The organism is Streptomyces sp. NBC_00203 (assembly GCF_045206325.1).
In the GTDB taxonomy this organism is placed as follows: domain Bacteria; phylum Actinomycetota; class Actinomycetes; order Streptomycetales; family Streptomycetaceae; genus Streptomyces; species Streptomyces lutosisoli.
Window position 1 is genome coordinate 10,190,861 of sequence record NZ_CP108126.1, and the last position, 57,671, is coordinate 10,248,531.

The window sequence follows — 57,671 nt, forward strand, 5'->3', positions numbered from 1 at the left end:
TGCTGGAGAAGTCGACGAGTACGTCCATCAAGGTCACGACAGTGACTGTGACACTCTCCCGATCCAGTTCGCACTCCGAAATCAGCGCGGCGCCGAGCCTGCGGGTGCCGGATTGTCGGCCAGATTCCACACAACGCGTGAGTGGCCTGCGAGGACCTCGGTGACTGACCGGTCACCACTCGGCCTCAAGGGCCTTGACCAATCGGGAGGCCGCGGCCAGGTCCGGCATGTTCCGCAGGGAGGCGACGACTTGGCCGCTCGCGAACTCCCGCTGCGCGGCGGTCACAGTCGGATCGATCGCGCACTCGGCCTGCACGTAAAGATAGTTCAAGGCCGTTGCGAAGAGCATCGAGAACGAATCCAGGCCTTTCACGGTCGCACGACCTCCTGCATCCACATACGCGCGTGCCAATCGCCGAGCGGAATCCGCGTTGAACTGGTTCCCGCCCGACCATACGTAAATGGCTCGTGCGAGCTCGCGTTCCGCCGATGTGGATCCCGCGTTGTCCCAGTCGAGGAGAACCGGCCCGGCCGGACCGACCAGAACATTCTGGGGCTGCAGGTCGAGATGTGACGTCACCAAATCACCAGGGTCCGACGGGGTCACATGGTGCGTCAGCTCTGCCGCCGAGGTGGAGGCGAATTGGCCCAGCGCCTGCGACCACGGGAGGCCGGCCTGGCGAATCTCCTTGTGCAGTTCTTTCCAGTCGGCATCCAGGTGGCACTCCTCGTACCAGGAGTTTGGTGTCCCGGTCGCGCCCTTTCCGGCCATGTGGAGGACTGCCAGGGTCCGGCCGAACCAGCTCAGGACTTCCGGGTCGGAGGCGTCTGCCTCAGTACCGTTGACCCAGTCGTACAGCTTTGCATAGGAGCCGCCCAACGGGGGAGGGAGTTGTGAGACGTATTCGCCGTCACGATTCGGAATGAATCTTGGCGACACGATGCCTAGCCTTTCCGCAGCGTTCCGTAGCGCGGCTTCCCGGTGGACCTGCTGCTTGTCGCAGCCGAAGAGGAGTTCTTTCACTGCCCATGAGGAGCCGTTTCCGGTTAACTTCCAGATCTGGCCCAGTGCGCCGCGGGTGACGGGCGTCATCGTCCACGGTCCGGTGCCGAGCGCATAGATGTCCGCCATGAAGTCGGCTGTGTCATGCATGCAGGTGCCTCTCCAGGTGCTGAAGGTCACCGATGATTTTAGGGTCCCTTGGGCATTTCGTTCTCACGAATTTGTGCCTGATCCCCGGAACCCCGCGCACTCATCGGGGATTGCCAGCAGATGGCTCTCGCGCGGGACGCTCGTCAGAGACAGAATGGGCGGGTGCCTGACTGCTTCCGCGTCGGCCTGCGCGCCTGGGCCGGCCGAGGACGACTCCGGCCAGGACCAGGACCAGTCCGCACAGTTGCTGAACGGTCAGCACCTCGGCGGCGACCGCAGTGCCGAGCAGTACGCCCGTGACGGGGTTGAGCAGTCCGATCAGGCCGACGGTTCCTGCGGGCAGGTGCCGCAGTCCGGTGAACCAGGCGGCGAAGGCCAGTGCGGTGGCGACCAGGGTGACGTAGCCGAACGCGAGGAGCGCCGGCGTGGAGAGCGCGGGGGGAGGGCCCTCCACGGCTGCGGCGACCGGGAGCAGGAACAGGCCTCCGGCGGTGAGCTGCCAGGCGGTCGAGGCGAGTACGTCGGCGTCGGCGCTCCACCGTTTGGCCAGGATGTGGCCGAAGGACGACACCAGCATGGCGGCGGCGGAGGCGAGGACTCCCGGCACGCTCACCCTTTCCACCCCCGTGAGCAGCATGAGACACACCCCGGCGAGCCCGATCGCGGCGCCGGCCAGGTGGGCGGTCCGGGGCCGCTCGGACACCAGGGCCCAGGCTATGAGCATCATCGTCAGCGGGGACACCGCCATGACCGTCGAGGCGATGCTCGTCGGCAGCAGCTGGGAAGCGACGTAGACGAGGACGAAGAACACGCTCACGTTGAGCAGCCCGAGCACCGCGGATCGCCGCCACCATGCGCCACGCGGCCGCTGCCTGCACAAGGCCAGCAGGATGAGGCCGGCGGGCAGCGCACGCAGAGCAGCCCCGTAGAGCGGGCGGTCGGCGGGGAGGAACTCGTGCGTGACGAAATAGTTGGTCCCCCATGCCACCGGTGCGACCGCGGTCAGTGCCACCCAACGTGCATTAGCTTCCATGGAAGATAATATAGCTTCCTGGGAAGCTATCATGGTGTCCATGGAAGACCGGCAACCGTTGGACCGTGTAGCCCGCATCCAGGCCGACTGGCGCCGCGAACGGCCCGACCTCGACGTCACCCCGCAGGGAGTGATCGGCCGACTGCACCGCCTGGCGGACCAGCTCACCGAAGAACTCTGCCTCGTGTACGGCCGCTACGGTCTCAGTGAGGGGGAGTTCGACGTCCTGTGCGCCCTCCGCCGCGCCGGTCAGCCCTACGAACGGGCACCGGGCGAGCTCGCCGCGCACACCATGGTCACCACCGGCGCGATGTCGAAGAGAATCGACCGCCTGGAGCGGGCCGGACTCGTCACCCGCCGCCGCTCCGACGACGACCAACGCGGCCGGATCGTCGCCCTCACCAAGCCCGGGCGCGAGCTGATCGACCGCGCGTTCACCGACCACATGCACAACGAACGCCACTTGCTGGACCTGCTGGCCCCCGCCGAGGCCAAGACGCTCGAAACACTGCTCACGACCTGGCTCTCCCGCATGGAACATCCGCGCCCTCCCGGCGGCGAATGACCCGCACCCGTTCCGGGCGGTGACCAGTGCAAGGAGGTACGCGCGCGGCTGCTCAGCCTGTTCCTCAACCTTGGGCGCCGGAACAACGGGCCGATCTCCGCGACGAGTTCAGCATTCACATCTGGCGACAAGCGTTGGCCCCTGGATCGGCTGTGTTGTCAGTGGCCGCGTTGGAGCGCTCCTGGACAGCCCTGTTCACCGGGCCGAGTCCACGGCACTCCCAGAAGTGGCGTACGCGCGCCCACTATTGACCACCGATGCGGACAAACGAAGCGATCGAGACAGCGACGTTGCCCCCCGCATGTAGACGATCAACGAGCGGGCATAGTAGGGGGCTCCCCCAAGACCGAACTGGCTTCATCGAAAGGACTTCCGCGCGTGAGCTTCGGCCCGCCTCCTTCTCCGTACACCCAATCCGTATTGGCGGCGGACACCGACCGAAGACAGCGCCGTACGAGACTGATCGGCGCCGTGGCCGCCGTACTCGTCGTGGTGCTGTGCGCGGGCGGATGGCTCCTGATGTACAAGACCGGCGACAAGACCCCGGCAAGCGGCAAGGAGACGGCGGCTCCGCAAGCCCCCGACGAGATCAGGGAGACGGTCGAGAAGCTCCCGAGCACGCCCGAGGGTGAACTGGCCGCCGGCTGGATGGTGGAGCACCTCGAGAAGACCACGGATGTCAACCCCCGCTATACGCCGGGCACCTGGGCAACCGGCAAGATCTTCGCCAAGGGCATTGCCGACGAGATCGTGGGCTTCAAGGTCGACCGGTACGGCGGTGACAAGGCGTGGACCCTCAAGCTCGGCGGCCATATCTGCGCGACGACCAAGCATGTGACCGCGGACGGTCGTACGGCCGTCGTCGTCCAGCCCCCCAAGCCCAAGGGGTCCCCGACCGAGGGCGTCTGTGACGAGGTGGTGTTCTTCGACATCGACACCGGCAAGAAGCTCTGGCAGTCGAAGATGCCCGAGGCCGCCTCCGCGTTCGTGACGAACACGAACCTGACCATGACGCGGGGCACCGTCGCCGTGGCATGGGATCAGGGTTCGGTGGCGTACGACATGAAGGACGGCAAGCAGCTCTGGAAGAGCACGGGCGTCTCACAGTGCGAGGACCACGGGTTCGCCGGAGGGCGCGCGCTTCTCGCCCTGGTCCGATGCGGATCCATGCCCGACGTCACGTACGAGGTGCAGAAGCTCAATCCCCGTACGGGCAAGGCCAAGTGGACGTACAAGGTCGGCAAGGGCATCACGACCGTCTATCTCCCCTCGTCCGATCCGCCGGTGCTCGCCGTCGGGGCCGGGGACACCACGGTGACCGACTTGATCACCCTCGACGCGGACGGCAAGCACAGCGCCACCATCTCCCTGCACGGCGAGAGCTACGACCCGATGTGCGGCGTCCGGTACTCCGGCACGTCGCGCTTCGGCGTGGTGGAGAACTGTGACGCGATGGTCGTGGGGCGCACCGAGATCTTCGTCGCCAGCAAGGTGGGGTCCGAGAGCGGACAGGAGGCGAACTGGATCATGGGGTTCGATGTCGCGACGGGCAAGACGCTGCGCAAGTTCAACGGGCGCGAGGATCAGCCGATCTATCCGCTGAGGACGAGCGGCGACCAGCTCCTGGTCTACCGCGCGACTCGCGACGACATCGGCCCCTCGGCGGTGATCAGCCTGGATCCGCGTACGGGCAAGGAGACCCCGTTCCTGCTGTTCCGCCTGCCGGACGACAGCAGCAGTGACCGCCAGTTCGGTGATCCAGACAAGTCGGACATCATCGTCGAGCAGGGCCGTGTGTACTTCGCGAAGCGGGAGCTCGTCGCGGACTTCAAGTATCCGGAGGATCCGGTACGGGCCTTCCTCGGTATCGCGAGCAGCGCCACGATGCGGAGCGCCAAGTAGAAGATCCAAGACTCGAAGAGTCGAAAAGGGGAGGCGGTCGGTGTGTCCGCCCCGACCGCCTCCCCTTCACCGAATCACCGCTCCGCTGCTCCGCGACGATCCCGCCATTGTGCGGCTCCGCCTCCAGATCGAACTCCCTGGCGCGAAGACCCGCCACTCGGCATCCGTGTACCGCAGGACCGTGTCCGGGTCGAGGGACGAACGCATGGCGCTGTCACGAGGCCGCCACGAGCTCGTCATACACGAGCAGGAATGCCCGTCACACGGGTGCCGGTTGCCCTGTGTATGACCATCGGCGTAGCGCTCGCTCTCCAGAACCGGATCGACAGTACGGTGCACCTCGCGCGGGAGGCCCGCGAGGCCGGACTGCGCTCCGCATGGTTCGGGCAGACCTTCGCGTACGACTCTCCCTCGCTTGCTGCGATAGTCGGCCGCGAGGTGCCCGGGCTGCATGTCGGGACCGCTGCGATCCCCGTCTTCGGCCGCCATCCGCTGCTCGTCTCCAGTCAGGCGCAGACAGCTCAGGCCGCCACCGGCGGCCGCTACCACCTCGGGCTCGCGCTCGGCACGAAGCATCTGACCGAGGCAGGCTTCGGCATTCCGTACGAGCGCCCCATCGCCCGGCTCCGGGAGTTCCTCACCGTCCTGCGCCAACTCGTGGAGACGGGCGGCGCCGACTTCCACGGAGAACTGCTGACCGCCACCACACCGCTGCCGGCGTCGGTGCCGGGCGCCGATCCGCCGGTTCCGCTGCTGGTCGCCGCCATGGCACCGCAGGCACTGCGCGCTTCCGGCGAACTCGCGGACGGCATCCTTCCGCTCCTGGCCGGCCCGCGCGCCCTCGCCGAGCACATCGTCCCGGCCGTCACCGCGGCGGCGGAGGCGGCGGGCCGGCCGGCGCCCCGGATCGTTGCCTTCGTGCCCGGCGTGGTCACCGCCGACGTCGAGGCGGTACGGGAGACCGCGACCGGGACCCTCGCGTTCTACGAGCAGTTTCCGTCCTACCAGCGGGTCATCGGGCTTTCCGGCGGCACCCGGGCCGTGGACCTCGCCGTCATCGGCGACGAGGAGACCGTCGCAGCCGAGGTGCTCCGGTACCGCGAGGCCGGGGCGACCGAGGTGGTGTTCACCGCGACGGACCTGGGTGGTGAGGCGGACCGACGCCGTACCTGGAAGCTGCTCGGAGAGCTGGCGAACGGCTGAGGCGCCCTGGACCGGGGCGGGTTGAGGTCTCTTCCGGTCAGCACCAGGGCGCGAAGGCGGGACGAGACCCATGGAGAACGCCGAGCTCGGCCACGCGACCACACGGCGTTCGGCAACGCGGTCCTCCTGCCTCTGCCGGCCGGGGCCGTCGTGCAGCCGTCGGGTCCGCGCACCTGCCCGGGTGACGGGCGCATGGCGGTGATGCGAAGACGTCGTTGCAATGCGGAGTGACCAACAGCCGCCCGTTGACCGGGAATTGGGCCGTGGATAGCGTCACCGGCATGCGGTTCTCTCGGTGGTTCACTCGGCGGCGCGCCGTCGATCTGATGCGTGTGGCCACCGCGCTGTGTAGCTGACTCCTCACCGCACCGCCGCCGCTCCTATGCCGCCCCGCCGCTCGCATCGGTTCCCTTGGTGTGCGTGCGCGCCTGTGCGTGCCCGGAAACAGCAGTCACCCGCACGTCCACGAAGGAGTACTCGTGAACCCGCTCAGAACCCGCCGTTCCGCTCTTGTGACGCTGGGCTCGGCCGCCCTGCCGGCAGCCTCCGTGCCCGTCCCGACCGCCGCGCCCGCCGTGGCGGACGAACGGCAGCCGCGCCCGTCCGTCGCGCTCGACTGGTACGACACGACGGCCGCGACCGTCGCGGCCGGCGGTGCCACGACCCAGATCACCAACAACCGGACCTGGGCCATCAGTTGGCTGGCGGCGGCCCGCGCCGTCCGTGAGCTGCCGCCCGGCGTCGACCGGAGCGACTTCCAGGACGCGGCCCTGGCGTCCGCCGTGCACGACTCGCTGGTGGCCCTGGTACCGTCCCGCGCCCAGGAACTGGATGCCGCGCTGCGTGCGACGCTGGCCGGTGTTCCCGACGGACCGGCCAAGTCGCCGGGCGTGGCGGCCGGGGCCCGCCAGGCACGGCTGGTCCGGGCCTCGCGCGAGGGCGACGGCCTTGACCCGGCGTCGGTGAACGCGCCGTTCACCGTGCCGCCGGCGGCGCCCGGTGTGTGGCAGCCGACCCCGCCCGCCTACGCCCCGGCCGCTCAGTACGGGAACAGGATCGCCAGGCCCTTCCTGCTGCACGGCCCCGACCAGTATCGGCTGTCCGCGCCGCCCGCCCTGGACTCCGCGCGCTACCGTGCCGACCTGGCCGAGGTCCGCGCGTACGGGGCCGTGGACAGCACCATACGTACACAGCGGCAGACCGAGACCGCCGTCTTCTGGTTCGGCTCGTCGCTGACGCTCTACACCGAGCCGCTGCGGGTTGCCCTCGCCCGGTCATCGCGGTCCACCGCGGGTCAGGCCGGCCTGGTGGCACTGTTCCACGTCGCCCTGGTGGACACGCAGATCGCCACCTCCGACAGCAAGTACGCCTACCTGCGCTGGCGCCCGGTCACCGCGATCCGCACCGGCACGATCGACCCCGACTCCGAGTGGACGCCACTGCACGTCACGCCGGCGCACCCGGACTACCCCAGCGGCCACAACACGTACGCGGGGTCGGCGGAGACGGTCCTCACGGCGCTCACCGGGCCTCGTACGGCCCCCTTCGATCTCACCAGCCCCACTGCTCCCGGAGTGACCCGCACCTACACGGCCTGGAGCCAGCTGTCCCAGGACAACCTGGATGCCCGCGTGTACTCCGGTATCCACACCCGCTCGGCCGACGAGGCCGGCCTCGTCCTCGGGAAGCGGGTCGCGGCGCACACCCTGCACCATGCGGCACGCCTGTTCGGCACGCTGTGAGCGAGGCCGCTGCCGACGGAGGTGGCGGGCCCGCCATGGCGGCTGTTGTATGCGCGTACATCTAATGGTCTTGACATCTTCCAGGGCCGGCGGCGTAGGTTGAAGCGATAAGTCCCGGACGGGTGGAGGCCCCGATGCGCGTACGTGGCGCCGCACCGCACGGTGCCGGCACGGGTACGTGGCTGATCATCCGGCGGCACGTCGACTACTGCCGCACCGCCTCCGCCGTCTGTCCTTCCGCACATCTCTGACCCCTGTCGGCCCGTCGGGCCGGCCGTCTCGTTGTGCCCTCGGAAGGAACTCCATGTCCGGCCCCGCCCTGCGGCTCGCCGTCGAACTCGACGGTGACGGCGCCCACCCCGCGGCCTGGCGCCGCGCCGCCCACTCGCCCGACCACCTGCTGACCCCGCGCCGAGTGGCCCGCGTCGCCGCTGCCGCGGAGAATGCCGGGTTCACCCTGCTCACCCTGGAGGACGGCGCACTCCCGCCCGGCGACACGCCTGACGTGGTCGGCCGCATCGGCGCGGTGGAGCGGGCCGCTTTCCTCGCCTCGTCGACGAGCGTCATCGGCATCGCGCCGGTCGTCCCGGTCACCTATGCCGAACCGTTCCACATCTCCAGCCAGTTGGCGTCCCTGGACCACATCTCGATCGGGCGTGCCGGATGGGTGGTGAGTGAGGAGGCACGTCCCGAGGCGGCCCGCGCCTGGGACCGCCCCCGCGTCGACGGCGCCGCCGCCCGCGTACGCGAGTCCCGCGACGGCGTGGAGGTCGTCCGCGCCCTGTGGGACTCCTGGGAGGACGACGCGGTCATCCGCTCCGTGGCCACCAGCCGCTACCTCGACCGCGACCGGCTCCACTACGTCGACTTCACCGGCGACACCTACGCCGTGAAGGGCCCGGCGATCGTGCCGCGTCCGCCCCAGGGCCAACTCGTCGTGCTCGGCCGCCCCGCCCTCGTGCCCGCCGAGCAACTGGACGTCGCCCTCGTCGAGGGCCGCGACGTCGCCGCGGTCACTGCGGCCGCGGCCGCCGCCGGAACTCCGCGTACCTTCGCCGAGGTCGAGGTAGCCCTCGACACCGTGGCTGCCACGGCCGACGAACGCGTCGCCGACCTCGAACGGCACACACCCTGGACCGACCGCGGACGGCTGCGCCACATCGGCTCCGCCGCCGGACTCGCCGCGCTCCTTGGAGAGTTGAGGGGCGTTGTGGATGGAGTCCGCCTGCACCCGCTGGTGCTCGACGAGGACCTGCCCGAGCTGTCCCGGCTCGTCCTTCCCCACCTCTTCGAGCGGCGCCACGCAGTCCGCCCGCTGCCCGGCGCGTCCCTGCGCACCCACCTGGGCCTTGAGCGGCCCGCCAACCGCTACGCCGCCGGTGCGGCGTTCGAGGCGCTTGAGGAGACCCGATGACCCGCACCGACCCCCTCGACGTCCCCCGCCCGGACGCCCAGCTCCACTTCGGCGTCTTCTTCCAGGGCGTCAACCACTGGACCATCTGGTCCGATCCGGCCAGCGGCTCCCAGATCGACCCCGCCAACTTCCGGCGCGTCGTCCAGACCGCCGAACGGGGCCTGTTCGACGCGTTCTTCCTGGGGGAGGGGCTGCGGCTGCGCGAGGTCGACGGACAGATCCACGACCTCGACGTCGCCGGACGGCCGGACGCCATCACCCAGCTCGCCGCACTGGCCGCCGTCACCGACCGGATCGGCCTGGTCAGCACCTCCAACACCACCTTCAACGAACCCGCCGACCTCGCCCGCCGTCTGTCCGGTCTCGACCTGCTCTCCGAGGGCCGCGCCGGGTGGAACGTGGTGACGACCGACAACGCCTGGACCGGCGCCAACTTCCGCCGCGGCGGTTACCTCGACCACGCCGACCGCTACCGGCGTGCCGAGGAGTTCCTCACCGTAGCCCGCGCGATCTGGGACGGCTGGGAGAACGGGGCCGTCTCCAGCTCCCCGGGCGCCCCCGCCTGGGCGGCACCCGGCGCCGTACGCCAAGTCCGCCACAAGGGGCCGCAGTTCGACGTCGAACTCGCGCCCACGCTGCCGCGCAGCATCCAAGGCCACCCGGTGATCTTCCAGGCCGGGGACTCCGGCGACGGCCGGGACTTCGCCGCCCGCAACGCCGACGTCATCTTCTCCGCGCACGGCAGCGACTTCGACGACGCGCTCGCCTTCGCCGACGACCTCCGGTACCGCCTGCGGGCCGTCGGCCGGCCCGACGACGACCTGCGGATCCTCCCGGGTACGGAGATCATCATCGGGGCCACGGAGGAGGAGGCCCTGGAGAAGAAGCACTGGATCCGCCTCCAACAGGTCACCCCGGCAACCGCGTTGGGCATCGCCGGACTCCTGTGGGGCCTGGACCTCTCCGATCGCGACGCCGACGGGCCGCTGCCCAAGGAGGATCCGGTCGTCGCCGAGAACGACGGTTCCTTCGGCGCGCGGCGTATCACCGACCCGCGCAAGGTGGTCGCCGAGTGGCGGGAGAAGGCCGAGACGCACCGGTGGTCGCTGCGCGAGACCGTCATCGCGCTCGGTCCCCAGCGCGGCCACGTCGGCACTCCGGCGGGACTGGCGGACAAGTTCGCCCACTTCGTCCGGCACGGCGCCGTCGACGGCTTCAACGTCACGCCGTACCTGATCCCCGACGGCCTCGACGACATCGTCGACCTGCTCGTCCCCGCACTGCAGGAACGCGGTGTCTACCGCACCGAGTACACGGGTACGACGCTGCGCGAGCACCTGGGCCTGCGGGAACCCCTCACCCACCGCTCCACGACCGACCGGCAACAGGCCGGCTGACCGCCCCTCCTCCGCGACGTTGGCCCACCCCCTCGGGGTGGGCCGGTTCCACTCGCTGTTCACCAACCCCGGCCACGACTACACCCGCGAGCTGCTCGCGGCGATCCCGGGCAGCAGCTGTCAGGACGTACGCCGGCCCACGACAAGGAGCACACGTGACCGTTCAAGATGCCCAGGCGGACCTTCAGGCCTTCACTCACGACTGGCAGGAGTGGCATCGCGGGCAGGAAGCACGCATCGGCGACCCGCACGGGTTCCTGGCGATCACCCACCTGCACTGGCTCAGCGACCAGCCGCAACGCTTCCCGGATGCTCCCGGAGCATGGTCGACCGGCGCCGACGGGATCACCGTAGTCCTCGATGACGGCGAGCAACTGGTCGTCGACGGAACCCCGGTTCAGGGCGAGCACCGCTTCGGGGTGCTCCCGGAGCGCGGCAGTGTCAGCGCGGTCTGGGGCGACGCCGTGATCGAGGTGGCCAAGCGCGGCGGGCACGACATCGTCCGCCCCCGGCACCCGAACGCACCGCTGCGCACCGCCTTCACCGGAACTCCCGCCTACGCACCCCACCCTCGCTGGGCCGTGACCGGCCGCTACGTGGCCTTCGACGAGCCGCGCCCCACGATCGTGGGTGCCGCAGTCGAGGGACTGGAGCACGTGTACGACGCGCCGGGCCGGGTCGAGTTCGAGCTGGCGGGGCTGGCGCTGGCGCTCACCGCGTTCCCCGGGCACGCTCCGGGCAGTCTGAACGTGCTGTTCACCGACGCGACCTCCGGGGTCACCACCTACGCGGCCAACCGGGTCCTCGTGCTGGCTCCACCGGCCGCGGACGGCACGGTCGAACTGGACTTCAACCGCGCGGCGAACCTGCCATGCGCCTACACCGATCTGGCCACCTGCCCACTGCCGCCGGCGGAGAACCGGCTGCCCGTGTCGATCGAGGCCGGGGAGAAGATCCCCCACGAGCGGAGCGCGCGGAGCGAGTCATGAGCATCCCCACAAACAGCAGCATCCCCACGATCAGCTCATTGGCCTTCCTCACTCCGGGCAACTTCGCCGACGACGACCCGTACACCGGTCTGGAGGAGACGCTGCAGCTGTTCGAGTACGGCGAACGGCTCGGCTTCGACGGCGCCTGGATCCGGCAGCGCCATCTCGAACACGGTGTCGGCTCGGCCGCGGTGTTCCTTGCCGCGGCCGGCCAGCGCACCGAGCGGGTCGAGCTGGGGACCGCGGTCATCCCGATCGGCTACGAGAGCCCGTTCCGGCTGGCCGAGGACCTGGCGTTGGCCGACGTGCTGTCCCGAGGCAGGCTGCAGGTCGGGTTCAGCACCGGCATGCCGCACGCCGAGCTGCTCGGCGATCTGGTGTACGACGGTGACTGGCGCAGCTTCGACCTCTCCTACGGCAGGGTCGCCCGCGTCATCAACAACCTGCGCGGCGACTATCTCGGGGAACCGGACACGGTGATCCAGTCGCCGGGCAACACCCAGCGGCCACGGCTGCAACCGCACAACCCCGGCCTGGTGGACCGCACTTGGTACGGGGGAAGCCGCCTGCGCTCGACCCGGTGGGCCGCCGAGCACGGCCTCAACCTGCTGAGCGGCAACATCGTCACCGGCGAAGGCACCGACGACTTCACCACGGCCCAGCTCACCCTGATCTCCGAGTACCGGCGCTCCATCTCCGACGACCGGCCGGCGCGGGTGGCGCTCGGACGGGTGATCGTGCCGTTCGACAGTGCCGACGCGACCACCCGGGCCCGCTACCGGGACTACGCGGCCGGCCGGCACCGGCGCACCCTGGCACCGCAAGGCGACAAGCGGATCCTGTTCGCCTCGGACGTGGTGGGGACCGCGGAGCAGATCCTGGAGCAACTGGCCGCGGATCCCGTGGTCTCGGCCGTGTCGGAGCTGCGCCTGGAGTTGCCGTACGAGTTCCATCGGGCCGACTACGAGCAGATCCTGCACGATGTCCGGCACTTGATCGCGCCCGAGCTCGGCTGGCGACCGGCCGCGGAGACCGCCTCCGCGGACAGTCCGGACGGCCGGTCCGAAGCCACTGGTTCGGCGCGGGGCACGGGACCGGCAGCCGTCCCGGCATGACCAGAGGGGTGGGGGCAAGACCACGCCCGCCCGGTTGCTGTTGCGGATGACGGGTGCCCAGGCAGAGGTGAGGGCTGCCCTTGCCGAAGGTGACGTCGTCGTTGTTCTGGGATCAGGGAGGGGTTTCCGGCGGATCCGCAGGGGCGAAGAAGCTCCACGTGTCCGCAATGCAAGACCTATTCCGGAACTTCTTGACCGAAGTGGTGGACGTCTGCTGAACTCCCGTTTCATGACCCCGCGCGTTGATCTGACTCGACGGCGCCACATCGACCTGGCGCACGTCTCCAGCGCGTTCTGTTGTCGCTGACCCGGAAAGCGGCCCGCACGGCGGTGCGTGCCCGGAACGTCGTACCCGCCGCCTGACCGCCTCCCTTCTTCCGGCTTCTCACTCCGTCTTCCCTCTCTGTTCAGGGGAGAAGTGCGCAGGCCGGCGAAGCGATGTGCCGTCAGCCCGATGGCCTGTTGTGGTAGCGGTGCGGACTCGGTGAATTTTTCCGTCGTACGACCTCCGCCCCGCGGCTCGCCCTGTATCCGGCTCTTCTCGCGTAGTCGTCGGTCCCTCGCATCGTGACGGGACCGACCACTGACTTCGTCGCGCCCAAATCCTCGAGAGGGATCCCCTCATGTCTCCATCCATCCGCAAACTCACGGGCCGCATCGGCGCGGTCGTCGAGGGCGTCGACTTCACGGCGCCGCCCGACGACCCGACGGTCACGGCGCTCCGGCACGCTCTCAACGAGCACAAGGCGATCGTGTTCGACAGCGTGCACCTCGACAACGCCGGTCAGGAGCGTGTCGCCGGGTGGTTCGGCGAGCTCACGACCGCCCACCCGAACGTGCCGGCCGCCGACGGTACGACGAACGTACTCGCCGTCGACAGTGAGTCGTCCAAGTCGAACGTGTGGCACACGGATGTCACCTTCGTGCTCAACCCGCCGCAGCTCACGACGCTCCGGCCCCTCGTGACCACGCCGTACGGCGGCGAGACGCTCATCGCGAACGCGGCCGCGGCCTACCGCGACCTGCCCGACCCGCTGCGCGCCCTGGCGGACTCGCTGCGCGTCGTGCACACCAACCAGTACGACTACGCCCGCACTTCGGCCACGACGGCGCTGCGCGAGGAGTACGACCGGGCCTTCGTGTCGACGCCGTACGAGGCGGAGCACCCGGTCGTGCGGGTGCATCCGCTGACGGGTGAGCGCGGGCTGTTCCTCGGCGGGTTCGCCAAGCGGATCGTCGGCCTGTCGAGCAGCGAGTCGGCCGACCTGCTGCGCATCTTCCAGTCGTACGTGACGCGTCCGGAGAACATCCTGCGCTGGACCTGGTCCCCCGGCCAGCTGCTGATCTTCGACAACCGGATCACCCAGCACTACGCGGTCGACAACTACGACGACCACCCGCGTCGCCTCAACCGGGTGACGGTCGCGGGAGACGTGCCGGTCGGCGTCGACGGTCGTTCCAGCGAGCAACTCGTCGGCGACGCCTCGCACTACACCGGCGTCCTGGAGGTGGCGGCATGACCGACATCGGTCTCAAGGCGCCGGCCGTCGGGTCGATTGCCGAGACGACGAGCGCGCGGCGACGGGAGGTCTTCCTGCCGCGCGACGCCCGCCGACAGACGCTGTTCAGCACGCTCCGGCAGCGCCTGCGCTGGCCGCTGGGGATCTACACGACTCCCGTCGTGATCCTCATCGCCTGGGAACTCCTCGCCAGGGCCGGAGTGCTGGCGAAGACCTACGCTCCGGCACCGACCTCCATCGTGAAGTCCGCCGTCGACCTGTGGCAACAAGGCGTACTCGGGCCGGACTTGGCCATCTCGCTGCAACGAGCCGGCATCGGTCTCTCGCTCGGTCTGACGGTGGGCATCCTCACCGGGGTGCTCGGCGGGCTGCTGCGCAGCGGTGAATATCTGTTCAACGGCGTCGTGCAGATCTTCAACACGATCCCGCTGCTGGCCGTGCTGCCACTGATGATCGTATGGTTCGGCATCGACGAGCTCACGAAGGTGCTGCTGATCTCGTTCGGTGCCGGCGTCCCGATGTATCTCAACCTGTTCGCCGCGATCCGCGGAGTCGACCAGCGGCTGATCGAGATGGCGCGGACGACAGGCGCGGGCACCTGGCGCCTGGTGACGCGGGTGCTGGTGCCCGGCGCCCTGCCGGGGTTCCTGGTCGGCCTCCGGTTCTCCCTCGCGTACAGCGTCCTGGGCCTCGTCGCCGCCGAGACGGTCAACGCCGACAAGGGACTTGGCTTTCTCATCACTCAAGGGCAGACCTACCTCCAGACCAACCAGGTCTTCGTGGGGCTGGTGATCTACTCGCTGCTCGGTCTGCTCTCCGACCAGCTCGTCCGGGTTCTCGAGCGGGTGCTGCTGCGGTGGCGTCCCAGTTATGAGGCGGCATGAGTACGACGGTTGAGACGCGGCCCCGTCGGCAGGCCGGGGCGGTCGTGGAGAAGGTGGTCCGTCAGTTCGGTGACCGGGTCGTCCTCGATCACCTGGAACTGGCCATCGCCGACGAGGAGTTGGTGGTCCTGCTGGGCCCCTCCGGCTGCGGCAAGAGCACACTCCTGCGACTGCTCGCCGGTCTTGACCGTCCCGACGGAGGGCGGGTGGAGGTCCCGGCGAAGCGCGCCATCGTGTTCCAGGCGGACCGTCTGCTGCCGTGGCAGCGGGTTCTGCGCAACGTCACCCTCGGCCTGCACGGAGCCGACGCGGAGCAGCGAGCCCTCGACGTGCTCGCCGAGGTCGGCCTCGCGGGCCGCGAGAAGGCATGGCCCAAGGAACTCTCCGGCGGCGAGGCCCAGCGGGTGTCGTTGGCGCGGGCGCTCGTCTCGGAGCCCGAACTCGTGCTGCTCGACGAGCCGTTCGCCGCGCTGGATGCGATCACACGGCTGCGCATGCACGACCTCGTGCGGGCTCTGCGGAGCAAACACCACGCGGCCATGCTGCTCGTCACCCACGACGTCGACGAGGCGATCGCGCTGGCGGATCGCATCGTCGTCATGAGCAACGGACGCATCGGCACGTCGCACCTTGTCGGGCTCTCGCCCGCCGACCGCGAGGCGAGCGTCGCCCGTGAGGAGCTCCGCTCCGCCCTCCTGGGAGACCTCGGTCTCGCCAACCAGCACTGATCTCTCCCACCCACAGCACAGAAGGCACGTGAGAACTCATGTCCATGTCCCTGCCCGGAAGAACGTCCCGACTCGCCGCCGCCGTCGGCCTGCTCGCACTGGGAAGCACCCTCGTCGCCTGCGCGTCGACGTCGGAGGCCGCCGCGCCGCTGAGCAGTGCCGGTGGATCGAGCGCCGACAGTCACCCCGAGTGGAAGAAGTACACCTTCACCATCGGTGACAACGGCGGTGACGGCAGCCAGGAGCTGGCGAAGATCACCGGCGTGTTCGACAACGCGCCCTACAAGGTGAAGTTCGCCCGGTTCACCTATGGCCCCCCGCTGGTGCAGGCGGCCGCGTCGGGCGACATCGACCTGGGCAGCGTCGGCGACGTTCCACCGATCACGGGCGCCGCGAAGGAGTACGGCTTCAAGGTCGTCGCCGTCAACCGTTCACTCAGGCCGACCCAGGCGAACGAGAACATCATCGTGCCGAAGGGCTCGACGCTGAAGACGCTCGCGGACCTCAAGGGCAAGAAGCTCGCTGTCCCGCAGGGCAGTTCGGCCCACGGTCTGGCCCTGAACGCGCTCAAGAGCGTCGGCCTCACCCCCAAGGACGTGAAGCTGGTCTTCCTCGACCCGGCGGCCGGCGCCACCGCGTTCAACACCGGCAAGGTGGACGCCTGGTCGATCTGGAACCCACAGTCGGCGATCGCGGTCAAGAACGGTGCGCGGATCCTGGCGAAGGGCCTCCCGCCCATCGACCAGACGAGCAGCTACTACGTCGCGACCGACAAGTCGCTGAACGACAAGACGAAGCGGGCGGCCCTCACGGACGTCCTGAAGCGGCTGGCCCACGAGTTCGCCTGGGCCATCAAGCACGAGGACAAGTACGCGCAGGCGATCTCCAAGGAGGAGGGCATCCCCCTGGCCGACGCCAAGGCCTCCCTCAAGACCTTCGAGACCCGGGTGACCCCGGTGGAGAAGTCGGACATCGCGGCCGAGCAGAAGCTCGCCGACGCCTTCCTGGAGGCGGGTCAGATCACCAAAAAGGTCGACGTCTCGTCGATCACCGACAACCTCCTCCCGGCCGGCTACGACAGCTCGAAGCTCAAGGTCGGCTGAGCCGGGTCGTCCACCTCACCACGGACTCAGCGACTCAGCACGGAAAGGAGAGCACTCGTGAGCGAGAGAAGACGCCGGCTCCACCTCAACGCCTTTCTCATGGAGGCGGGCCACCACGAAGCAGCGTGGCGGCTCCCGGACAGCAATCCACGGGCCGACTTCGACCTGCGGCACTGGATCGGGCTGGCCCAGCTGGCGGAGAGCGCCAAGTTCGACTCGCTGTTCCTCGCCGACGGACCGGCGATCATCGGCACCGGCGAGTTCCGGCCGCCGGGCCAACTCGAACCGCTGACGCTGCTGACCGCCCTGTCCCAGGCGACCAGCAGGATCGGCCTCATCGCGACCGTGTCGTCGACGTACAACGAGCCGTACAACCTCGCTCGTCGGCTCGCCTCGGTCGACCACGTCAGCGGCGGCCGCGCCGGCTGGAACATCGTCACCTCGGCAGGGGCCGACGAGGCGGCCAACTTCGGCCTCGTCAACCGCCCCGACCACGCCGAACGCTACGGCCGGGCCGACGAGTTCCTGCACATCGCCAAGGCACTGTGGGACAGCTGGGAGTCCGAGGCCATCGTCGCGGACAAGACCACGGGCCGCTATGCCGACCCCGCACGCATCCACCAGCCGGCCCACCGGGGCAGGTACTTCTCGGTGGCAGGCCCGCTCAACGTCGAGCGCCCGCCGCAGGGTTATCCGCTGCTCGTCCAGGCGGGATCCTCCGAGGACGGCAAGGACTTCGCGGCACGGCACGCCGAGGCGATCTTCACCGCTCACCGGACGTACGAGCGCGCGGCCGACTTCTACGGCGACATCAAGGCGCGGACCCGGGCCGCGGGGCGTGACCCGGACGGTGTGATCGTCCTGCCGGGAATCGTCCCGTACATCGGGTCGACCGAGGAGGAGGCCCGCGCGCTGGCGAAGCAGTTCGACGACCTGCGCGTCCCGGAGTACGGGCTGCGCCAGCTGGCCGCCGTCTTCGAGACCGAGCCGTCGCTATTCGAACTCGACGAGCCGTTGCCGGACTTCATCCTCGCGCGGCCGAAGCTCGAAGGCTCGCAGAGCCGCTCCGACCTGATCATCGAGCTCGCGGTACGCGAGAAGCTGACAGTCCGACAGATCATCTCCCGACTCGGAGGCGGACGCGGTCACTTCGAGTTCACCGGGACGCCCGACCAGGTGGCGGACACGATCACCGCGTGGTTCGAGGGCGCCGCCGCGGACGGGTTCAACATCATGGCGCCCGCACTGCCGTCGGGCCTGGAGACCTTCATCGAGCAGGTGCTGCCGATCCTGCGCGGCAAAGGCCTGTTCCGCGAGGAGTACGAAGGCACGACGCTTCGCGAGCACTACGGGCTGCCGGTGCCCACCAATCAGTTCCATGTCTGACGCGCTTGCGGCTCCCGCCCTTTCCCGGACCGGCGGGACACCGCCGGCGCTGCTCGTCCAGGGGCTCAGCAAGACGTACAAGGACGGCCATTCCGCGGTCGCCGGGCTGGACCTGGAGATCCCCGACGGTGCCTTCTTCGGGCTGCTCGGCCCGAACGGTGCCGGCAAGACCACGCTGATCGGCTCGGTGTGCAACATCGTCCGTCCCACGACGGGCACGCTCGCCGTCTTCGGCCACGACCACCGAAGCCGCGAGGCCCGACGGTTGCTGGGCCTGGCCGAACAGGAGATCAACGTCGACCGGTTCCTGTCGATCCGGCAGATCCTGATCTACCACGCCGGGTATCACGGCATCGGCCGCAAGACGGCCGTCCGGCGCGCGGACGAACTGCTGGAGCTGTTCCGCCTGGGCGACAAGGCCGCCGCGCGCGCCTATGAGCTGTCCGGGGGCATGCAGCGGCGCCTCGTCATCGCGCGGGCGCTCATGCAGCGTCCTCGCCTGCTCATCCTCGACGAGCCGACGGCAGGCGTCGACGTCGAGTTGCGCTCGGAGATCTGGCGACTGGTCAAGGGCCTCAACGCGGCCGGCACCACCGTCCTGCTGACCACGCACTACCTGGAGGAGGCGGAGACATTGTGTGACGAGATCGCGCTGCTGCGCGCCGGCCGGTTCGTCGACCGTGGCTCCGCGGCGTCGCTGCGGGACCGCTACGAGGCGCGCGACATCTCGGAGGTCTACGACCGGGTGATCACGCGGGAGGAGGTGGCATGACGAGCAGCGTCGCGGTCGACGATCCGGCTCACCCGTCCCTCCCGTCGTACGACGAACCCTTCCGGGCAGAGCGGTCCCCGTTCCTGTGGCTCTTCGAGCGCGAGGTCCTGCGCTTCCTTTCGATCTGGCGTTACAGCGTGTTCGGCCCGGTGCTGTCGACCGCGCTGTTCGTCATCGTCTTCGGGACGGCTCTCGGCCGGCACGTCGACACGGTCGACGGCGTCTCCTACGGCAGGTTCATCGTGCCCGGCCTCTTCGCGCAGGCGATCCTCAACGTCGGCTTCTTCAACGGGACGACCAGCCTGTTCGAAGCCCGGCGTGACCGGTACATCCACGACGTGTTCGCCAGCCCGCTGAGATGGTGGGAGATCAACGTGGCACTGGTGGGCGGCGGCATCGCCCGAGGCGTCGTCGTGGGTGGGGGTGTTCTGGTGGTGGCTCTCCCGCTCACCGGCGGCGGCAGCGTCGCCCGTCCCCTCGTCCTGCTGCTCGGCACGCTCGGTGTTCTCCTGGTCGCCGCGCAGGTGGGCGTGATCGCGGGAAGCCTCGCCAAGTCGCTCGACCACGTCTACTCCATGGAGTCGATCATCCTGCTGCCGCTGGGCTTCCTCGGCGGCGTCTTCTACTCGGTCCACCAACTGCCTCCGGTCTGGGACGTCCTCAGCCGCCTCGACCCGGTCTTCTGGCTGGTCCAGGTCGAGCGGATCGGCTTCCTCGGCCACGGCGACGTCGGGGCCGGATGGGCCCTGCTCGTGGTCTGGGCCCTCGGGGCGGCGCTCTCGGCGTGGTCCGCCGCCATGTTCGCCACCGGCCGTCTGAAGCCCTGATCTCCGTCACCGGAAGGCTACGAATGCCATGACCAGCACTGATTCCGAGCAGACCCTCTCCACCGGCGTGCTGGTGGTCGGCGGCGGTCCCGCGGGTACCTGGGCCGCGATCAAGGCCGCTCAGTCCGGCGCCGACGTCGTCCTCGCCGACAAGGGATACACCGGTGCGAGCGGTGCGACCGCATCGGTCGGCACCGGCATCTGGTACGTCGACGACGTTCCCGAGCTGCGGGAGGCCGCCATGGCGAGCCGGGAGGCTCTCGGAGGGCATCTCGCCGACCGGGACTGGATGGCGCGGGTCCTCGACGAGACCCACGCCCGCATGGACGAGCTCGCCCGGGTGCAGCGCTATCCGTTCCCCGTCGACGCCCACCGCCGTCAGATCCGCAATGACCTGCAAGGGCCGGAGTACATGCGCCGGCAGCGGATCCGGGTACAGCGTCTGGGTGTCCGCATCCTCGATCACACACCGGCCCTGGAGCTGCTGGTCGATGCCGACGGAGTCGTCTCGGGCGCGCGGGCGCTGGACCGTACAACCGGTGAAGTCGTCCGTGTCGAGGCGGGCGCGGTCGTGCTCGCCGCCGGTGGATGCGCGTTCCAGTCCAAGACCCTCGGCTGTGACGTCAACACCGGAGACGGCGCCCTCCTGGCCGCCGAGGCGGGAGCACAGCTGTCCGGTATGGAGTTCTCCAACGCGTACGCCATCGCCCCGAAGGGCACCTCACTGACGCCACCACCTCGGCAGCCTGCCGTCGGATGCGCCCACCGTTCTCGACGACGAGACGCTCTGGCAGCAACTCGCCTCCCTGCCCACCCCGTTGCTCATCCGCACCGACGGCGGCCCGCTGGACATTGCGTCCGTCGCCCGCTTCGGCGCGGACGTGCCGGACGGCGAGATCGTCACCATCGAGGCCACCCCGAGCGCCCTCGCCGACGCACTGCGCCCGCTCACCCCCTGACTCACCCATCCGAAGGAGCACCGCCGTGTCCCACGACACCGACATCCCCGTCATCGACCTCGCCGCCGCACTGGCCGATGACGCCCGACGACTTCGGACGCCTGAAGCTCGAACGGTTCAACATCGCCCAGTACGACGACGCGGCCGCGGCCGAGGCAGCCGGTCTCTCCCCGGAGCACACCACCCTCTTCGCACACGCCAACGTGTGGCCGCCGCAGGAGCCCCGCCTCCGCGCCGCGACACACCGCTACCACGACGCGTTCGTGGACGTCGCGCGACGCGTCCTCGGCCTGTACGCGCGCGTGCTCGACGTACCAGCGCACACGTTTTTGCTCGGTGACGACGTCTACACAACACCGGTCGTCAACGACTACCCCAAGTGGCCCCACGACGCCGGCACTTCCGACGAGGAGAAGGATGAGGAGAAACTCCTTCTCCTGGAGCACGCCGACAGTTCCGCCATCACCGTGCTCCACCAGGAGGGCGACTACGCCGGCCTGCAGGGCCAGCGTCCCGACGGCACCTGGATCCCCGCGCCGATCCGGCTGGGCGCCCTGCAGGTGTTCACCGGCACCCTGCTGACCAACTGGACGGAGGGCCGGCTGCGGCCCGGGCGGCACCGGGTGGTGGCCGGCGGGTCGGTGACGCGCCGTTCCTCCGCGGTGTTCGTCGCCCCGAGCCTGGACACGGTCGTCGAACCGCTGCCGGCGTTCGCCGACCCGGACGGCTCTGACTTCGAACCCGTGTCAGTGTGGGAACGGGCCAGCAGCAACGTCGACGAGTACCTGCGGGTGTTCGGTCGCCCCGAACAGGTCGCGGCTTGGCGCGAGAACCGTGCCTACGTCGCCGAAGTCACCGCGTGAGCAAGCCGAAGGAGAGCCGGTCATGACCACATTCCCCACCGCGCGCGCCGTCAGGACCACCCCTGAAGGCCTCCTGTGGGAGCCCGGCGAACGCTGGGTACGCGGCCGCAAGGGTGACGTCACCGTCGTCGACAGCCGGCATCCCGTCCTCGTGTGGGAACCCGGAGTGCCCGTCCCGCTGTACGCCTTCCCGCGCGAGGAGGTCCGTGAGGACCTGCTCCGCCCGGCCAAGAACCCCCCGTCGGGCACACACACCGGATCGCAGATCTTCTACGACCTCGAAGTCGACGGCGAGCTGCTGGAGAACGCGGCCTGGACGTTCCCCGCCGCCGACCTGGCCGGGCACATCGCCTTCGAGTGGTTCCGGCGCAGCGGCAGGGGGCTCGACCACTGGTACGAGGAGGAGGAAGAGATCTTCATCCACCCCCGTGACCCGCACAAGCGGGTGGACGCCATCCCCAGCAGCCGCCACGTCCGGGTCGAGATCGACGGCACGCTCGTCGCCGACACCCACCGCCCGGTCCTGCTCTTCGAGACCGGCCTGCCGACGCGGTACTACATCCCGCGCGAGGACGTCCGCCTGGAGCTGCTCGAACCCACCGACCACAGCACCGGGTGCCCCTACAAGGGCACCGCCGAGTACTGGTCGTGGCGGGGTGAGGCCGGCGTCCCGCCGAACGTCGTCTGGAGCTACCCGGAGCCACTGCCCGCGGTGGGCGCCGTCAAAGACCTCCTGGCGTTCTACAACGAGGCCGTCGACATCACGGTGGATGGCGAACGCCTGGAGCGCCCTGTCACCCCGTTCACCAAGACGCTCGCGGCGCCATCGCCGACGTGACGTCCCCGGAGGTGGTGATCGCGCTCGGTCGCCGACGGACGGATCGCCTCCCTGCTGGGCATCGAGGGCGGCCACAGCCTCGCCGAGTCCCCGGGCGTCCTGCGGTCGTACGCCCGACTCGGCGTCCGCTATGTGACCCTCACCCACAACGGCAACACGTCCTGGGCGGACTCGGCCACCGACGAGCCGGGCGTCGGCGGCCTGAACGACACGGGCCGCGCGATCGTCGCCGGACTCAACCGCACCGGCCTGCTCGTGGACCTCTCCCACGTCGCCGAGTCCACCCAGCGGGCGGCCCTTGCCGCCTCCACCTCCCCAGTGCTGTTCAGCCACTCCTCCGTACGCGCCCTCAACGACCATCCGCGCAACGTCACCGACCCGGTCCTGGAGCTGCTGCGGGACAACGGCGGAGTCATCCAGCTCACCTTCGTCCCGTACTTCATCTCCGCCGAAGTCGCCGAGTGGGGAAAGGAGTTGCAGGCCGAGCGCGAACGCCTCGGGCTGGCAGCCCATCCCTGGACCTGGCCGCGCGCACCACGACCGGGCGAGGATCCGGCCCAGGTCGCCGAGGAGCACGTGGCGGCCTTCACCGCGTCCGCCGACGACCGGCTGCGGCGCTGGACCGAGGAGCACCCCCGCCCCGAGGTGACGGTGGCCCAGGTCGCCGATCACGTCGAGCACGCCCGCGAGGTGGCAGGCGGGGACCACATCGGCCTGGGCGGCGACTACGACGGCGTCGACCATCAGCCCACCGGCCTCGCCGACGTCTCCGGTTACCCGGTCCTGCTGCGCGAACTCGCCGACCGCAGCTGGTCCCGGGCCGACCTGTAGGCGCTGACCGGTCGCAACGTGCTGCGCGTCCTGCGCGAGGCCGAACACCGTGCGACGGAACCGCTGTGGCCGACTCTCCCGCTGCGGTGAGCGCACGGTGAAACGCGCACGCCGTTGGGCCGACGTGTTCGCTGGGTGGACGCCTGGCCTGCTCGCGGTCGGCTGCTGCCTGTGGGGACTGCCGGTGCCCGAGATGTCCGCCCGGGGCGAAGAGACGGGGCGAACGCCCGACTCTGACGTACGGCTGCCGTCCGGCCACCCGGAGTGTCTTGCCGCGCAGATCCCGCTGACAGACGTGGAGCGGGAGCTGTGGTCCGCCCTGCACCTGAAGGCCTGACGAACGCGTCAGCGGGTCGCTGCTCGACCGCGGCCGCCGCTTCCCGCAGTGCCTGCGACTCCGCCTGGGTGAGTCGGGGCCCGGGGCGCCCGGGGGTAGGTGATCGAACGGAGGGCGCCGGTGTAGCGGAAGACGCCGCGGCGCTAGTCCATGTGCGACGGATTCGGGGCGCGTTCGGGACGCAGGACAGGAACAGACGCGCAGCGCGGGCCGGGAGTGATCCCGGCCCGCGCCTTATTGCTTGGCCTTCAGTCGCTGGGGGTCAGCCGAGCAGCTTGCTCGCCAGGGTCGCGGCGTTGTACGAGCCCCATCCGGTGGTGAAGTCCCAGCCGGTGGCGGCGGAGTAGGCGCCGTTGCTGCCGCTGGTGATGTCGTGGAAGCCGGTGCCGCTCGCCGTGTAGAGGGCGGGGTTGGCGAAGCCGAGGTTGGCCTTGCCGGCCGCCGCGGCCTGCTGGTTGTACAGCGCGGCGAACGCCGCCCACTCGGGCGCGGCGGCGCTGGTGCCGCCGACCGACGACCAGGAGCCCTGCGAGTAGATCGAGACGCCGGGGCTGGGGTTGGCGTGGGCCGAGACGTCCGGCACCTGGCGGTAGCCGCCGCCTGCGCTCTTCTGTACCGCGGTCTGCCAGCTGGGGATCTTGAAGACGGAGGACTTCCCGCCGCCGCCCCCGGACCAGGCCACCTCCTTGCTGAAGGCGTTGGCCGAGGTGACGGTCAGCTTGGTGCCGCCGACGCCGGTGACGTACGGGTCGCTGGCCGGGTAGTCGACGGAGGTACCGCCGTCGCCCGCGTCGTCGGAGCCGCTGTCCCCGGACGCCGCGTAGAAACCGAGGCCCTGGGCGGCGCCCGCCTTGAAGACGGCGTCCACGGCGTTGATGTTGGAGGTGGTGCGCGCGCTTTCGGCGGCGCCCCAGCTGATCGAGGTGGTCGGGATGCCGCTGTCGACGATGGCCTGGTAGGTGTCGACCTCGCCGGCGTCGGAGTTGGGGCCCTCGAAGACGGTGACGTTCGCCTTGGGGGCGATCGCGTGCAGGACCTCGATGTCCAGCTCGACCTCGACCTGGCCGTCGCCGAGCGCGCCCGAACCGCCGTCGACCTTCTGCACGGTCGGAGTGGGCGAGCCCAGGCTGTAGTTGGTGTCGTACTTGGTGATGTTGGACTGCTGGAAGCCGTCGAACTCGATCAGCGCGATCTTCTGGCCGCTGCCGGTGTACGTACCGGAGACGTTGTAGCCGCCCTTGAGCTGGGCCGGGGTGTAGCCGTTGCGGGGGGCGACGGTGGAGGCCGACTGGTGGTGCAGCTGGGCGCGGTTGTTGAGGCCGGCCACGTCGCTGACGAGGGAGGCGATGGTGGTCGGCAGGGTCGGCGCGGTGTCGTTGGCGTAGAACGAGCGCCCCGACGCGGCGTCCTTCCAGGTCGACAGCTTGGTGCCGAAGGCCTTCTCCAGCTGGGCGGCGGTGCCGTTGGCGTCGACCAGCAGGTTCCCCGAGTGGACGGCGGTGACGGTAAGTCCCTGCGCGCGCAGATAGTCCTTGAGCTGCTTGATCTCGGCATCGGTCCGGCCGAAGCGGGCCGCGAACTGACGCTTCGTCAGGTAGTGGCCGTAGGAACTCGACCGCGGGTTGCTGACCTTGGCGACGAAGGTGTCGAGTGCCTTGTCGTTTCTGGCGGTCAGGCTGATCGCCACCGATATCCGCTTCCCGGTGGCGACGTTGCCGGTGCGGGTCGCGTCCTGCTTCAGACCCTTCAGGACATCTCCGGTGATGGCCGCGCGGGTTGAGTGCGGCTGGGGGGCGCCGACGGCGTAGGCGGCGGGGACGGCGGCGGCGAGCAGGGCCGGCACGGCGACCAGACCGACCAGTTTCAGGCGTGAACTCACTGAGGTCCTCCGGAGAGTGGGGGGTGGTGTCCCGGAAGCGGAACGGCTTCAACGTAGGAACATCAGCCCCACCCGCATAAGCGGGGGAACCCTTGCTTTACGTGTTAACTACAGATGTCATGTCAACGGCGGATGTCGAGCGCACGGGGAATCCGGACACGGCTGCCGGACTGACTCACCGTCACTATCTGGGTCTGGGACTTCACTTGGTCCTCATCGCCGGAATCCACGGCCGCCCCGGATGCGATGACGGCGACCGCCATGGCATGGGCGAGCGCGGTGCGCGAGCGGACCCCGAGCTTGCGGTAGACCCGCGACAGGGCACCTTCCACCGTCTTGACGCTGATGAACAGCTCAGCGGCGACTTCCCGGTTGGTGGCCCCGCCGCCGACCAGTCCGGCGATCCTGGCCTCCGTGGGGGTGAGTTCGGGTCCGCCCGCGCCTGCCTCAACGCTCCGGTCTCCGGCCTCCAGTCGCCTCAGCTCGTCCCCGGCCCGCGCCGCCAGCGGAGCGGCGCCGATCCGCGCCGCGGTCTCCAGCGCCTCACCGAGGACCACCCGCGCCGCGCTCCTGCGGCGCGAGCGGCGCTCGACCGTGCCGAGCGCGATCAGGGTGCGCACCAGCTCCACGGGCAACGGAAGATGACGCAGGCGGTCCACGGCGGAACGCAGCCGTACCGCCCCCTCCTTCGCCCGGCCGAGCCCCGCCTCACGCAACCCCTCGGCCCGCTCCAGAGCTGCCAGTACGCTCCCGGGCGCATCGCCGGACACGCGCGTGCGGGCCTCGCGGATCACGTCCCCGGCCGCGTCCGCCTCGCCCAGGACGACCAGTGCTTCGGCCAAGTCGCTGTACCAGTGCAGCAATGGCGGGTCGGCGGCGCACATGGACTCGCCGAGCTCCTTGACGCGTTGCAGTGCCTCGACCGCGGCCGCCGCCCCCCGTGGGTCGCCGACGAGCAGCTCGGCCTGCCCGAGCACCGCCAGCGCGCGCAGCAGGAACAGCCGGTCGCCGTCCGCCTCCGAGGCCCGTACCGCCTGCTCGGCGAGGTGCCGGGCCTCGTCGGCGGTGCCGCCCGCCGTCGCCGCGAGCGCCGCCGCATACAGCGCCGGAGCCGCCTGTACGCCGGTCTCGGCCAGGGCACGTGAGCAGCGGGCGGCGGTGCGCAGCGCCTCCCGGCAATGCCCGGAGCGCACCTGAATACGGGTCAGCGCCACCAAGGTCGCCATCACCTCCTCGACCCCGGCGAACTCGCCGATTTGCGCAAGGAGTTGGGCGACCTGGTCCCGGGCCTCGGTCACCTTGTCGGAGTCCAGGGCGAGGATCGCCCGCATCCGGATCAGTCCCCAGCTTTCCGGGCCGGCGTCGGCGCCGCCGACCAGGGCGAGCGCCTCTTCGAGCGCGACGTCGGCGGCGACCGGTTCCCCGGCCAGGGACCGCACCCGGGCGAGGGTGGCCAGTGCCCCGATCCGGGTGTCCGTGTCGCCTGCCACGGCCGCCTGCCGGGCAGCGCGCCGGGCATGCCGGGACGCCTCCTCCAACTCCCCGCACAGCAGGCCGCGTACCGCTGCCCAGTGGTGCAGCCACGCCTCGGCCTCCGGGTCGCCGTCGGCGTCCCGGAGGCCTTCCCCGATCAGGTCATGGGTACCCTCCAGTGCCTGTCCGGCGTTGCGCAGCAGGACAAGCCGCGCCCGCACCCGCTGCCGTGCGGAGCCCGACTCGGCGAGGACGGTCTCGGCCGCCTGCCCCGCCTCCTCCAGTTGTCCGGCGTCGCACGCGTACTCGGCCGCGGCCAGCAGCCGGTCGGCGCGCTCCGCGGGGCGGTCGCCGGGAGTGCGTCGGGCGGCGAGCCCGGCCAGTTCACAGGCGGCATCGGGTGCGCCGCGGCGGCGTGCGGACTCGGCCGCGGACATCAGCGTGCGGGCGGTGGTCTCGTCCTCGTGCGGGTGGGCGAGAGCGAGGTGGCGGGCCTGCTCCACGGGCTCGGTGACCGCGCGAGCCAGCAGGGCGTGGGCCTGCCGGCGGCTGTACTCCGGGGCGTCGGCATAGACGGCAGCCCGGAGCAGCGGATGCCGGAAACGTATGGTTCCGCCGGCGTCGGCCGTCGCGACGCCGAGTCGTTCGGCCTCCGCGAGATCCGCGGCGGGGTCATGGAGCCCGGCGGCACGCAGCAGAGTGAGGCTGGGGCGGGCGGCGGCGCTCGTGACGAGGAGGGTGCGCCGCGCTGTCTCCGGCAGCGTACGCACCTGGTCCAGCAGCAGGGTACGCAGCCTTCGAGGTACGGGCAGTGTCCGGCCGAAGCCGACGGGCGCTCCGTCGCGCGCGGCCGCCTGCCCCAACTCCAGTGCGTACCAAGGGTTTCCGGCGGCGGCGTCCTGGATCGCCCGCAGCACCGCCGGTGGCAGATCGGCACCGATGCCGGTGCGTACGAGGTGCGCCACCTCGCCGTCCGTCAGCGGCGGCACGGGAAGTTCGACGGTGCCCGGCGGGCAGCAGCGCAGCCGTTCCGGCTGCTCGCCGTCGGCCACCCGCTCGGCGGCCACGACCCGTATGCCGAGGCCCCCGACACGACGTACGGCGAAGGCGAGCACCTCGGCGCTCGACTCGTCGAGCCACTGGAGACCGTCGATGACCAGCAGAACGGGGCCGGTGGCGGCGAGAGTTCGCAGCACTTCGAGGACGGCGACGCGTACCGCGAGACGGCTCTGGTCGTCGGCCGGTTCCCGGCCACGCAGCAGGGCTGCCCTCAGCGCCGCCCGGGGAGCGGGCGCCAGGGCCTCCAGGCAGCTCTCCGGCACCCGCGCGAACAGGTCGATGAGGCCGACGAACGGGAGCCGGGCGTCCTCCTGAGCGGGCGAGCAGTGCAGCACCGTGCCGGCCGACCGGTCATGCGCGGCCAAGGACGCCGTGAGGGTGGCCACGAGCGTGGACTTGCCGATCCCCGCGGGACCGTGGAGGAGCACTCCAGGACGGGCCGTCAACTCGGCCCGGGCGGTGTCGAGCAGCTCTCGGCGCCCGGTCAATGACCGTACTTCCACGGCAGCCGCCCGCCCTTTGCACTGGCGGTGGCACCCGCGGTCTTCGTGCACGCTGCGTCCAGTGACGGGCTACAACCGGAGTCGAGGGCAGAGCCGTCGGCTCGACGAGTGCAGCAGGTCCCAAGGCGTCGCAGCATGTGCTCATGACAACCTTGGCGGATTCCGCTTGTCAAATAACGTCTGTCACGCCGCCTGTTCGTGAGGCGGGTTGGGGTTGCTGCCTCGTCCGAGCGCGCTATGTCCCCAACGGCTTCTGGTGACTTGGCCGGCTACCTCCGCAGGAGTTTCGCGGCCAGTGCGCGGATCTGGGTGTGTTCGGTGGTGGTCAGTGGCGCGGTCAGGGCGGTGATCTGCTCGTCCATTTCGGCGGTGCACTGGTCGGTGAGTTGTCGGCCGAGTGGGGTGAGGCCGACGAGGACGGCGCGGCCGTCGTGGGGTGAGGGCGTGCGCTGGACCAGACCGCGTTTCTCGGCGCGGGTGACGAGGCCGGTCATGGAGGACTTGTCCAGGCCCAGGTGGCGGGCGAGTTCGAGCATGCCGGGGCGGCGGTCGCGCAGGATGCCGAGGAGGCGGACCTGGATGAGGGAGAGGTCGTGCTCGGACGCGATGCGCGTCAGGGCGCCCTGGATCAGGAACGAGAGCTGGACCAGGGCGTCGACGGTGTCCTGCGGTTCGTCGACCTGCCGGTCGTTAGGTTCGTCGGCCTGCGGGCGGTCCGCCGGGTCCGGGTGGTGACTGGGGGGCAAGGTGACTTCCTCCGTACGGCCTGGGCCGCTTTCTCCGCTCGTCCTGGTACGTGACACAAACTACCTTGACCTAGTACGCGGCACAAACTACTGTCGAAGTAGTACGCGGCGCAAACCATCTGTGTGCCGCGTCCGTTCCCGTCCGATGCCAGGAGGCCAGCCATGCACGCCGCCGTCGTCCGTTCCTTCGACGCCCCGCCCCGCTTCGACACCATCGACACTCCCCGGCCCCGCGAGGAGCACGAAGTCCTGGTGGACGTCCTGGCCGCCGGTCTCCACCCGAGGGTGCGCTCCAGCGCCAACGGCAGCCACTACACCTCCGAGGGCGTCCTGCCCCTGGTCCCGGGCATCGACGCGGTCGGCCGCACCGAACAAGGGGAACTGCTCTACTTCGTCGCCCCCGACACCGCCCTGGGCACCATGGCCGAGCAGGCCGTCGTCGACCGCCGCCGCGCCATCACCCTGCCGACGGACACCGACCCGGTCACGGTGGCCGCCGCGATGAACCCCGGCATGTCCTCCTGGGTCGCCCTCCGCCGCCGCGTGACCCTCCCGCCTGGCGCGAGTGTCCTGGTTCTGGGTGCGACCGGCAACGCCGGACAGCTCGCCGTCCAGATCGCCAAGCACCTCGGCGCCGCCCACGTCGTGGCCGCCGGCCGTGACGCCGAGCGCCTGGACCTTCTGCCGGGCCTGGGCGCGGACGAGACGGTCTCCCTGCTGGGCGAGCCCAAGGAGGTCGCCGACCGCCTCGGCCAGAGCGCCGGCGACGCGGACGTCGTCATCGACTACCTCTGGGGCCGGGCCGCCGAACACGCCATGCCCGCCCTGCTCACCGCCCGTCCCGAGCGCGCCAAACCGCTGGCCTGGATCCAGATCGGCTCCATGGCCGGAGCGGAGATCGCCCTGCCCTCGTCCCTGCTGCGCGCGGCGAACCTGCAGATCATGGGCAGCGGTCAGGGCTCGGTCACCACCGCCGGAATCCTCACCGAACTTCCCTCCCTCGCCACGGAGATCACCTCCGGCACCCTGGCCGTGAACCCGCTCGCCCTCCCCCTCTCCCAGGTCGAGCAGGCGTGGAACACCCCCACCGCCCCCGGCCAGCGCATCGTGCTGACCCCCCGATGACGCCCGTCAACGCTCAGGGGTATTAGGTGTATTAGGCGTATTGGGAGTATTAGGTGTAGACGATGGGGCAGCCGCGTCGTATGGAGTGCTGCGCGGCGCGCAGGTACAGGGCGACATAGAAGGCGGTGTCCAGGTCGTCGCTCCACGCCCCCGGCCGGACCGCGGCCAGTTCCTTCGCCGCCCCGTCCATGAACCACATGGTCAGATCGAGGTTGTCGCACATCATCGGGACCTCGGCCGGCAGGTCTGTGGCAGCCGCCAACTTCTCCGCGATGGCCAGCACTTGAGGCGCACCCGCCACCATGGTCGACTCCGTATAGGAAGACTCGATCGGCAACCAGATCTCCTCGTCCAGGGACGGCGGCACCATGACCGTCCAGCCACACACCAGCTCCGTCTCCTCCTGGGAAAGGCGCGCACGGCACAGCGCGCCGAACCCGTCCATGGAGGGGATCAGCTTCTCCTCGAAGGCCTGTCCGGAACCTCGGACGAACTCTGTCTCTTCAGGTACGGAGTCATACGGCGGCAGACCACGCCGTCCCAACTCGACGTTCAGCGCCGAGGCGACATCTCCCCATCCGTCCTCGCCTTCACCGAACCAGTCCTCAGCGTCGACACTGACTACGTAAATGCCCATGACGGCAACGTACAGCGCACCACTGACACGCCGGTTCCGTGTGAGGACAAGGCGGTTCAGTGCCCGGGAACCACCAAGTGCGCGCGTTCCCGGGGGCGGGTCGTGGCCAGGTAGTGCTCTTCGGCCAGGCGCCAGCGGGACTCCCAGTCGATCGGGCCGTGGTCGTGGCCGCGTTCGCGGAGCCGACGCATGGATTCCTCGGGTGGCGTGTCGACGTAGACCACCAGGCCGTAGTAGTCGGCGAGTTCGGGCCGGGCGGTGTACACGCCCTCGACGACGACGATGCCGGAACGGGAGACGGCGTGGATCTCGTCCGGCGCCAGGGCCCCGGTCTCCCAGTCGTAGCGCCGGTAAGCGGCATCGCGACCGTCGGCGAGAGGGGCCAGCACCTCCTCGCGCAGCCGCTGCCAGTCGAAGTAGCGGTCGTAGCCCTGGGCAGGGCTCAGCCGGGCGCGTTCCTCCGCGTCCATGGGACGGTAGAAGTCGTCGCCGTGCACGACCACGGCACCGCGCAACTCGGCAAGGGCAGCCGCCAGGGTCGATTTGCCGGAGCCTCCCATCCCGTCAAGGGCGACCAGGGTGAACCCCTCACGGGCGCGGGCATCGATCGAGGCCGCGAGTTGCTCGGCGCCGGCAGAGATCATCGTCATGAGGACATTCTGGCCGAGGCGGCTCCGCTATCCCGCCGTGGCGGCGGGGTTCTTTCGCCAGACGAAGACCTCAGTGCTCGGCTGGCGTTCGGAGAACCGGCCCGACGGGGAGGCCTCCCGCAACAGGCGGCGCAGGTCTGCCTCGAAGTCGCCCCGGCGGGCGCCGAACAGGTGCGGAGCCGAGGAGGACATCGAGAACGCCCAGGCGACGGTGTCGTCCCAGGTGCGTTCGAGTGCCTGCCCGCCAGGAACGACATGGCGCTGAGGGCCGGAGAATCCCGCTCGGGTGAACACCGCGGCCTCACCGCCGGGTGTTCCCTGTGGCAGCACCCCGCGACCGGCTCGCCGGACCGGTCCCAGGTATCGCCTGACCAACTCGTCGATCGCTGCATAGGGCACCGCCGGATGCGGGAGATCGTCGACGGTCAGGTTCTCCGTCTTCAGATCCGAGATGTGCACCAGCGCCCCGCCGGGCCGGAGCATGTCCCTGACGCTTCCCGCCACCAGGTCGCGATCCATCCAGTGAAAGGACTGAGCGAAAACCGCCACGTCGAACGTCCCGAGGGCCGCGGGCAGTTCCTCGGCCCGGAGTCGCACCCACCGCGCTTTTCCGGTCACGCCCGCCTCGGCGGCCCCGCGCCGGGCTTCATCGATCATCCCGCTGTCCGGGTCCACACCGACGACCTCACCGAACAGGTGCGCCAGACTCAGCCCAAGGATGCCCGGTCCGCATCCCACATCGAGAAGCCGCCCCTGGCCGTCGAGCCGCAGCACCTCGGCGAGTACGTCCGCCAGCCCGGGGGTGTACGGAAGCCTCCCGCGCCGGTAGTAGGAGGCCGCGCCCGAGAACAGAGTGTCGTCCCACTCCCAGCCGGCCATCACACCCACCCACCCACCATCCTTCGGAGAAACGCAAGCCTGCCCGGCGACGACATCATTCCACCGCTTGATCCAGACCGAAGGCACTCGGTTGAGGTCCAGGTCGATGTCGATGTCGATGTCGAGTTCGAGGTCGAGCCGATCGAGCGGCCCGCGTTTCACCCGCAGTGGCTCAGATGTCCGTCCGCGGCCGGGGAGCGAATCCGGCGGCGACATAACACGCGTCGATGAGACGCATGGTCGCCAGTGCGTCCTCGGCGTCGAGCGGCAGTGGCGCGCCGTTGCGCAGGTGGGCGGCGAACGCGTCGAGTTGATATGTGTACGAGGAGCGACGGCCCAGCTCCTCGACGCGTTCGCCCGCGGCGGTGCGGACCAGGACACGGTCGTCCAGGTGCGGCTGCACGAAGTTGACCGCCGTGGCCTCACCCCGGGTGCCGACCACCCGGCAGCTCATCCGCCATGTGTCGTGCGCCATGTGGCAGCGCGCGGAACCGGTGGCACCGTCCGGGAACTCCAGGTCGGCGTCCAGCCACTCGTCGATGCCCGGCGCGCCCTTCCGCTCGCCGCCGCGTGCCGCGACCAGTCGAGGCGTACCGCCGGCCCAGGGGGCGAGGGCGCGCTGGGCATGCAGGCTGTAGCAGCCCAGATCCATCAACGCCCCGCCCGCCAGCGGAAGTTGCCAGCGCACGTCGTCGTCCTGCGGGGCGGGCATGGCCACCATCGTTTCCACGTGCCGCAGTTCACCGAGTTCCCTGGAGTCCAGGAGTTCGTGCAGACGCAGGGTGACGGGGTGGAAGAGGTGGTGGAAGCCCTCCATGAAGACCGTGCCCGACTCGGCGGCGGCGCGTACCTCGGCCGCCTCCCGCGCATTGCTCGCGGACGGTTTCTCGGTCAGTACGTGCTTGCCCGCCGCGAGGGCGGCCAGGTTCCACGGCCCGTGCAGGCCGTTGGCGAGCGGGTTGTAGACGACCTCCACCTCGGGGTCGGCGATCAGTTCGGCGTAGGAACCGGCCACCCGCTCGACGCCGTGCGCGGCGGCGAACGCCTCCGCTCGGGCCCGGTCGCGGGCGGCCACCGCGACGAGACGGTGGCCGCCCGCACGGGCGGGGCCCACGATCGACAGTTCGGCGATGCGGGCCGCGCCCAGGACGCCGATACGCAAGGGGGTCATATCGCGCGTACCTCTTCCAGCCGTACGTGACGGTGCTCGGCCAGGGACAGCGCGCAGGCCTCGGCGATCCAGCTCGCCTCGACGGCGTCGGCGACCGTGCACGGCGAGGTGGCGCGGCCCGCGACGACCTCGGTGAAGGCGGCGAGTTCGGCGCGGTAGGCGTCCGCGAAGCGGTCCATGAAGAAGTGGTGGGGCCTGCCGGCGGGGAAGACGGCGCCGGGTTCGACGGAGCGCAGCGGCAGCCGGTCCTCCAGGCCGACGGCGATGCTGTCCTTCATGCCGTGCAGCTCCAGGCGTACGTCGTAACCGCGGGCGTTGTGCCGGGAGTTGGACACCACGGCGAGGGTGCCGTCGTCGAGGGTGAGGATCGCGGACGCGGTGTCGACGTCGCCCGCGGCCGCGATGTACTCGGCACCCCGGTTGCCCCCGGTCGCGTAGACCTCGGTGACCTCGCGGCCGGTGACCCAGCGGACGATGTCGAAGTCGTGCACGGCGCAGTCGCGGAAGATGCCGCCGGAGACGGCCACATAGGCGGCGGGCGGCGGCGCCGGGTCGAGTGTGGTGGACCGTACGGTGTGCAGCTTGCCGAGCTCGCCGCTCAGCACCGCCTCGCGGGCGGCCACGCAGCCCGCGTCGAAGCGCCGGTTGTACCCGATGTGCACCTCGACACCGCTGCCCTCGACCGCGCGCAGAACGTCGAGGCTCTCCTCGACGGTCCGGGCCACCGGCTTCTCGCAGAACACCGGGATGCCCGCCCTCACGGCGGCGAGGACCAGCGCGGGGTGCGCGTCGGTGGCGGCCGCGACCACGACGCCGTCGACGCCGGCGGCGAGCACCGCCTCGGGGGATTCGACCGCGGTGGCCCCGAAGCGTTCCACGGCGGACGCGGTCGCCGCGGGCACGGGGTCCGTGACCACCAGGGAGTCCACCGCCTCCAGCCCGGCAAGAGTCGCGGCGTGGAAGGCGCCGATGCGGCCGAGTCCCAAGATGCCTATACGCATGAGAAGTTGCTCCTTAAGGCCTGGTCGGGGGCATCAGTCGAGTCCACCGAAGACGTTCTGGTCCCAGTCGATGACCGAGCCGGTGACCACACCACTGCGGTCGGAGAGCAGGAAGACCACGAAGTCGGCGATCTCGTCGACCTGGCCGAGCTTGCCCATGGGGACGCTCCGCGCGGCCTTCTCCCGCCAGTCGTCGCCCGCGCCGTGGAACTCGCGTTGAGTCGCTTCCTCGCCCTCGGTGTCCGTCCAGCCGATGTTGAGGCCGTTGATCCGGATCCGGTCCCAGCGGTGCGCGTGCGCGGCGTTTCGGGTCAGCCCCACCAGTCCGGCCTTGGCGGCGACGTACGGGGCGAGGAACGGCTGCCCGCCGTGCGCGGAGGAGGTGATGATGTTGACGACGGTGCCCGGCGCCTGACGGTCCAGCAGATGCCGCACGGCCGCCTGCATCGCGAAGAACGGGGCCCTCAGGTTGATGGCGATGTGCGCGTCGAACAGCTCCGGAGTGGTGTCCAGGAGCGAGCCGCGCGAGGTCAGCCCGGCCGCGTTGACCAGGCAGTCGACCCGCCCAAGGGCGGCCACGGCCTGCTCCACGCTGCCCCGCGCCTGCGCCGGATCGCTGAGATCGGCTCGTACGAACAGCGCGCCGGTGTCCGCCGCGAGCCGCTCGCCCACGTCGGTGCGGCGCCCGGTGAAGGCGACGCGCGCTCCTTCTCGTACGGCCGCCCGTACGATGCCCGCGCCGACGCCCTGGCTGCCGCCGTTGACGAGGACGGCCTTGTCCTCAAGCAGTGGTCTCATGATGGGGATGCCGTCCCTGTCAGCGCCGGCGGCGCTGGGCGCCGTCCCGCAGTTCCTGGCGCAGCCGCTCCGGGCTCCACTCCTCTGCCACCGCCCGCCACACCGTGTCGGCCTGGGAGGGCGGGGCCAGACCGTCGACGGGCGGATCGAGGTCCAGGTCGGTCGGGAAGGGGTAGCCCTCGGCGCTCGCGGCGATCACCCGGCGCAGCCATTCCTCGTCGACGCCCTCGGCCCTGCGACGCAGGAGCACCGGGAAGAGCGCGTTGACCATCGCGTCCCGGTCGACCGTCTCCATGGCGCGGCCGAAGGCGGAGGAGATCTGCAGGAGGTTCGCCATGCGCTTGATGCCGGCCGAGCGGTTGTGGCCGGCCGCATGGAAGAGCGCGGGGTTGAAGAAGACCGCGTCGCCCTTGTCCAGGGGGAGCTGGATGTGGTGCTTCTCGAAGTAGTCGACGAATTCCGGGCGCCGCCAGGCGAGATAGCCCGGCTCGTACTTCTGGGAGTGCGGCAGATACAGCGTGGGGCCGGACTCGACGGGCATGTCGCAGTGCGCCACCGCACCCTGCAGAGTGAGTACGGGCGAGAGCCGGTGCACGTGCGCCGGATACGCGGCCGCCTGTTCCTGGGTCAGGAACCCGAGGTGGTAGTCCCGGTGCACGCTCTGCGCCGCACCCCCGGGGTTGACCACGTTGATCTGTGAGGTGACCTGGTAGCCGGGGCCCAGCCAGGCCTCCGAGACGAGAGCCAGCATGTCGTTGGCGTAGTAGTCGGCGAAGACCTCCGGGGCGCGGCGGGCGGTCTTGTCCAGCGCGTTCCACACCCGGTCGTTGGCTCCCGGCTTGGCGAAATGGTCGCCCCGGGCGGCTCCGGTGACCCGTTCTTCCTCGATGAGCGCGTTGAAGGCGGCGGTGGCCCGGTCCACGACGTCGAGGTCCGGGAAAGCGCGCTTGAGGACCACGATGCCCGGCCCGTCCAGGAGGGCGTGCACGAACTCGGCCCGCACCGCCCGGCGGTCGGCCACCGCCCGGAGCCGATCACTGTCGTAGACGAGAACGCCCTGTTCGACCGTCTCGGCGAACGGATATTCGCGGGACTCGGTGTCCTGCTCGACCAGGGAGCGGAGCTCGTCGAGAGGGCAGTCCTCCTCCGTCAGCCAAGTCCGCGGTCCGCGGGCTGTGAGGGCCATGGTGGGTCCTTTCGAAGTGCCTGTCCTTCTGCCAGTCTTATGAACCGGGCCCCGTCATTCAATCCGCAGCGATCCATCAAAAAGCCATCATTGATCTTCACTGATCTTCGGGAACAGTCACCGGAAAGTCATCGGAACAGCCATGGGACACCCCTATACGATCCGGGAGATCGCCCGTCAGGCCGGCTTGAGCGAGGCGACGGTCGACCGGGTCCTCAACAGCCGCGGCGGTGTGCGCGAGAGCACCGTCCTGGAAGTGCACCAGGCGATCAAGGACCTGGACCGGCAGCGCGCCCAGGTGCGCATCGGCGGCCGTACCTTCATGATCGACATCGTCATGCAGACACCGCGGCGGTTCTCGTCCGCGGTGCGCGACGCGCTGGAGGCCGAACTGCCGTCCCTGCACCCGGCGGTCGTGCGCTCACGTTTCCATTTCCGCGAGACGGCCCCGGTGCCGGAGCTGGTGAAGGACCTGGACAAGATCGCCAAACGGGGCTCGCAGGGAGTGATCCTCAAGGCTCCCGACGTCCCCGAGGTCACTGCCGCGGTCGGACGGCTGACGGCGGCCGGCATCCCGGTCGTCACCCTCGTCACCGACCTGCCCAGCAGCCCGCGTGCGGCGTACGTCGGCATCGACAACCGGGCCGCCGGAGCCACGGCGGCATACCTGATCCGGCAGTGGCTCGGCGAGAGGCCCGGTCATGTGCTCGTCACCATCAGCCGGGGCTCCTTCCGCGGAGAGGAGGAACGCGAAATGGGTTTCCGCGGTGCCATGCGCACTGCTCGGCCCGCGCGCCCTCTGGTCGAGGTCACCGACAGCGACGGACTCGACGCCACCCAGCGCGACCTCGTCCTGGAAGCCCTCGAGCGCGATCCCGAGATCAACGCCGTCTACTCCATCGGCGGGGGCAACACCGCGACCATCGACGCCTTCGACGCGCTGGGCCGGGAGGTCCTGGCCTTCGTCGCACACGACCTGGACCACGACAACACCCGGCTGCTGGGGGAGGGCCGGCTGTCCGCGGTGCTCCACCACGACCTGCGGCAGGACATGCGCCGCGCCTGCCAGACCATCATGCGCGCCCACAAGGCCCTGCCGGACGAAGGGCCGTTCCTCCCGTCGGCGATCCAGGTGGTGACGCCGTACAACATGCCACCAGGGCTGGGGGCCGCCCCGCCGGGCGTCGCGGGCGAGAAGTAGGTCCGTTCGGCCCACCGGCCCCGGTGGCCGCTCAGGTACGCGTGCGTACCAGCAGGAGGGCGACGTCGTCGTCGGGCTCGGGGCGCAGCGCGCTGAGCAGCATGTCGCTGGTCCTCTCCAGGGAGTAGTGCGTGCTCTGCAGCAGCCGCATCATGGTCTCCAGCCCCGTGTCGATGGGCTCGGTACGGCTCTCGACCAGCCCGTCCGTGTACAGGGCGAGCAGGGAACCCGCGGGGAGCTCCTGCTCCATGGTCCCGAAGTCCACGCCGCCGACACCGAGGGGCACACCGCCGGGGATGTCGAGGAGGTCCGCACGGCCGTCGGGGCGGATCATGACGGGCGGGAGGTGGCCGGCGCTGGACAGCTCGCAGGTGCCGCGGCGAGGGTCACACACCGCGTAGACGCACGTGGCGATCGTGTCACCGAGCGACCCCGCGATGTCGTCGAGGTGGCCCAACAGCTCGGCAGGGGGCGGATCGAGACGCGCCAGAGCACGGGTGGCGGTGCTCAACTGCCCCATGATCGCGGCGGCTTGGACGCCCTTGCCCATCACGTCGCCCACGATCAGACCGGTGCGTCCCCGGCTCAGGGGCAGCACGTCGTACCAGTCCCCGCCGACCTCGCTCAGGGCCGGCAGGTATCGGGCGGCGATGTCGAGGCCTTCGTGGTCCACGGGGGCAGGGGGCAACAGGCTGCGCTGGAGGGTCAGGGCCGCGGAGCGTTCGCGTCCGTAGAGGCGGGCGTTGTCGACGCAGATCGCCGCGCGTGCGGCGAGTTCCGAGGCGAGGATGCGGTCCTGCTCGTCGAACGAGCGGGAGTTGATGGTGCGGTAGAGACTGAGCGTGCCGAGCACTTCGCCCCGGGCCATCAGCGGGACGGCCAGGTAGGAGTGGACGCCTGCCAGCCGCAGGGTCTGCGCCGCGTGGGAGTCCCGGGCGATGCGCCGCATCATGGCCGAGTCCACCTGTTCGACGAGGATCGGCCTGGCTTCCCGGACACACTGGGTGATGATCCGCGTCGAGCTGTAGGTGGCCAGTTCGCCGACCGGGTCCGCGGCGTGAATGGCGTCCGTCAGGTAACCGGCCGCCACGGCCAGCGCCCTGAACTCGGCATGGGCCTCACCGGTGATCGCGGCGGTGGTGCCGTGGGCGACCACCGCCTCCAGTACGTCGACGGCCGCCAGGTCCGCCAGCTGCGGTACCGCCACGTCGGCCAGTTCCCGCGCGGTCTGCTGAAGATCCAGCGTGGTGCCGATCCGCACACCGGCGTCCGCGATCACGGACAGGCGCTCACGCGCCTCGGAGACCTCGGCCGCCGCGTGCTGCCGCTCGGAGACGTCGATGACGGCCATCGCCAGCCCGAGCACCCGGCCCTCGGCGTCCTCGATGCGGTGGTACGACTCCGAGAACGCATGCTCCTCGCTGTCGGTCGCCGTCCGGCCGACGGTCTGCTGGTCCAGCAGGGGTTTGCCGCTGGCCAGGACGAGGCGCATGCGCGACTCGATGGCCTCCACGTCCAGATGCGGCAGCACTTCCCCGACACGGCGCCCCAGGACCGCCTCCTCGGGCAGACCGTTGATCCGCTCCAGCGCCGGATTGACGCTCACCCACCGCAGATCGTTGTCGAAGACCGCGATGCCCAGCGGTGTCTGACGGAACAGGCTGTGGGACAGGGCCAGATCCCGCTCCACCCGGCGTACGGTCGTGGCGTCCGCCGCCAGGCCCAGCAGATGGGCCCGCCCGTCCCGGGCGCGCAGCCGCATGGTGCGAAACTCCACCGGGCGTTCCGTGCCGTCCTTGTGCTGGAGGGGGAAGACCCCCGCCCATCGGGCTCCCGACCGCACCTGCGCGAACAGGTCGTGTGCCTGCTGACGGTTGTCGGGCGACACCAGCAGGTCGTCGGCCCTGTGGTCCAGGGCCTCCTCCGCCCGAAATCCGAGCAGCTGTTCGGCCTCCGGACTCCACAACACGATGCGTCCGTCGCCGTCGAGCACCACGGCCGCGACCTGCAACAGGTCGAGCAGCCCTCCCGGAGCCGCGGCGACCCCTTCGGCGTCCCCGGTCGTATACCCGTCCATACCAGCCGCTCCTTCTGGCGCGGCACCTGCACCGCCAGATCCACCCTACGGGTCCTCCGATTACGTCACAGCGCGCACCGGAGGGCAACACGGGCGGAGCGGTTCGGCTGACACGGAGCCGTTCCGGGCTCGCCACAGGTACCGACCGGGACTCCCTGAGGCTCGCGCCCCGGACGGAGGACGGCGGGCGCCGGTCTGGGATGCTGACGCGGTGCCGACCACACCGCGGATACCCGAGCCTGTCACCCCGGACGCGCCCACGGTGCTGAAGCGGCCATTGCTGACCCAGCAGTGGCTCGATCTCACCTTCATCCACTGGGCTGTCGACCCGGACAGCGTCGCGGGGCTCCTGCCGGACGGGACGGTCCCGGACGTGCTCGACGGGGTCACCTATGTCGGCCTGGTCGCCTTCCGGATGCACCGGGTCGGCTGGCTCCGCTCGCCGGGAGTGCCGTATCTGGGGACCTTCCCGGAGACGAACGTACGCCTGTACTCGGTGGACGCGCACGGTCGGCGCGGCGTGGTGTTCCGGTCGATGGACGCGGCCCGGCTCGTACCCGTACTCATGGGACGGACCGCCTTCCGGCTTCCGTACCTGTGGTCCCGTATGGCCGTCCGTGCCGACGACGACGTCGTCACCTACACCAGCTCACGGCGTTGGCCCGGGCCGCGCGGCGCGTACAGCCGGATCGTCGTGCGGCGGGGCGAACCGGTGGTGGAGCCCACCGAGCTGGAGCACTTCCTGACCGCCCGGTGGGGCATGCACAACACCTTCTTCGGCGACACCGGGTATCTGCCGAACGAGCATCCGCGCTGGCCGCTGCACCGTGCGCGGCTGGTCGCGTGCGAGGAGAACGTCCTCGCGGCGGCCGGAGTGCCGGTGCCCCTCGGCGAGCCGGTGAGCGTCCTGTACTCGCCGGGTGTCCCGGTGCGGCTCGGCCGTCCGGCCCGGCCGGGCGGCATCCCGACCCCCTGAGCGCCGGTCAGTGTTCCACGGGTGAGGACGATCCGCTGGGGCGCAGCCGGTGGTGGGCGTCGACGGGGTGGGTGAAGTGCGGTCGGTGGAGGTGGTGGGAGGTGGTGCGTTCGATGACCAGGATCGCGGCGTCGTCGGCGGGTTGGCCGCCGACGTGGGCGAGCAGGTCGTCGTGGATGTGGCGGAGCAGGGTGTCGGGATGGGAGGAGGGGAAGGAGGCGACGCGCTCGGCCAGTGGGTAGAAGGCGCCGGTGGGTGAGCGGGCTTCGATGACGCCGTCGGTGTAGAGCAGCAGGATGTCGCCGGTTTCGAAGGTGAACGGGTCGGGGTGGTGGCTGGAGGCGGGCAGCTCGCACATGCCCAACGGGGGTACGGGGCGCCGCGCTTGCAGGACCGTGACCTCGTGATCGTGCAGCAGCAGGGGTGGAGGATGACCGCAGTTGATCATCTCGGCCTGCGGGCCCTGGTCGGGGATGTCGAGTACGAGCGCGGTGATGAAGTGTTCGCCGGGATCGTGCTCGGTATCGGCCACCTCGTCCAGGTCCCGGCACACGCTCACTTCGAGGGCAGCCGTGAGCGCCGGCAGGGTGGCGTACCGATGGGAGCCCTCACGGAACGCGCCCAGCACCACCGACGCCTCGCCGATGGAGGCCAGGCCCTTGCCCCGGACATCGCCGATGATCACCCGGGTCGAGGAGTGGGCGGCGCGGGCGATCGCGAACAGGTCGCCCCCGATGTGGGTCTCGTGCTCGGCGGCCAGATACAGCCAGGCCACGCGCAGCGGACCGATCCGGCGGGGTGGAGGCCGCAGCAGAACCCGCTGCGCCGTCTCGGCCACCGATCGGGCCCGGCTCAGCTCCCGAGCGCGCCGCTCCCGTACATGGCAGACGAACACCACCAGTGCGGAGAGCACCGTCAGGGCGATGACCTGCGCGATGTGGTTGGCCGTGGCCAGGCCACCGTGGAGCGCCGCGATGACCACCTGGGCGGTCACGGCCAGTACCCCGACCAGAGCGGTCAGCGCCGCCCCGGCGAGAGAAGCGGTGAGCGCGGGCGCGATGACCAGCAACGGGCCCAGATGGATGTCGCTGGGGGAGCGGATGTCCACCACAGTGATCACGACGATCAGCGCGAGCGGGATCGCCACCAGACCGCGGCCCGGCGGCTCCTCCACGAGGCGGTCCACTGACACGCGCCGGATACCCACATACCCCATTTTGCGCCTGTTCTCCGGGCGACTGCTCCTGCTGGACACGGGCACAAGGCGCCGCGACGACCCTCGGCGGGTCAGTTCCACAGGGGATAGCTGACCACTTGCTCGTATCCGTCAGGCCTGGCGTCGGTGTAGACCAGGGTCATCCGGGTGTAGTGCTGCAGTTCCGGGTGCTTCTTCCAGGGCTGCGGGTGGTCGAGCCGCACGGTGACCGGGTACGGGTGGAATCTGCCCGCCGCGCAGTAGGGCTCGCAGTCGTTCACGACGTTGACGCCCTCGGCCGTCGCCGCGTCCGGCAGCCACTGCGACCAGTGCAGCGAGACGAGGCGGCTGTTGCCGTCACCGCAGGCGAGGATGAAGTCGGTGGGGCGTACGTCCGGATGCCAGAAGCAGTCGACGAGCACGGAGGCGGCGGGCTGCTGTTTCACGGCCTGCGCGCCGGGAGGGGCGGCGGAGGCCGTTCCCATGACCGCGGCGAGCGACGCAGCCGCGCAGAGTCCCACCGTCGTTCTTGCTGTGTGTCTGCGCATGTCTGCTCCGTGCCGTTGCGACGCCGCCCGATCGCCCGCCCGATGGTCACTGTATTGACGCTACGGCCGTGTCGGGGGATGCACCACTCGTACGGAGTAACGTCGAGTGGTGGAACAGGGGGCGGCTCGGGCGACAGCCCAAGGAGGCCGACGTGGCTGACATGACTCCTGAGGCCGGAGCGAGGGACGGGGTGCGCCGCAGTCCTGGCGAGCCCTGGGGCGCCGGCGCACTCCGCTATCTGCCCATCGCCGAGCACGGCCTGATCGGCGATCTGCGCAGCGCGGCCCTGGTCGGTACGAACGGCACCATCGACTGGTACTGCTGTCCACGCTTCGACGCACCCAGCATCTTCGCCTCGATCCTCGACGCCGACCGAGGCGGATCCTTCGAACTCGCCGCCGACGTCCCCGCGCGCACGAAGCAGTTCTACTTCCCCGACACCAATGTGCTGATCACCCGCTTCTTCGCGGACGACGGAGTCGGCGAGATCCAGGACTTCATGCCGGTCGTCGACGACTCACGCGAGGCCGACCGGCACCGCCTGATCCGCCGCGTGGTGTGCGTCCGCGGAACGCTGCCCTTCCGCGCGCGCGTAGCCCCCCGCTTCGAGTACGGGACCGTCCCGCACACCGTGCACGTACAAGCCGGCCAGGCGGTCTTCGAGTCGTCCTCGCTCAGGCTCGCGCTGACGTCCACCGTGCCCATCGAGGTCGCGGGCCAGGACGTATGGTCGCTGTTCAAGCTGCACGAGGGCGAGTCCGCCGTCTTCACCATCGACCGGGTCGGCGGCGATGTGGCCCCCCGCTTCTGCGCGGTGGCCGAGGCCGAAAGGGAGTTCAACGCGACCGTCCGCTACTGGCGGCGGTGGCTGTCCCAGTCGCGTTACCGCGGCCGCTGGCGGGAGATGGTGCACCGCTCCGCCCTCACCCTGAAGCTGCTCACCTACGCGCCGACCGGCGCCATCATCGCCGCACCCACCACCAGCCTGCCCGAACAGATCGGCGGCGAGCGCAACTGGGACTACCGCTACGTGTGGATCCGCGACGCCGCGTTCTGCGTGTACGCGATGCTCAGACTCGGGTTCACCGACGAGGCGGAAGCCTTCATGGGCTTCCTGTCCGAGCACGTCCGGCTCACAGCGACCACCGGGACGCCCCAACCCAGCGGCCCCCTGCAGATCATGTACGGCATCGACGGAAGCCGTGACCTGCCCGAACGCGAACTGCCCCACCTGGAGGGCTATCGGTGCTCGGCACCCGTACGCGTCGGCAACGCCGCCGTCGGCCAGCTGCAGTTGGACATCTACGGGGCACTCGTCGACTCCCTCTACCTGTACGACAAGTGGGGCAAACCCATCTCCAGCGCGCACTGGGACAACATCAGCGAGCTCGTCGACTGGGTCTGCGACCACTGGGACCAGCCCGACGAGGGAGTCTGGGAGACCCGCGGAGGACGAAAGCCGTTCCTCTACTCACGGCTGATGTGCTGGGTGGCGATCGAACGCGCGATGCGGCTGGCCCAACACCGCGGCCTCCCAGCCGACATGGTGCACTGGGGGAAAACCCGGGACACCATCTACCGGCGGATCATGCGGCACGGCTGGTCCGACGAGCGGCACACCTTCGTCCAGTACGAGGACAGCGACATCCTCGACGCAGCACTGCTGATGATGCCGCTGGCGAAGTTCATCTCCCCGACCGACCCGAAATGGCTCGCCACACTGGACGCGCTGGGAGAGGACCTGGTGTCCGACTCGCTGGTCTACCGCTACGACCCGCAAGCCAGCCCCGACGGCCTCCAAGGCGAAGAAGGCACCTTCTCGATCTGCTCCTTCTGGTACGTCGAGGCACTGACCCGCGCGGGCCGACTCGACGAAGCCCGCCTCGCGTTCGAGAAGATGCTCACCTACGCCAACCACCTCGGCCTGTACGCGGAAGAGATCGGCCACACCGGCGAACAGCACGGAAACTTCCCCCAGGCATTCACCCATCTCGCCCTGATCAGCGCGGCCTTCAACCTCGACCGCATGCTCGGCTAGCAAGGGCGCTCAGGGCGCTCAGGGCGCCGTGAAGAGAGCCGGGAAGCGGGGAGCGAGCCAGGGCTTGCGCCCCCAGACGAGGATCCGGCCCCGGGCGATGGCGCTCCACTGGTCGCACCGGCCGAGTGCCATCAGGAGGAAGGTGACCGGCTCGATGAGGATGGTGCAGTCCGGCCGGGCCGGCGGCCGTGCGTCGACAGACACCGCGCCATCGCTGACCGTCACACCGAATTGGCCACCGCCCCACAGGCGGACCGAGTAGCAGGCGGTCAGCCCGGCCGTGCGGGCGGTGTTGGTCACCCGTGGCATGACCGTGATCAGGAACGGCAGGGTCAGCTTCACCCGGGCACGGTCGATCATGTGGGCACGCCCCAGGGCGCGGGCGAGATCGTAACCGTGGCCCAGCATGTGCGTGAGCAGGTACGAGCCCAGCACATCCAGGCTCATCGGGCCCAGCGGAGAGAAAACATCTTCCTCCGCGGCACCTTCCTTCTCGACACCTTCCTCCAACGCCTTCAGACAAGCGTCGGCCTGCGCCACGATCATCGCCGCCAACGGTTCAGCCCCACGCTCGGCGAACTCGGCGAGCGCCTGTTCATTGGCGGCGGCGAGGCTCTGCGGCGTCCCGTCCCCGTAGCTGCGTGCGTGTCCCGCCGCGATGTCGGCCATCAGCTCGTTGGCCAGCGCCAGATGCGCCGCCGCCTCGCCGACGCTCCACTCGGCCCCGGGTACCCGACGCTCCATGTCGGCGCCCCCGCGCAACAGCGCGGCAATCTCCTCAGCGGTACCGCGTATCGCCACCCGCCCAGCCACCGGTTCCACGCCGCTCCCATCCTCTTTCGGATCATCCGGCGTACAGAAGAGCAGGTAACGAGGGCAGCGACAAGCCCCTGCACGGCGGCACCCTCAGCCGCGCGTCAGTGGACACCCGGCGAGCGGAGACGGGATATTTAGTACAATTATCGATGAAATTTACTTTGTATCCCTACGTGGGAGTACGGACATGGTTGAGCGGGGCAGCCCGGAGAAACGGGGGCGCCTGAGCCGCCCGCTGGTGCTCGCCGCGGCCGTCGCCCTGGTCGACAGGGACGGGCTCGCGGCGCTGACCATGCGGCGGCTGGCCACCGACCTCGGCGTGGAGCCGATGGCCATCTACCGGTACACCGCCGGCAAGGAGGCACTGGTCGACGGCCTGGTCGAGGCCTTCTTCGCCGAGGTGAACGAACGGCTGCGCACCTCGGCCGGGGAGATCCGCTCCGACCGGGACGCCGAATCCGCCGGTCTGCTCTGGCGCGCCGAACTGCGCCGGATCGCACGTGCCTTCGCCTTCGTGGTGCACGCCCACCCCGAGATCCTGCCCGTGGTGGCCACCCGCCCGCTCAGCCTGCCGGTGGCCCGGCGCCCGGCACCGCTGCTCCAGCTCACGGAACACATCCTCGCCGTGCTGAGCCGGGCCGGCTTCGACGACGCCACCGTGCTGTCGATCTACCGCGCCTTCGTGGCGTGGAACCTCGGCTGTCTCCTGGTGGACAAGCGCCAGGTGGTCGACAACCCCGAGGAGCCGGACCTCATGCTGCGCCTGGGCCTGCACCGGCTGCCCGCCGCCGAGTACCCGCGCCTGCGCGCACTCGTCCCGCGACTGGCCGAGTACGACGACGAGCAAGAACTGATCGCAGGCCTCGACAGCCTGCTGAGCCGGATGCCCGAGGCGCCCCTTGACTCGTTCTACGGCGGAAGCGCACCCTGAGGATACGAGGTACACATCGGACATATCTATACGTCAGTATCGGCGTCGCCGGCGTCGCTGATGTGAGCCCACGGCGCCCGGAAGAAGGCCGCCATGTCCACCACTCGTTACGAGATTCTCCGTGTCCGCGTCACAGCCAAGGATGCCGAAACCCTGCGCACTCTCCTGCGCGAGGCCCGTCCCGACGTCGGGGGCCGCGCCCGTGAGGGCGACGACGGCAGCTTCAGCATCGAGGCCTACGTCTCCCCCGAGCAGGCCGCCGCCCTCGAACGCGAGGGCGTGTCGGTCACCACGATCGAGGACGCCGCAGCCACCGGACGCGCCCGCCAGGCCGAGGTCGGCGAGGGAGACCGGTTCGCCCCTCAGGACGCGGTTCCGCGCGGACTGGCCCTCAAGGTGAAGGACGCCTAGGAGAGACACCATGACGTACTTGAACACCACCGAGGTCGAGTCCGCCGTGACCAGCCTGGCCACCGCGTTCCCGTCCGCATGCGACATCATCGACCTGCCCAACGCCTCGTTCGAAGGCCGCAGCGGCCATGCCCTGCGGATCGGCACGGGCCCCGCCGGTACCAACGACTGCGTCGTACTGATCGGTGGTGTGCACGCCCGCGAATGGGGCAGCTGCGAGGTCCTCATCCACCTCGCCGCCGACCTGCTGGAGGCCTACAGCGGCGGTACGGGCCTCGTCTACGGCGGTACGAGCTTCACCTCCGACCAGGTGCGGAGCCTCCTGGACGACCTGGATCTCGTCGTCTTCCCGCTCGTCAACCCGGACGGCCGGCACTACAGCCAGAGGGTCGACCCGATGTGGCGAAAGAACCGCAACCCTGCCAACTCCGGCGGCGATCCCGCCTGCATCGGCGTCGACATCAACCGCAACTTCGACTTCCTCTTCGACTTCGCCACCGCCTTCGACCCGACCGCCGGGCCCCGGGTCTCGGGGGACCCGGGCGATGTCGAGGTGTACCAGGGCCCCAGCCCCTTCTCGGAGCCCGAGACCCGTAACGTCCGCTGGCTGCTGGACGAGTTCCCGCGGACCCGCTGGTTCGTCGACGTGCACAGCTACTCCGAGGACATGCTCTTCGTCTGGGGCGACGACGAGAACCAGTCCCTCGACCAGGCCAAGAACTTCCTCAACCCCGTCTTCGACGGTACGCGTGGAGTGGCCGGCGACCCGGCCTATGCGGAGTTCATCCCGCCGGGCGACGCCGATGCCGCCGCCGTGCTCGCCGAGCAGTTCTGCGCGGGACTGCGGGGCGTACGCGGCCGTGCCTACACCCCGATGTCCGCCTTCCACCTGTATCCGACCAGTGGAACCAGCGACGACTACGCGTACTCCCGCCACCTCGTCGACCCACAGAAGGGCAAGATCTTCGCCTTCACCATCGAGTGGGGCAAGAGCTTCCACCCGCCGTGGCCGGAGATGGAGCGCATCATCCTGGACACCGACGCCGGGCTCGCGCAGTTCTGCCTTACGGCTCTCCAGCAGCGGCAACGGATGGCGGCAACGGGTGTCGGTGCCGGCGCGAGCGCCGATCGCTGAGGCCGATCGAGAGCAACCGCGAGATCGGCGTACACCTACGAGGCACACGTACTACGTACACGGGTTCCTGCATGTCCGCGCTCAGAACCTGTCCGAGTCGGTTGCTGACACAGGTGATCGACGTACGCGCTCAATCGTCCTGTTCCTGCCAAGTGGCTGAAACGGCAGTTGAGAGAGCGGCGGATCACTACTATTCGTTCAGTTTCGACTCCTGCCCTGTTTTCGGGCGGACATCTCTTCTCTACGGGGACATATGTTCATACGTTCTGCCGTTGCGACCCTGTCGGGCGCGCTGGCCCTGTCCGCCCTGGCCGTGACGACCGCCGACGCCGACGCCGGTCAAGGGGACACTCAGGTCGTCCAGGTCCTCGTCAACAAGGGCAAGTCGGTCGTGGTCGGCGCCACCACGAAGAAGACGATCACGCTCAGCATCACCGCCAGGGACAACTCGGGGATCAAAGAAGCCTACGGATGGCTCTACCACGGCTCGTTCGACAATCCTGACGGCTCCGCGGGGCCCGGCTCCGACACTCCGCTGACCTGCACCCCTGTCCCCGGAAGCGTCACCGACTCCACCTGCACGGCCAGCATCACCATCGACCCCAACGCGGCCCTCATCAACGCCAACGCCGGTACTTGGCACGTCTGGACCTCGGTGGACGCCAACGACTTCGACTTCATCAACAAGGACAGCGCGGGCACCTTCCTGATGAAGCGTGCCGCCAAGCTGACCGCCGATGCCTCCCCCGAGCCGGTGGCCGCGGGCAAGGTCATCACCATCAAGGGCACCCTGAGCCGCGCCAACTGGGACAACCTCACCTACGGCGGCTACGTGGGGCAGTCGGCGAAGCTGCAGTTCCGGAAGGCCGGCACCACTACGTACAACACGGTGAAGACGGTCACCAGCGGTGCCGGAGGCGCTCTCAAGGCCACCGCGACCGCCTCCGTGGACGGCTACTGGCGCTGGAGCTTCGCCGGGACCGGCACGACCGGAGCGACCAACGCCGCCGGTGACTACGTCGACGTAACAGCGGGCTGACCTGGCAGCCGCCGCACACCGGCGCCGCTTGCGGTACGCAGGGGCGTGGCGGCAGGGTTCGGGGTGTGCCCACTTTGCTGATCGTGCATCACACGCCCTCGCCCAACTGTCAGGCGATGTTCGAAGCCGTCGTCTCCGGTGCGACGGCGCCGGAGATCGAGAACGTCCGGGTCGTGCGGAGGGCGGCACTGTCGGCCACCGCCTCGGACGTACTCGGCGCCGATGGCTATCTCCTCGGCACACCGGCGAACCTCGGCTATATGTCAGGCGCCCTCAAGCACTTCTTCGACCAGGTCTACTACCCCTGCCTGGACGAGACGCGCGGTCGGCCCTTCGGCTACTACGTGCACGGCGGGAACGACGTCACGGGGGCGGTGCGCGGCATCGAGTCGATCACGACAGGCCTCGGCTGGCGGCGCAACGCCGAGGCGGTGACGGTGACGGGTGAGCCCGGCAGGACCGATGTCGAGGCGTGCTGGGAACTGGGAGCGACGCTCGCCGCCCAGCTGATGGGCTGATCCGAGCGGCAGTTCACCGACCTCGGTGGGACGCACCGGCGAGGGACGGGGCGTCCTACCCCTCGGCGGCTGCGGCGAAGGTGAGCGCGAGGTGAGTGGCCAGGTGGGGCGCGGTCGGCGGGGAGAGGCGGGCGCCGATATATCCGTCGGGTCGGATCAGGAAGGCCGTGGGCTGATCCGCCACGTCGTAGAGATGGGCGAACTCACCGCGAGCGTCGCGGTACACCGGCGCGGTGGACGCCAGGGCGGGTGCGTCGGGGCGACGTATGACGTAGGTGTCGACGTGATTTCCCGAGAACTTCCGGGCGGTCCGCGCGAGTTCGTCGGAACCGTCGCCGTACAGGAGCAGCACATGTCCTTGGTCGCGCAGGAGGTCGTACAGCCGCAGCGGATAGGTGGCGATGGTCCCCATGAGGCCGCCGCAGTCCGGCGCCCGGTCGCCCGGCTGGAGGCCGGGGCTGTCGCCGGGCGGGTCCACGATCGGGCTGCCCCGGTAGGAAACGAGTAGTTGCGCCAGCTGCAGCAGCAAGGTCTGGGGGTCGGTCGGATCGGCCTCGATGCCCTGTGCGGCGTGCCGGACCGTACGGCCCACGACCTCCTCACCGACCGGCCGCCGTTCGGCGTCGTAGCTCGCCAGCAGGCCGGGGCCGGCGGCGCCCTCGATGGCCAGGGCGAGCTTCCAGGCCAGGTTCCAGGCGTCCTGGATCCCGGTGTTCATCCCCTGCGCGCCCGTCGGCGGGTGGATGTGCGCCGCGTCCCCGGCGACGAAGACCCGGCCGTCACCGTAACGGTCCACGATGCGATGGCTGATACGGAACACCGAGGACCAGCGCATGGCGGAAGCGGTCGTCGGCCGCGGCGACATCCGGTCCACGACGGTCTGGATGTCGCCGAGTGCGGGGGCCTGGCCGCCTTCGATGCCGTGCGCGACACCGTCGGCCGACCCGGCTGCCCCGGCCTGCCGCTCTGTGGAGAGCTCGGGCGGGACCAGCATCGACATCCGGTACCGGCCCCGGCCGGGCAGGGGGATGCACACCAGCAGGTCGTCCACCGCGCCGTCGGTGTCCCGGTGCATGGCGCGTACGCCGTAGCCCTCCGGCAGGTCCCAGTCGACCTGCACGTCGGCGAGCATGTACTCCTCCGGGAACGCGCTGCCTTCGAAGGTCAGACCGAGCCTCTTGCGGACGAGACTGTGCGCGCCGTCGCAGCCCACCAGGTAGCGGGTACGGACCTCCTCCTCGGTGCCGTCGGCCGACCGCAGCCCGACCGTCACCCCCTCGGCATCCTGGCTGAACGACACCAGTTCCGTGCTCCGTTCGATCCAGGTCCCGTACCGGGCGAGGAACTCGGTGAGGATGCGCTCCGTCTCGTACTGCGGCAGCGCCGCGAAGCCGTACGGCACCTCGGGCGGCAGGACGAGTTCGACGCGGGGCTGCTCGACGCCGTTGACGTACGTCAACTGCCCACGCATCGGCACGGCCGCGTCCAGGGCCGTGCGGGCAAGCCCCATGCGGTCCCAGATTTCCAGGGTGCGCGGCTGGATCCCCACCGCCTTGGCAAAGGGGAGCCGCACCGGAAGCCGGTCGACGATGCGGCAGCGCACCCCGCGTCTGCGCAGTTCCGCGGCTGCGGTGAGACCCACCGGGCCCGCGCCCGCGATCACCACGTCGGTTCCGTACGTGTGCGCCACGGGTGCCTCCCTGCACGCGGCCCCCGACGAGTCGATCAGCTTCCATCGTGGCCCGGGCGCGGCGGGAGCCGCTACTCGATCACGGGACGGGGCCGGCCGTGACCGCTGTGCGACCGAGATCGTTTTCCAGTCCCGGCGGCAGATGGTCCTCGGATCCTTGACCCTGGAGGGGACGGCATGTGCCGAGCATGGCGTGTCCACATGTCCCTCGTGGAGGATGGACTCGTACCCGCCGCCTGGTCGACCGTACCTTCAGGGAGAGCAGGATGGACTACTACGATCTCGGCACCCACCACCGCCCCGTGACGACGTCCTCCTCCGCTGCCCAGACGTGGTTCGACCGCGGGTTGATCTGGGCGTACGCCTTCCACCATGAGGAAGCCGTCTCCTGTTTCGAGGCCGCCGCCGCGGCGGATCCCGACTGCGCCATGGCCTACTGGGGCATCGCCTACGCCCTGGGCCCGAACTACAACAAGCCCTGGGAGTTCTTCGACGGCGCGGACCTGGCCCGTACCGTCGAGCGTACCCACGCCGCTGTGCGGCTCGCCCAGGAGAAGGCGGACGGCGCCACCCCCGTCGAACAGGCCTTGATCCGTGCGCTGCGGGCTCGCTACCCGCGGGCGGAACCCGTCGAGGACTGCTCGGTGTGGAACGAGCCCTACGCGGACAGCATGCGCGGCGTGTACGAACTCGCCCCCGACGACCTCGATGTCGCCACGCTCCATGCCGACGCGCTGATGAACCTCACGCCCTGGCAACTGTGGAACCTGCGGACCGGCGAACCGGCCGAGGGCGCCCGCACGGTGGAGGCCAAGGCCGTACTGGAGCGGGCGCTTGCCACCGAGGCGGGGAAGGAGCACCCCGGGGTCCTGCACCTGTACATCCACCTCATGGAGATGTCGTCCACCCCCGAGACCGCCCTGCCCGTCGCGGACCGGCTGCGCGGCCTGGTGCCCGACGCCGGCCATCTTCAGCACATGCCCACGCATCTGGACGTGCTGTGCGGCGACTACCGGCGCGTGGTGGCGGACAACAGCCGCGCGATCGTCGCCGACGAGAAGTTCCACGCGCGCGCCGGTGCGATGAACTTCTACACGCTCTACCGGTCACACGACTATCACTTCAAGATCTACGGGGCGATGTTCCTCGGCCAGTCGACGACCGCCCTGGACACCGCCGCGCAACTCGAGGCGTCCATCCCGGAAGAACTGCTGCGGGTGCAGAGTCCGCCCATGGCGGACTGGCTGGAGGGCTTCCTCGCGATGCGGGTCCATGTCCTGATCCGCTTCGGCCGCTGGTCCGACATCCTGCGGCTGCCGATGCCCGCGGAACCGCGGCTGTACTGCGTGACGACGGCGATGCTTCATTACGCGCGCGGCGTCGCTCTCTCGGCCACCGGCAGGATCGCCGAGGCCGAGGACGAGCGCGAGAGGTTCCGTGCGGCGGTTTCCCGTGTCCCGCAGACACGCATGTTGTTCAACAACACCTGCGCCGACATCCTCGCGATCGCGTCGGCGATGCTCGACGGAGAACTGGAGTACCGCAAGGGCCATCACGACATCGCCTTCGCCATGCTGGAGCGGTCGATCGCGCTGGACGACAGCCTTCCCTACGACGAGCCGTGGGGCTGGATGCAGCCCACTCGACACGCGTACGGAGCGCTGCTCCTCGAACAGGGGCGCGTGGCGGAGGCGGAAGCCGTCTACCGGGCCGACCTGGGACTCGACGGCACCCTGCCCCGGGCCTCGCAACACCCCGGCAACGTCTGGGCCCTGCACGGCTTCCACGAGTGCCTCGTCCGTCTGGGCAAGGTGGGGGAGGCGCAGATCGTGGCCCAACAGCTGAAGATCGCGCTCGCCGTCGCGGACGTACCGATCGAGGCCTCCTGCTTCTGCCGCCTCGAAGCCGTCACCGGTGCGGGCACCGCCTCGGGCGCTGCCTCAGGCACCGCCGAGGCCGGCTGTTGCTGAGCCCCGTCTGCTGGAAGAGGTTCACGCGGTCTGTGTGTCGCAATCCGTCAACGACGCGACAGTACGTGGTCGACGGCCTCGGCGGGCGTCGAGACCTCGACCAGCAGTCGGGCCTGCCCAGAGGCAGCGGCCCCGGCCGGCGGAGTCCAACTGCGCAGCGCGGCAACCGGCTTGCCTGCGTGCAGCGCCAGCGCCACCTCACTGAGCGTTCCCCAGCTGCCTCCCACCGCGATGAGGGCATCGCAGGTATTCACCAGGACGCCGTTGCGCAGTTCCCCCAGACCGGTCGCCAGGGCGACGGTCAGGTACGGGTTGGCAGCGGTTCGGTCTCCGCCGGGCAGTACGCCGACGACGGTGCCGCCCGCCGCGCCGGCGCCCTCGGCACAGGCCTGCATGACACCGCCGAGCCCGCCGCACACGACGACCGCACCACGCTGCGCCAGCAGTCCGCCGACCTGCCGGGCCAGCTCTGTCTCCCGGGCAGTTGCTTCGCCCGGCCCGGCCACTGCGATGTACGGGCGGTGTCGACGGCTGGAGTCGGTCAAGGCAACCCCCAAGGAATCGGCCTGTGCACCACAGGAGTACATCCATGCCCACGGCGACCCACGTACCGAGCTTATGCACCAACCGTGTGCTTGTGCATCACGTCGAGGTAGTGCCGATCACGGTGCGGCACGTGGTTGTCCCGTCCCGGCAGGCTGAAGACCGCGCACACGTCAGCGGGTTGGGTGATCAGGCTTGACTGCCGGCCGAAAGTGAGAGTGCTGTTGACCGCATGCCGGCAGCCTGCGGCGTCCAGGGCGGCGATCAGCTCCTCGCGGAGGACGGTGGCGCCGAATGACTCGGAATCGGGCAGGACGAGCGGCGGAAGTCTGGCGGTCGAGCCGGGCCAGAGGTCGATCCAGATTCCACTGACGGCCCGCTGAGTGACCGATAGCCGCAGACCGGCCCAGGAGTACGGGTAGCCGTCGATATCGGGCCCTTTAAGGATGTGGGCGGGGTGCGGGCGCCCCGGGCCGAGGAAGTCTTCAGCCTCAGCCAGGGACATTCCGCAGCTCAGGGGCCCGATCCGGCCAGTGCGGGCGAAGTCGACGAGCACGTCCATCAAGGTCACGACAGTGACTGTGACACCCTCCCGAGCCAGTTCGCACCCCGATATCAGCGCGGCGCCGCCGCGCGTAGGAGATGAAGAAATTCGCGTCAGAGGGCTTGCCCCCTTGATGGCTCATTACTTAAATCAAACCGTGAACTAAGCGCCACGGGAAGCCGGTTCACCCCCAGGCGTCAAGAGGGACGGAGCTGACCCGTCCGTTCCGAACGCGTTGTGTTCGCTCTGCTCTTCACCCCACCCGCATGGAGCCACGACATGAGACTCAGAGCCTTGGGTGTCGCGCTCGCCGCCATGGCCGCGCTCATCACCCTGCCCCTGCAAAGACCGGCCGCCGCTGCCGACCTACCGCTGTCCCAGGGCAAGACGGCCACGTCCTCGTCCGACGAGAACGCGGGCACCCCCGCCCCCTACGCCGTCGACGGCAACACCGCGACCCGGTGGTCGTCGGCCGCGACCGACACCCAGTGGTTGCAGGTCGACCTCGGCACCACGGCCTCGGTCACCAAGGTCGTCCTCAACTGGGAAGCGGCGTACGGCAGCGACTACCGCGTCCAGATCTCCCCGGACGGGAGCACCTGGACCGACATCAAGACCGTGACCGGCGGCGACGGGGGAGTGGACAGCCTCGACGTCTCCGGCCAGGGCCGCTACGTACGGATGTACGGCGTCCACCGCGCCACCCAATGGGGCTACTCCCTGTGGGAGTTCCAGGTCTACGGCGACACCGGCACGACACCGCCCACCACCTGCGACTCGGCCAACGCGGCGCAGGGCCGGCCGGCCACCGCCTCCTCCACCGAGAACGCCGGAACCCCGGCGTCCGCGGCCTTCGACGGCAACACCGGCACACGCTGGTCCAGCCAGGCCTCCGACCCGCAGTGGGTCCAGGCCGACCTGGGAACAGCCCAGGACCTCTGCGGAATCGACCTCAACTGGGAGACGGCGTACGGCAAGGCGTTCCAGATCCAGGCCTCCACGGACGGCCAGAACTGGACCACCCTCAAGACCGTCACCGACGGCACCGGGGGCACAGCTTCCTACGATGTCTCCGGGCAGGGCCGCTACGTACGGATCTACGGGACGGCCCGGGCCACCGGTTACGGGTACTCGCTGTGGGAGGTCGCCGTCCACACCGGTTCAGGAGGCACTCCGCCCGTGCAAGGCGGCGGCGACCTCGGCCCCAATGTCATCGTCGTGGACCCGTCGACGCCCAATCTGCAGCAGCAGTTCGACCAGGTCTTCGCCCAGCAGGAATCGAGCCAGTTCGGCTCGGGCCGCTACCAGTTCCTGCTGAAGCCCGGCACCTACAACGGCATCAACGCCCAACTCGGCTTCTACACCTCAATCTCCGGGCTCGGCCTCAACCCCGACGACACCCATATCAACGGTGACATCACCGTGGACGCGGGCTGGTTCAACGGCAACGCCACCCAGAACTTCTGGCGTTCGGCGGAGAACCTCTCGCTCACTCCCTCCAACGGCACCGACCGCTGGGCGGTGGCCCAGGCCGCGCCCTTCCGCCGTATCCACGTGCAGGGCGGGCTCAACCTCGCCCCGGCCGGCTACGGATGGGCGTCGGGCGGATACATCGCCGACTCCAAGATCGACGGTACGGTCGGCCCGTACTCCCAGCAGCAGTGGTACACGCGTGACAGCTCGGTCGGAGGCTGGACCAACGGCGTGTGGAACATGACGTTCACCGGTGTGCAGGGAGCCCCGGCGACCAACTTCGACAGCGGCCCGTACACGACCCTGGACACCACCCCGGTCTCCCGCGAGAAGCCCTTCCTCTACCTGGACGGCAGCGCGTACAAGGTGTTCGTACCGGCCAAGCGCACGAGCGCCCGCGGCGTTTCCTGGCCCAACACCGCCGGTACGTCCATACCGCTGGACCAGTTCTACGTCGTCAAGCCCGGCGCGACCGCGGCGACCATCAACACGGCCCTCGCCCAGGGCCTCAACCTCCTCTTCACCCCGGGCGTCTACCACCTCGACCAGACGATCAACGTGACCCGCGCCAACACCGTCGTCCTCGGCCTCGGCCTGGCCACGATCGTGCCGGACAACGGCATCGACGCCCTGCACGTGGCGGACGTGGACGGCGTCAAGCTCGCCGGATTCCTTATCGACGCCGGACGCACCAACTCGGACACCCTGCTGCAGATCGGCCCGTCCGACGCCTCCGCCGACCACTCCGCCAACCCCACCACCGTGCAGGACGTGTTCGTACGCATCGGCGGCGCGGGCCCCGGCCTCGCCACCAACTCTGTTGTCGTCAACAGCGACGACGTCGTCATCGATCACACCTGGCTCTGGCGCGCCGACCACGGCGACGGGGTCGGATGGGACACCAACCGGGCGGACTACGGCCTGCGCGTCAACGGCGACGACGTCCTCGCGACCGGCCTGTTCGTCGAACACTTCAACAAGTACGACGTGCTGTGGAACGGCGAACGCGGACGGACGATCTTCTTCCAGAACGAGAAGGCGTACGACGCGCCCAACGCGGCTGCCATCACCCATGACGGCATCGTCGGCTACGCGGCCTACAAGGTCGCCGATTCCGTCGCCGTACACGAGGCATGGGGCCTGGGAAGCTACTGCAACTACACGTCGGACCCTACGATCGTGCAGGCCCACGGCTTCCAGGTGCCCGTGAAAACGGGGATCAAGATGCACGACATCCTCGTGATCTCCCTGGGCGGCAAGGGCCAGTACGCCCACGTCATCAATGACACCGGCGCCCCCACATCAGGGACGGACACCGTTCCGTCGAAGGTCACTCAGTTCCCGTGACCGGAGCCGCCGTCGACTGACAGGCGCGAGGGTGCCGGTGCTCTGCCCTACAAGAAGCTCGGCACCCTCCCGCCGTTCGCTCACGACCCGAGCGCCGTTCGCTGTGGGCTCCTGGGCGAGTGAGGTGGCTTCGCGCTGTGCCTCGTGCTCGCCGTGGCCGTCCTCCTGCGCGGCGCGGCGCGGTGCCGTTGCTCGCACTGACGGTCCTGCTCGCGGCGCCCGCCGCCGAGCGGACGGGACGCCACCCGGCACCGCGCCCGCCGGCCGACGCCGACCGCGTCATCGACTGAGCGACGCGACACCGGGAACTCGGCCCGCCCGACGCGTGGATGCACACTCCGCTCGCCGGGCGGGCCTTCCCGTGTCAGTGGGATGTTTGACGCAGGATCAGGCTGACGAAGCCCCAGGCGTCACGGTAGACGCGCAGCCATTCCGAGCGTCGGGCGGTCGCTGTCTCAAGGACCTGAGAGCTGTCCGGGTCGGCAGGGTGATCCAGGGCCCATGCGGCGAGCGAGCCCCAGCAGGCCCACTCGTAGTCGTCCAGTTCGCC

At 69.8% G+C, this 57,671-nt stretch carries 50 protein-coding genes and 2 pseudogenes (2 of these 52 running past the window's edge); 31 read left to right on the plus strand and 21 right to left on the minus strand.

Going from position 1 to position 57,671, the window contains the following annotated elements; translation table 11 throughout:
* The 3 genes and pseudogenes from OG975_RS45175 to OG975_RS45185 form a co-directional block, all read right to left on the minus strand.
* Nucleotides 1-37, minus strand: a pseudogene (locus OG975_RS45175) (hypothetical protein); its annotated part reaches 236 nt to the left of the window's first position; the annotation flags it as partial.
* A gap of 135 nt (nt 38-172) precedes the next feature.
* Entirely contained in the window at nt 173-1,153 is a 981-nt protein-coding gene (locus OG975_RS45180; RefSeq protein ID WP_406335551.1) for a phosphotransferase enzyme family protein, read from the minus strand.
* Nucleotides 1,154-1,253: 100 nt separating this feature from the next.
* Entirely contained in the window at nt 1,254-2,186 is a 933-nt protein-coding gene (locus OG975_RS45185; protein ID WP_406335552.1) for an EamA family transporter, read from the minus strand.
* Between the two features lie 40 nt (nt 2,187-2,226).
* Here OG975_RS45185 and OG975_RS45190 point away from each other — a divergent pair, with 40 nt between their 5' ends.
* The 20 genes and pseudogenes from OG975_RS45190 (at nt 2,227) to OG975_RS45285 (ending at nt 23,561) form a co-directional block, all read left to right on the plus strand.
* A complete protein-coding gene (locus OG975_RS45190; protein WP_406335553.1) occupies nt 2,227-2,751 on the plus strand; it encodes a MarR family winged helix-turn-helix transcriptional regulator in 525 nt (174 codons plus the stop codon).
* A 378-nt stretch (nt 2,752-3,129) separates the two neighbouring features.
* Nucleotides 3,130-4,653, plus strand: a complete 1,524-nt coding sequence (locus OG975_RS45195; RefSeq protein WP_406335554.1) for a PQQ-binding-like beta-propeller repeat protein — start codon at nt 3,130-3,132, stop codon at nt 4,651-4,653.
* A 285-nt stretch (nt 4,654-4,938) separates the two neighbouring features.
* Nucleotides 4,939-5,856 carry a TIGR03564 family F420-dependent LLM class oxidoreductase gene (locus OG975_RS45200; protein WP_406335555.1) on the plus strand — a complete coding sequence of 306 codons (918 nt, stop codon included), beginning with the start codon at nt 4,939-4,941 and terminating at the stop codon, nt 5,854-5,856.
* Nucleotides 5,857-6,137: 281 nt separating this feature from the next.
* Nucleotides 6,138-6,212, plus strand: a complete 75-nt coding sequence (locus OG975_RS45205; protein WP_406336743.1) for a putative leader peptide — start codon at nt 6,138-6,140, stop codon at nt 6,210-6,212.
* 123 nt (nt 6,213-6,335) lie between these two features.
* Nucleotides 6,336-7,598 carry a vanadium-dependent haloperoxidase gene (locus tag OG975_RS45210; RefSeq protein ID WP_406335556.1) on the plus strand — a complete coding sequence of 421 codons (1,263 nt, stop codon included), beginning with the start codon at nt 6,336-6,338 and terminating at the stop codon, nt 7,596-7,598.
* Nucleotides 7,599-7,902: 304 nt separating this feature from the next.
* Nucleotides 7,903-9,012: an LLM class flavin-dependent oxidoreductase gene (locus tag OG975_RS45215; protein WP_406335558.1), complete on the plus strand. Its 1,110-nt coding sequence runs from the start codon at nt 7,903-7,905 to the stop codon at nt 9,010-9,012.
* On the plus strand, nt 9,009-10,409 hold the full coding sequence (locus OG975_RS45220) for an NtaA/DmoA family FMN-dependent monooxygenase (protein WP_406335559.1): 1,401 nt from the start codon (nt 9,009-9,011) through the stop codon (nt 10,407-10,409). Before OG975_RS45215 ends, OG975_RS45220 begins: the two co-directional genes overlap by 4 nt.
* Nucleotides 10,410-10,564: 155 nt before the next feature.
* Nucleotides 10,565-11,398 (plus strand): DUF1684 domain-containing protein, encoded by an 834-nt coding sequence (locus OG975_RS45225; protein WP_406335561.1) that lies wholly within the window; start codon nt 10,565-10,567, stop codon nt 11,396-11,398.
* Complete coding sequence (locus tag OG975_RS45230) at nt 11,395-12,513, plus strand: LLM class flavin-dependent oxidoreductase (RefSeq protein WP_406335562.1); 1,119 nt, start codon at nt 11,395-11,397, stop codon at nt 12,511-12,513. Before OG975_RS45225 ends, OG975_RS45230 begins: the two co-directional genes overlap by 4 nt.
* 623 nt (nt 12,514-13,136) lie before the next feature.
* Nucleotides 13,137-14,033: a TauD/TfdA dioxygenase family protein gene (locus OG975_RS45235; RefSeq protein ID WP_406335564.1), complete on the plus strand. Its 897-nt coding sequence runs from the start codon at nt 13,137-13,139 to the stop codon at nt 14,031-14,033.
* Nucleotides 14,030-14,917 carry an ABC transporter permease gene (locus tag OG975_RS45240; protein WP_406335565.1) on the plus strand — a complete coding sequence of 296 codons (888 nt, stop codon included), beginning with the start codon at nt 14,030-14,032 and terminating at the stop codon, nt 14,915-14,917. Before OG975_RS45235 ends, OG975_RS45240 begins: the two co-directional genes overlap by 4 nt.
* Nucleotides 14,914-15,645, plus strand: coding sequence for an ABC transporter ATP-binding protein (locus OG975_RS45245; RefSeq protein WP_406335566.1), 732 nt, complete (start codon nt 14,914-14,916; stop codon nt 15,643-15,645). The genes OG975_RS45240 and OG975_RS45245 overlap by 4 nt, the downstream gene beginning before the upstream one ends.
* 44 nt (nt 15,646-15,689) lie before the next feature.
* Complete coding sequence (locus OG975_RS45250; protein ID WP_406335567.1) at nt 15,690-16,748, plus strand: aliphatic sulfonate ABC transporter substrate-binding protein; 1,059 nt, start codon at nt 15,690-15,692, stop codon at nt 16,746-16,748.
* A 57-nt stretch (nt 16,749-16,805) separates the two neighbouring features.
* Nucleotides 16,806-18,134, plus strand: a complete 1,329-nt coding sequence (locus OG975_RS45255; protein WP_406335569.1) for an LLM class flavin-dependent oxidoreductase — start codon at nt 16,806-16,808, stop codon at nt 18,132-18,134.
* A complete protein-coding gene (locus OG975_RS45260; RefSeq protein ID WP_406335571.1) occupies nt 18,127-18,906 on the plus strand; it encodes an ABC transporter ATP-binding protein in 780 nt (259 codons plus the stop codon). Before OG975_RS45255 ends, OG975_RS45260 begins: the two co-directional genes overlap by 8 nt.
* Complete coding sequence (locus tag OG975_RS45265; RefSeq protein ID WP_406335573.1) at nt 18,903-19,733, plus strand: ABC transporter permease; 831 nt, start codon at nt 18,903-18,905, stop codon at nt 19,731-19,733. The genes OG975_RS45260 and OG975_RS45265 overlap by 4 nt, the downstream gene beginning before the upstream one ends.
* 28 nt (nt 19,734-19,761) lie before the next feature.
* Nucleotides 19,762-21,555: an FAD-dependent oxidoreductase gene (locus OG975_RS45270; protein WP_406335574.1), complete on the plus strand. Its 1,794-nt coding sequence runs from the start codon at nt 19,762-19,764 to the stop codon at nt 21,553-21,555.
* A gap of 22 nt (nt 21,556-21,577) precedes the next feature.
* A complete protein-coding gene (locus tag OG975_RS45275; RefSeq protein WP_330309615.1) occupies nt 21,578-22,393 on the plus strand; it encodes a DUF427 domain-containing protein in 816 nt (271 codons plus the stop codon).
* A 33-nt stretch (nt 22,394-22,426) separates the two neighbouring features.
* Nucleotides 22,427-23,224 (plus strand): annotated as a pseudogene (locus OG975_RS45280) (dipeptidase); the annotation flags it as partial.
* Nucleotides 23,225-23,321: 97 nt separating this feature from the next.
* A complete protein-coding gene (locus OG975_RS45285; protein ID WP_406335575.1) occupies nt 23,322-23,561 on the plus strand; it encodes a DUF6059 family protein in 240 nt (79 codons plus the stop codon).
* Between the two features lie 262 nt (nt 23,562-23,823).
* Here OG975_RS45285 and OG975_RS45290 read toward each other — a convergent pair whose 3' ends face one another.
* The 3 genes from OG975_RS45290 to OG975_RS45300 form a co-directional block, all read right to left on the minus strand.
* Nucleotides 23,824-25,440: a protease pro-enzyme activation domain-containing protein gene (locus OG975_RS45290; protein WP_406335577.1), complete on the minus strand. Its 1,617-nt coding sequence runs from the start codon at nt 25,438-25,440 to the stop codon at nt 23,824-23,826.
* Nucleotides 25,441-25,562: 122 nt separating this feature from the next.
* Nucleotides 25,563-28,460 (minus strand): AAA family ATPase, encoded by a 2,898-nt coding sequence (locus OG975_RS45295; RefSeq protein ID WP_406335578.1) that lies wholly within the window; start codon nt 28,458-28,460, stop codon nt 25,563-25,565.
* Between the two features lie 284 nt (nt 28,461-28,744).
* Nucleotides 28,745-29,221, minus strand: coding sequence for a MarR family winged helix-turn-helix transcriptional regulator (locus OG975_RS45300; RefSeq protein WP_406335579.1), 477 nt, complete (start codon nt 29,219-29,221; stop codon nt 28,745-28,747).
* 162 nt (nt 29,222-29,383) lie between these two features.
* Between OG975_RS45300 and OG975_RS45305 the strand changes: the two genes are divergently transcribed.
* Nucleotides 29,384-30,346: a zinc-binding alcohol dehydrogenase family protein gene (locus OG975_RS45305; protein WP_406335580.1), complete on the plus strand. Its 963-nt coding sequence runs from the start codon at nt 29,384-29,386 to the stop codon at nt 30,344-30,346.
* A 49-nt stretch (nt 30,347-30,395) separates the two neighbouring features.
* On the opposite strand, the gene OG975_RS45310 is transcribed toward OG975_RS45305, so the two are convergent.
* From OG975_RS45310 to OG975_RS45340, 7 genes are all read right to left on the minus strand, one after another.
* Entirely contained in the window at nt 30,396-30,983 is a 588-nt protein-coding gene (locus OG975_RS45310) for a hypothetical protein (protein WP_406335581.1), read from the minus strand.
* A 56-nt stretch (nt 30,984-31,039) separates the two neighbouring features.
* Nucleotides 31,040-31,633: a uridine kinase gene (locus OG975_RS45315; protein ID WP_406335582.1), complete on the minus strand. Its 594-nt coding sequence runs from the start codon at nt 31,631-31,633 to the stop codon at nt 31,040-31,042.
* A 27-nt stretch (nt 31,634-31,660) separates the two neighbouring features.
* Complete coding sequence (locus tag OG975_RS45320) at nt 31,661-32,512, minus strand: class I SAM-dependent methyltransferase (RefSeq protein WP_406336744.1); 852 nt, start codon at nt 32,510-32,512, stop codon at nt 31,661-31,663.
* A gap of 172 nt (nt 32,513-32,684) precedes the next feature.
* Nucleotides 32,685-33,683 (minus strand): Gfo/Idh/MocA family protein, encoded by a 999-nt coding sequence (locus tag OG975_RS45325; protein ID WP_406335583.1) that lies wholly within the window; start codon nt 33,681-33,683, stop codon nt 32,685-32,687.
* Nucleotides 33,680-34,684, minus strand: a complete 1,005-nt coding sequence (locus OG975_RS45330) for a Gfo/Idh/MocA family oxidoreductase (RefSeq protein WP_406335584.1) — start codon at nt 34,682-34,684, stop codon at nt 33,680-33,682. Before OG975_RS45330 ends, OG975_RS45325 begins: the two co-directional genes overlap by 4 nt.
* Before the next feature lie 33 nt (nt 34,685-34,717).
* Entirely contained in the window at nt 34,718-35,482 is a 765-nt protein-coding gene (locus OG975_RS45335; RefSeq protein WP_406335585.1) for an SDR family oxidoreductase, read from the minus strand.
* Between the two features lie 19 nt (nt 35,483-35,501).
* Nucleotides 35,502-36,668, minus strand: a complete 1,167-nt coding sequence (locus OG975_RS45340; RefSeq protein WP_406335586.1) for a phytanoyl-CoA dioxygenase family protein — start codon at nt 36,666-36,668, stop codon at nt 35,502-35,504.
* A gap of 142 nt (nt 36,669-36,810) precedes the next feature.
* On the opposite strand from OG975_RS45340, the gene OG975_RS45345 reads away from it, so the two are divergent.
* Complete coding sequence (locus OG975_RS45345; RefSeq protein WP_406335587.1) at nt 36,811-37,869, plus strand: LacI family DNA-binding transcriptional regulator; 1,059 nt, start codon at nt 36,811-36,813, stop codon at nt 37,867-37,869.
* Nucleotides 37,870-37,900: 31 nt separating this feature from the next.
* Here the strand turns inward: OG975_RS45345 and OG975_RS45350 are convergent, their stop codons facing one another.
* Nucleotides 37,901-39,946, minus strand: a complete 2,046-nt coding sequence (locus tag OG975_RS45350) for a SpoIIE family protein phosphatase (protein WP_406335589.1) — start codon at nt 39,944-39,946, stop codon at nt 37,901-37,903.
* Between the two features lie 211 nt (nt 39,947-40,157).
* Between OG975_RS45350 and OG975_RS45355 the strand changes: the two genes are divergently transcribed.
* Nucleotides 40,158-40,922: a YqjF family protein gene (locus tag OG975_RS45355; protein ID WP_406335590.1), complete on the plus strand. Its 765-nt coding sequence runs from the start codon at nt 40,158-40,160 to the stop codon at nt 40,920-40,922.
* A gap of 7 nt (nt 40,923-40,929) precedes the next feature.
* On the opposite strand, the gene OG975_RS45360 is transcribed toward OG975_RS45355, so the two are convergent.
* Together OG975_RS45360 and OG975_RS45365 are read right to left on the minus strand one after the other, a co-directional pair.
* Nucleotides 40,930-42,138 (minus strand): PP2C family protein-serine/threonine phosphatase, encoded by a 1,209-nt coding sequence (locus OG975_RS45360; RefSeq protein WP_406335592.1) that lies wholly within the window; start codon nt 42,136-42,138, stop codon nt 40,930-40,932.
* 71 nt (nt 42,139-42,209) lie between these two features.
* Nucleotides 42,210-42,665, minus strand: coding sequence for a hypothetical protein (locus tag OG975_RS45365; RefSeq protein WP_406335594.1), 456 nt, complete (start codon nt 42,663-42,665; stop codon nt 42,210-42,212).
* Between the two features lie 161 nt (nt 42,666-42,826).
* On the opposite strand from OG975_RS45365, the gene OG975_RS45370 reads away from it, so the two are divergent.
* On the plus strand, nt 42,827-44,704 hold the full coding sequence (locus OG975_RS45370; protein WP_406336745.1) for a glycoside hydrolase family 15 protein: 1,878 nt from the start codon (nt 42,827-42,829) through the stop codon (nt 44,702-44,704).
* An 18-nt stretch (nt 44,705-44,722) separates the two neighbouring features.
* On the opposite strand, the gene OG975_RS45375 is transcribed toward OG975_RS45370, so the two are convergent.
* Entirely contained in the window at nt 44,723-45,517 is a 795-nt protein-coding gene (locus OG975_RS45375; protein WP_406336746.1) for a maleylpyruvate isomerase family mycothiol-dependent enzyme, read from the minus strand.
* Between the two features lie 190 nt (nt 45,518-45,707).
* On the opposite strand from OG975_RS45375, the gene OG975_RS45380 reads away from it, so the two are divergent.
* The 5 genes from OG975_RS45380 to OG975_RS45400 all read left to right on the plus strand — a co-directional run bounded on the left by OG975_RS45380 (nt 45,708) and on the right by OG975_RS45400 (nt 49,554).
* Complete coding sequence (locus tag OG975_RS45380; RefSeq protein ID WP_406335595.1) at nt 45,708-46,451, plus strand: TetR/AcrR family transcriptional regulator; 744 nt, start codon at nt 45,708-45,710, stop codon at nt 46,449-46,451.
* 93 nt (nt 46,452-46,544) lie between these two features.
* Nucleotides 46,545-46,862: a hypothetical protein gene (locus OG975_RS45385; protein ID WP_406335596.1), complete on the plus strand. Its 318-nt coding sequence runs from the start codon at nt 46,545-46,547 to the stop codon at nt 46,860-46,862.
* A 10-nt stretch (nt 46,863-46,872) separates the two neighbouring features.
* Nucleotides 46,873-47,997, plus strand: coding sequence for a M14 family metallopeptidase (locus OG975_RS45390; protein ID WP_406335597.1), 1,125 nt, complete (start codon nt 46,873-46,875; stop codon nt 47,995-47,997).
* 253 nt (nt 47,998-48,250) lie between these two features.
* On the plus strand, nt 48,251-49,036 hold the full coding sequence (locus OG975_RS45395) for a calcium-binding protein (RefSeq protein ID WP_406335599.1): 786 nt from the start codon (nt 48,251-48,253) through the stop codon (nt 49,034-49,036).
* A gap of 65 nt (nt 49,037-49,101) precedes the next feature.
* Nucleotides 49,102-49,554 carry a flavodoxin family protein gene (locus OG975_RS45400; RefSeq protein ID WP_406335600.1) on the plus strand — a complete coding sequence of 151 codons (453 nt, stop codon included), beginning with the start codon at nt 49,102-49,104 and terminating at the stop codon, nt 49,552-49,554.
* 55 nt (nt 49,555-49,609) lie between these two features.
* Here the strand turns inward: OG975_RS45400 and OG975_RS45405 are convergent, their stop codons facing one another.
* Nucleotides 49,610-51,244, minus strand: coding sequence for an FAD-dependent monooxygenase (locus OG975_RS45405; RefSeq protein WP_406335602.1), 1,635 nt, complete (start codon nt 51,242-51,244; stop codon nt 49,610-49,612).
* 266 nt (nt 51,245-51,510) lie between these two features.
* Here OG975_RS45405 and OG975_RS45410 point away from each other — a divergent pair, with 266 nt between their 5' ends.
* Nucleotides 51,511-53,214, plus strand: coding sequence for a hypothetical protein (locus OG975_RS45410; RefSeq protein WP_406335603.1), 1,704 nt, complete (start codon nt 51,511-51,513; stop codon nt 53,212-53,214).
* A gap of 47 nt (nt 53,215-53,261) precedes the next feature.
* Here OG975_RS45410 and OG975_RS45415 read toward each other — a convergent pair whose 3' ends face one another.
* A complete protein-coding gene (locus tag OG975_RS45415; protein WP_406335605.1) occupies nt 53,262-53,759 on the minus strand; it encodes a TIGR00725 family protein in 498 nt (165 codons plus the stop codon).
* A 71-nt stretch (nt 53,760-53,830) separates the two neighbouring features.
* Nucleotides 53,831-54,328 carry a hypothetical protein gene (locus tag OG975_RS45420; protein ID WP_406335606.1) on the minus strand — a complete coding sequence of 166 codons (498 nt, stop codon included), beginning with the start codon at nt 54,326-54,328 and terminating at the stop codon, nt 53,831-53,833.
* 252 nt (nt 54,329-54,580) lie between these two features.
* Between OG975_RS45420 and OG975_RS45425 the strand changes: the two genes are divergently transcribed.
* A complete protein-coding gene (locus tag OG975_RS45425; protein WP_406335607.1) occupies nt 54,581-57,121 on the plus strand; it encodes a discoidin domain-containing protein in 2,541 nt (846 codons plus the stop codon).
* Between the two features lie 364 nt (nt 57,122-57,485).
* On the opposite strand, the gene OG975_RS45430 is transcribed toward OG975_RS45425, so the two are convergent.
* Nucleotides 57,486-57,671, minus strand: the 3' portion of a protein-coding gene (locus tag OG975_RS45430; protein ID WP_406335608.1) for an SAM-dependent methyltransferase. The gene runs 552 nt beyond the window's last position; the window shows 186 of its 738 coding nt (coding positions 553-738); its start codon lies beyond the right edge, outside the window — the gene reads right to left on this strand; it ends in the stop codon at nt 57,486-57,488.

Excerpts from the sequence above, each read along its gene's own strand:
- OG975_RS45180 (WP_406335551.1), bottom strand. The coding sequence starts at position 1,153 with ATGCATGACACAGCCGACTTCATGGCGGACATCTATGCGCTCGGCACC.
- OG975_RS45185 (WP_406335552.1), bottom strand. The coding sequence starts at position 2,186 with ATGGAAGCTAATGCACGTTGGGTGGCACTGACCGCGGTCGCACCGGTG.
- OG975_RS45190 (WP_406335553.1), top strand. The coding sequence starts at position 2,227 with ATGGAAGACCGGCAACCGTTGGACCGTGTAGCCCGCATCCAGGCCGAC.
- OG975_RS45200 (WP_406335555.1), top strand. The coding sequence starts at position 4,939 with ATGACCATCGGCGTAGCGCTCGCTCTCCAGAACCGGATCGACAGTACG.
- OG975_RS45215 (WP_406335558.1), top strand. The coding sequence starts at position 7,903 with ATGTCCGGCCCCGCCCTGCGGCTCGCCGTCGAACTCGACGGTGACGGC.
- OG975_RS45220 (WP_406335559.1), top strand. The coding sequence starts at position 9,009 with ATGACCCGCACCGACCCCCTCGACGTCCCCCGCCCGGACGCCCAGCTC.
- OG975_RS45230 (WP_406335562.1), top strand. The coding sequence starts at position 11,395 with ATGAGCATCCCCACAAACAGCAGCATCCCCACGATCAGCTCATTGGCC.
- OG975_RS45235 (WP_406335564.1), top strand. The coding sequence starts at position 13,137 with ATGTCTCCATCCATCCGCAAACTCACGGGCCGCATCGGCGCGGTCGTC.
- OG975_RS45240 (WP_406335565.1), top strand. The coding sequence starts at position 14,030 with ATGACCGACATCGGTCTCAAGGCGCCGGCCGTCGGGTCGATTGCCGAG.
- OG975_RS45245 (WP_406335566.1), top strand. The coding sequence starts at position 14,914 with ATGAGTACGACGGTTGAGACGCGGCCCCGTCGGCAGGCCGGGGCGGTC.
- OG975_RS45250 (WP_406335567.1), top strand. The coding sequence starts at position 15,690 with ATGTCCCTGCCCGGAAGAACGTCCCGACTCGCCGCCGCCGTCGGCCTG.
- OG975_RS45260 (WP_406335571.1), top strand. The coding sequence starts at position 18,127 with ATGTCTGACGCGCTTGCGGCTCCCGCCCTTTCCCGGACCGGCGGGACA.
- OG975_RS45265 (WP_406335573.1), top strand. The coding sequence starts at position 18,903 with ATGACGAGCAGCGTCGCGGTCGACGATCCGGCTCACCCGTCCCTCCCG.
- OG975_RS45270 (WP_406335574.1), top strand. The coding sequence starts at position 19,762 with ATGACCAGCACTGATTCCGAGCAGACCCTCTCCACCGGCGTGCTGGTG.
- OG975_RS45275 (WP_330309615.1), top strand. The coding sequence starts at position 21,578 with ATGACCACATTCCCCACCGCGCGCGCCGTCAGGACCACCCCTGAAGGC.
- OG975_RS45305 (WP_406335580.1), top strand. The coding sequence starts at position 29,384 with ATGCACGCCGCCGTCGTCCGTTCCTTCGACGCCCCGCCCCGCTTCGAC.
- OG975_RS45310 (WP_406335581.1), bottom strand. The coding sequence starts at position 30,983 with ATGGGCATTTACGTAGTCAGTGTCGACGCTGAGGACTGGTTCGGTGAA.
- OG975_RS45315 (WP_406335582.1), bottom strand. The coding sequence starts at position 31,633 with ATGACGATGATCTCTGCCGGCGCCGAGCAACTCGCGGCCTCGATCGAT.
- OG975_RS45320 (WP_406336744.1), bottom strand. The coding sequence starts at position 32,512 with ATGGCCGGCTGGGAGTGGGACGACACTCTGTTCTCGGGCGCGGCCTCC.
- OG975_RS45325 (WP_406335583.1), bottom strand. The coding sequence starts at position 33,683 with ATGACCCCCTTGCGTATCGGCGTCCTGGGCGCGGCCCGCATCGCCGAA.
- OG975_RS45330 (WP_406335584.1), bottom strand. The coding sequence starts at position 34,684 with ATGCGTATAGGCATCTTGGGACTCGGCCGCATCGGCGCCTTCCACGCC.
- OG975_RS45335 (WP_406335585.1), bottom strand. The coding sequence starts at position 35,482 with ATGAGACCACTGCTTGAGGACAAGGCCGTCCTCGTCAACGGCGGCAGC.
- OG975_RS45340 (WP_406335586.1), bottom strand. The coding sequence starts at position 36,668 with ATGGCCCTCACAGCCCGCGGACCGCGGACTTGGCTGACGGAGGAGGAC.
- OG975_RS45345 (WP_406335587.1), top strand. The coding sequence starts at position 36,811 with ATGGGACACCCCTATACGATCCGGGAGATCGCCCGTCAGGCCGGCTTG.
- OG975_RS45350 (WP_406335589.1), bottom strand. The coding sequence starts at position 39,946 with ATGGACGGGTATACGACCGGGGACGCCGAAGGGGTCGCCGCGGCTCCG.
- OG975_RS45360 (WP_406335592.1), bottom strand. The coding sequence starts at position 42,138 with ATGGGGTATGTGGGTATCCGGCGCGTGTCAGTGGACCGCCTCGTGGAG.
- OG975_RS45365 (WP_406335594.1), bottom strand. The coding sequence starts at position 42,665 with ATGCGCAGACACACAGCAAGAACGACGGTGGGACTCTGCGCGGCTGCG.
- OG975_RS45370 (WP_406336745.1), top strand. The coding sequence starts at position 42,827 with ATGACTCCTGAGGCCGGAGCGAGGGACGGGGTGCGCCGCAGTCCTGGC.
- OG975_RS45380 (WP_406335595.1), top strand. The coding sequence starts at position 45,708 with ATGGTTGAGCGGGGCAGCCCGGAGAAACGGGGGCGCCTGAGCCGCCCG.
- OG975_RS45385 (WP_406335596.1), top strand. The coding sequence starts at position 46,545 with ATGTCCACCACTCGTTACGAGATTCTCCGTGTCCGCGTCACAGCCAAG.
- OG975_RS45390 (WP_406335597.1), top strand. The coding sequence starts at position 46,873 with ATGACGTACTTGAACACCACCGAGGTCGAGTCCGCCGTGACCAGCCTG.
- OG975_RS45395 (WP_406335599.1), top strand. The coding sequence starts at position 48,251 with ATGTTCATACGTTCTGCCGTTGCGACCCTGTCGGGCGCGCTGGCCCTG.
- OG975_RS45410 (WP_406335603.1), top strand. The coding sequence starts at position 51,511 with ATGGACTACTACGATCTCGGCACCCACCACCGCCCCGTGACGACGTCC.
- OG975_RS45425 (WP_406335607.1), top strand. The coding sequence starts at position 54,581 with ATGAGACTCAGAGCCTTGGGTGTCGCGCTCGCCGCCATGGCCGCGCTC.